At 39.7% G+C, this 57,671-nt stretch carries 48 protein-coding genes and 2 tRNA genes (2 of these 50 cut by a window edge); 14 read left to right on the forward strand and 36 right to left on the reverse strand.

Annotated elements, in window-relative coordinates:
* From B9A18_RS21125 to B9A18_RS21190, 14 genes are all read right to left on the reverse strand, one after another.
* Nucleotides 1-260: the start of a FecR family protein gene (locus B9A18_RS21125; protein ID WP_084291544.1), read on the reverse strand. It extends 892 nt beyond the left edge of the window; the window shows 260 of its 1,152 coding nt (coding positions 1-260); its start codon is at nt 258-260; its stop codon lies beyond the left edge, outside the window.
* Nucleotides 261-336: 76 nt separating this feature from the next.
* The gene (locus tag B9A18_RS21130) at nt 337-921 is read right to left on the reverse strand and encodes an RNA polymerase sigma factor (RefSeq protein WP_084291545.1); all 585 of its coding nucleotides are present in this window, start codon (nt 919-921) and stop codon (nt 337-339) included.
* Nucleotides 922-987: 66 nt separating this feature from the next.
* A complete protein-coding gene (locus B9A18_RS21135; protein WP_084291546.1) occupies nt 988-1,965 on the reverse strand; it encodes a Gfo/Idh/MocA family protein in 978 nt (325 codons plus the stop codon).
* Nucleotides 1,966-1,971: 6 nt separating this feature from the next.
* A complete protein-coding gene (locus B9A18_RS21140) occupies nt 1,972-4,683 on the reverse strand; it encodes a PQQ-dependent sugar dehydrogenase (RefSeq protein ID WP_084291547.1) in 2,712 nt (903 codons plus the stop codon).
* Nucleotides 4,684-4,730: 47 nt separating this feature from the next.
* On the reverse strand, nt 4,731-6,314 hold the full coding sequence (locus B9A18_RS21145; protein ID WP_235005400.1) for a PQQ-dependent sugar dehydrogenase: 1,584 nt from the start codon (nt 6,312-6,314) through the stop codon (nt 4,731-4,733).
* Nucleotides 6,315-6,567: 253 nt separating this feature from the next.
* Nucleotides 6,568-6,640 (reverse strand) — tRNA-Phe (locus B9A18_RS21150).
* A 271-nt stretch (nt 6,641-6,911) separates the two neighbouring features.
* Entirely contained in the window at nt 6,912-8,780 is a 1,869-nt protein-coding gene (locus B9A18_RS21155) for an FAD-dependent oxidoreductase (RefSeq protein WP_084291548.1), read from the reverse strand.
* Between the two features lie 43 nt (nt 8,781-8,823).
* Nucleotides 8,824-9,744, reverse strand: coding sequence for an alpha/beta hydrolase (locus B9A18_RS21160; protein ID WP_084291549.1), 921 nt, complete (start codon nt 9,742-9,744; stop codon nt 8,824-8,826).
* Nucleotides 9,745-9,765: 21 nt separating this feature from the next.
* On the reverse strand, nt 9,766-12,123 hold the full coding sequence (locus tag B9A18_RS21165) for a polysaccharide lyase 8 family protein (protein WP_159452716.1): 2,358 nt from the start codon (nt 12,121-12,123) through the stop codon (nt 9,766-9,768).
* A 12-nt stretch (nt 12,124-12,135) separates the two neighbouring features.
* On the reverse strand, nt 12,136-13,338 hold the full coding sequence (locus B9A18_RS21170; RefSeq protein ID WP_084291551.1) for a glycoside hydrolase family protein: 1,203 nt from the start codon (nt 13,336-13,338) through the stop codon (nt 12,136-12,138).
* Nucleotides 13,338-14,822 (reverse strand): glycoside hydrolase family protein, encoded by a 1,485-nt coding sequence (locus B9A18_RS21175; protein WP_144009575.1) that lies wholly within the window; start codon nt 14,820-14,822, stop codon nt 13,338-13,340. The genes B9A18_RS21170 and B9A18_RS21175 overlap by 1 nt, the downstream gene beginning before the upstream one ends.
* A gap of 58 nt (nt 14,823-14,880) precedes the next feature.
* Nucleotides 14,881-16,434: a RagB/SusD family nutrient uptake outer membrane protein gene (locus tag B9A18_RS21180; RefSeq protein WP_084291553.1), complete on the reverse strand. Its 1,554-nt coding sequence runs from the start codon at nt 16,432-16,434 to the stop codon at nt 14,881-14,883.
* An 11-nt stretch (nt 16,435-16,445) separates the two neighbouring features.
* Entirely contained in the window at nt 16,446-19,823 is a 3,378-nt protein-coding gene (locus tag B9A18_RS21185; RefSeq protein WP_084291554.1) for a TonB-dependent receptor, read from the reverse strand.
* Nucleotides 19,824-20,041: 218 nt separating this feature from the next.
* On the reverse strand, nt 20,042-21,190 hold the full coding sequence (locus B9A18_RS21190; RefSeq protein WP_084291555.1) for a FecR family protein: 1,149 nt from the start codon (nt 21,188-21,190) through the stop codon (nt 20,042-20,044).
* Between the two features lie 106 nt (nt 21,191-21,296).
* On the opposite strand from B9A18_RS21190, the gene B9A18_RS21195 reads away from it, so the two are divergent.
* The gene (locus B9A18_RS21195) at nt 21,297-21,902 is read left to right on the forward strand and encodes an RNA polymerase sigma-70 factor (RefSeq protein ID WP_084291556.1); all 606 of its coding nucleotides are present in this window, start codon (nt 21,297-21,299) and stop codon (nt 21,900-21,902) included.
* 77 nt (nt 21,903-21,979) lie between these two features.
* On the opposite strand, the gene B9A18_RS21200 is transcribed toward B9A18_RS21195, so the two are convergent.
* Nucleotides 21,980-22,052: transfer RNA gene (locus B9A18_RS21200), tRNA-Phe, on the reverse strand.
* Between the two features lie 203 nt (nt 22,053-22,255).
* Here B9A18_RS21200 and B9A18_RS21205 point away from each other — a divergent pair.
* The 3 genes from B9A18_RS21205 to B9A18_RS21215 are packed head-to-tail and all read left to right on the forward strand — an operon-like array spanning nt 22,256 to nt 25,222.
* The gene (locus B9A18_RS21205) at nt 22,256-23,575 is read left to right on the forward strand and encodes a 4Fe-4S dicluster domain-containing protein (protein ID WP_084291557.1); all 1,320 of its coding nucleotides are present in this window, start codon (nt 22,256-22,258) and stop codon (nt 23,573-23,575) included.
* A gap of 59 nt (nt 23,576-23,634) precedes the next feature.
* Nucleotides 23,635-24,435: a (Fe-S)-binding protein gene (locus B9A18_RS21210; RefSeq protein WP_084291558.1), complete on the forward strand. Its 801-nt coding sequence runs from the start codon at nt 23,635-23,637 to the stop codon at nt 24,433-24,435.
* A complete protein-coding gene (locus B9A18_RS21215; RefSeq protein ID WP_084291559.1) occupies nt 24,425-25,222 on the forward strand; it encodes an MBL fold metallo-hydrolase in 798 nt (265 codons plus the stop codon). The genes B9A18_RS21210 and B9A18_RS21215 overlap by 11 nt, the downstream gene beginning before the upstream one ends.
* Here B9A18_RS21215 and B9A18_RS21220 read toward each other — a convergent pair.
* Nucleotides 25,188-25,670 (reverse strand): hypothetical protein, encoded by a 483-nt coding sequence (locus B9A18_RS21220; RefSeq protein WP_084291560.1) that lies wholly within the window; start codon nt 25,668-25,670, stop codon nt 25,188-25,190. The genes B9A18_RS21215 and B9A18_RS21220 overlap by 35 nt on opposite strands.
* Before the next feature lie 51 nt (nt 25,671-25,721).
* Between B9A18_RS21220 and B9A18_RS21225 the strand changes: the two genes are divergently transcribed.
* A complete protein-coding gene (locus B9A18_RS21225; RefSeq protein WP_084291561.1) occupies nt 25,722-26,201 on the forward strand; it encodes an ABC transporter ATPase in 480 nt (159 codons plus the stop codon).
* 33 nt (nt 26,202-26,234) lie between these two features.
* Here B9A18_RS21225 and B9A18_RS21230 read toward each other — a convergent pair whose 3' ends face one another.
* The 6 genes from B9A18_RS21230 to B9A18_RS21255 form a co-directional block, all read right to left on the reverse strand.
* Nucleotides 26,235-27,269 carry an isoaspartyl peptidase/L-asparaginase family protein gene (locus tag B9A18_RS21230; RefSeq protein WP_084291562.1) on the reverse strand — a complete coding sequence of 345 codons (1,035 nt, stop codon included), beginning with the start codon at nt 27,267-27,269 and terminating at the stop codon, nt 26,235-26,237.
* 22 nt (nt 27,270-27,291) lie between these two features.
* On the reverse strand, nt 27,292-28,014 hold the full coding sequence (mtgA, locus tag B9A18_RS21235; protein WP_084291563.1) for a monofunctional biosynthetic peptidoglycan transglycosylase: 723 nt from the start codon (nt 28,012-28,014) through the stop codon (nt 27,292-27,294).
* A 76-nt stretch (nt 28,015-28,090) separates the two neighbouring features.
* Complete coding sequence (gene rplI / locus B9A18_RS21240) at nt 28,091-28,534, reverse strand: 50S ribosomal protein L9 (protein ID WP_084291564.1); 444 nt, start codon at nt 28,532-28,534, stop codon at nt 28,091-28,093.
* Nucleotides 28,535-28,544: 10 nt separating this feature from the next.
* Nucleotides 28,545-28,808 (reverse strand): 30S ribosomal protein S18, encoded by a 264-nt coding sequence (gene rpsR / locus B9A18_RS21245; RefSeq protein WP_084291565.1) that lies wholly within the window; start codon nt 28,806-28,808, stop codon nt 28,545-28,547.
* Nucleotides 28,808-29,167 carry a 30S ribosomal protein S6 gene (rpsF, locus tag B9A18_RS21250; RefSeq protein WP_084291566.1) on the reverse strand — a complete coding sequence of 120 codons (360 nt, stop codon included), beginning with the start codon at nt 29,165-29,167 and terminating at the stop codon, nt 28,808-28,810. The genes rpsR and rpsF overlap by 1 nt, the downstream gene beginning before the upstream one ends.
* A gap of 141 nt (nt 29,168-29,308) precedes the next feature.
* Complete coding sequence (locus tag B9A18_RS21255; protein ID WP_084291567.1) at nt 29,309-29,902, reverse strand: hypothetical protein; 594 nt, start codon at nt 29,900-29,902, stop codon at nt 29,309-29,311.
* A gap of 185 nt (nt 29,903-30,087) precedes the next feature.
* Between B9A18_RS21255 and B9A18_RS21260 the strand changes: the two genes are divergently transcribed.
* Both B9A18_RS21260 and B9A18_RS21265 read left to right on the forward strand, forming a co-directional pair.
* Complete coding sequence (locus B9A18_RS21260) at nt 30,088-30,951, forward strand: AraC family transcriptional regulator (RefSeq protein WP_084291568.1); 864 nt, start codon at nt 30,088-30,090, stop codon at nt 30,949-30,951.
* Between the two features lie 78 nt (nt 30,952-31,029).
* Complete coding sequence (locus B9A18_RS21265; protein WP_084291569.1) at nt 31,030-32,883, forward strand: DNA polymerase III subunit gamma/tau; 1,854 nt, start codon at nt 31,030-31,032, stop codon at nt 32,881-32,883.
* A 2-nt stretch (nt 32,884-32,885) separates the two neighbouring features.
* Here B9A18_RS21265 and B9A18_RS21270 read toward each other — a convergent pair whose 3' ends face one another.
* Nucleotides 32,886-33,302 (reverse strand): hypothetical protein, encoded by a 417-nt coding sequence (locus tag B9A18_RS21270; protein WP_084291618.1) that lies wholly within the window; start codon nt 33,300-33,302, stop codon nt 32,886-32,888.
* Nucleotides 33,303-33,409: 107 nt separating this feature from the next.
* A complete protein-coding gene (locus tag B9A18_RS21275) occupies nt 33,410-35,629 on the reverse strand; it encodes an NADP-dependent isocitrate dehydrogenase (RefSeq protein WP_084291570.1) in 2,220 nt (739 codons plus the stop codon).
* Between the two features lie 177 nt (nt 35,630-35,806).
* On the opposite strand from B9A18_RS21275, the gene B9A18_RS21280 reads away from it, so the two are divergent.
* Nucleotides 35,807-37,873, forward strand: a complete 2,067-nt coding sequence (locus tag B9A18_RS21280) for a TonB-dependent receptor (protein ID WP_084291571.1) — start codon at nt 35,807-35,809, stop codon at nt 37,871-37,873.
* Nucleotides 37,874-37,888: 15 nt separating this feature from the next.
* Here the strand turns inward: B9A18_RS21280 and B9A18_RS21285 are convergent, their stop codons facing one another.
* On the reverse strand, nt 37,889-38,251 hold the full coding sequence (locus tag B9A18_RS21285; RefSeq protein ID WP_084291572.1) for a single-stranded DNA-binding protein: 363 nt from the start codon (nt 38,249-38,251) through the stop codon (nt 37,889-37,891).
* A gap of 224 nt (nt 38,252-38,475) precedes the next feature.
* Between B9A18_RS21285 and B9A18_RS21290 the strand changes: the two genes are divergently transcribed.
* Nucleotides 38,476-38,835: a hypothetical protein gene (locus tag B9A18_RS21290; protein WP_084291619.1), complete on the forward strand. Its 360-nt coding sequence runs from the start codon at nt 38,476-38,478 to the stop codon at nt 38,833-38,835.
* Between the two features lie 17 nt (nt 38,836-38,852).
* Entirely contained in the window at nt 38,853-39,590 is a 738-nt protein-coding gene (locus B9A18_RS21295) for a ThuA domain-containing protein (RefSeq protein ID WP_084291573.1), read from the forward strand.
* 37 nt (nt 39,591-39,627) lie between these two features.
* Here the strand turns inward: B9A18_RS21295 and B9A18_RS21300 are convergent, their stop codons facing one another.
* The 3 genes from B9A18_RS21300 to B9A18_RS21310 form a co-directional block, all read right to left on the reverse strand.
* Complete coding sequence (locus B9A18_RS21300) at nt 39,628-40,218, reverse strand: HPP family protein (protein WP_084291574.1); 591 nt, start codon at nt 40,216-40,218, stop codon at nt 39,628-39,630.
* A 67-nt stretch (nt 40,219-40,285) separates the two neighbouring features.
* Nucleotides 40,286-40,936: an NAD(P)-dependent oxidoreductase gene (locus B9A18_RS21305; protein ID WP_084291575.1), complete on the reverse strand. Its 651-nt coding sequence runs from the start codon at nt 40,934-40,936 to the stop codon at nt 40,286-40,288.
* Nucleotides 40,937-40,996: 60 nt separating this feature from the next.
* Nucleotides 40,997-41,407 carry an RrF2 family transcriptional regulator gene (locus B9A18_RS21310; RefSeq protein ID WP_084291620.1) on the reverse strand — a complete coding sequence of 137 codons (411 nt, stop codon included), beginning with the start codon at nt 41,405-41,407 and terminating at the stop codon, nt 40,997-40,999.
* Nucleotides 41,408-41,677: 270 nt separating this feature from the next.
* On the opposite strand from B9A18_RS21310, the gene B9A18_RS21315 reads away from it, so the two are divergent.
* From B9A18_RS21315 to B9A18_RS21325, 3 genes are all read left to right on the forward strand, one after another.
* Nucleotides 41,678-42,625: a hypothetical protein gene (locus B9A18_RS21315; RefSeq protein ID WP_235005401.1), complete on the forward strand. Its 948-nt coding sequence runs from the start codon at nt 41,678-41,680 to the stop codon at nt 42,623-42,625.
* On the forward strand, nt 42,555-44,864 hold the full coding sequence (locus B9A18_RS21320) for a tetratricopeptide repeat protein (protein ID WP_084291576.1): 2,310 nt from the start codon (nt 42,555-42,557) through the stop codon (nt 44,862-44,864). Before B9A18_RS21315 ends, B9A18_RS21320 begins: the two co-directional genes overlap by 71 nt.
* A gap of 188 nt (nt 44,865-45,052) precedes the next feature.
* Nucleotides 45,053-45,901 carry a redoxin domain-containing protein gene (locus tag B9A18_RS21325; RefSeq protein ID WP_084291577.1) on the forward strand — a complete coding sequence of 283 codons (849 nt, stop codon included), beginning with the start codon at nt 45,053-45,055 and terminating at the stop codon, nt 45,899-45,901.
* Here B9A18_RS21325 and B9A18_RS21330 read toward each other — a convergent pair.
* The 8 genes from B9A18_RS21330 to B9A18_RS21365 all read right to left on the reverse strand — a co-directional run bounded on the left by B9A18_RS21330 (nt 45,896) and on the right by B9A18_RS21365 (nt 57,237).
* Nucleotides 45,896-47,149 (reverse strand): amidohydrolase family protein, encoded by a 1,254-nt coding sequence (locus tag B9A18_RS21330; protein ID WP_084291578.1) that lies wholly within the window; start codon nt 47,147-47,149, stop codon nt 45,896-45,898. The two genes, B9A18_RS21325 and B9A18_RS21330, sit on opposite strands and share 6 nt — an antisense overlap.
* A 28-nt stretch (nt 47,150-47,177) precedes the next feature.
* Nucleotides 47,178-48,317: a TlpA disulfide reductase family protein gene (locus tag B9A18_RS21335; protein ID WP_084291579.1), complete on the reverse strand. Its 1,140-nt coding sequence runs from the start codon at nt 48,315-48,317 to the stop codon at nt 47,178-47,180.
* A gap of 6 nt (nt 48,318-48,323) precedes the next feature.
* A complete protein-coding gene (locus B9A18_RS21340; RefSeq protein ID WP_084291580.1) occupies nt 48,324-49,424 on the reverse strand; it encodes a TlpA disulfide reductase family protein in 1,101 nt (366 codons plus the stop codon).
* An 8-nt stretch (nt 49,425-49,432) separates the two neighbouring features.
* The gene (locus B9A18_RS21345) at nt 49,433-50,830 is read right to left on the reverse strand and encodes a RagB/SusD family nutrient uptake outer membrane protein (protein ID WP_084291581.1); all 1,398 of its coding nucleotides are present in this window, start codon (nt 50,828-50,830) and stop codon (nt 49,433-49,435) included.
* Between the two features lie 14 nt (nt 50,831-50,844).
* Complete coding sequence (locus B9A18_RS21350) at nt 50,845-54,345, reverse strand: SusC/RagA family TonB-linked outer membrane protein (protein WP_084291582.1); 3,501 nt, start codon at nt 54,343-54,345, stop codon at nt 50,845-50,847.
* Nucleotides 54,346-54,370: 25 nt separating this feature from the next.
* Nucleotides 54,371-55,558: a FecR family protein gene (locus B9A18_RS21355; protein WP_159452717.1), complete on the reverse strand. Its 1,188-nt coding sequence runs from the start codon at nt 55,556-55,558 to the stop codon at nt 54,371-54,373.
* Nucleotides 55,559-55,637: 79 nt separating this feature from the next.
* Complete coding sequence (locus B9A18_RS21360) at nt 55,638-56,150, reverse strand: RNA polymerase sigma-70 factor (protein WP_084291584.1); 513 nt, start codon at nt 56,148-56,150, stop codon at nt 55,638-55,640.
* 79 nt (nt 56,151-56,229) lie between these two features.
* The gene (locus tag B9A18_RS21365) at nt 56,230-57,237 is read right to left on the reverse strand and encodes a FecR family protein (RefSeq protein WP_084291585.1); all 1,008 of its coding nucleotides are present in this window, start codon (nt 57,235-57,237) and stop codon (nt 56,230-56,232) included.
* A gap of 146 nt (nt 57,238-57,383) precedes the next feature.
* Here B9A18_RS21365 and B9A18_RS21370 point away from each other — a divergent pair, with 146 nt between their 5' ends.
* Nucleotides 57,384-57,671 carry the 5' portion of a hypothetical protein gene (locus tag B9A18_RS21370; protein WP_084291586.1) on the forward strand. 201 nt of this gene lie beyond the right edge of the window, so 288 of the gene's 489 nt are visible here — the first part of the coding sequence; its start codon is at nt 57,384-57,386; its stop codon lies beyond the right edge, outside the window.

Here is a 57,671-nt window from a genome sequence, read left to right on the forward strand (position 1 = left end):
ACAATTCCTACAGACACCATTACAAAGGCTATCACCGCAGCCGCATATCTGTACCAATGAGGAAGGCTACGTTCCTTTTTATATGATTTTTTGATTCGTTTAAAAGTTTGGCTTTTGAGGATTTTCAAACTTTTATCACTCAAATCAAATTCTCCTCCTTGCCAATCCAGATACCAGCTTTCTAACAGCGCTTTTTCTTCGTCCGTACAAGTGCCAGCATGATATTTTTTTAGCAGTTCTTTTGCTTCCCTTTTTTCCATGATTAAAACCTCTGTTCCTTTATTAAATTTAGAGACAGCCTGCTCAGCCAGTGGGGGTAGATAAAAATTAAAAAAATTAAAAATTGCCGGTAGAGAGCAGCAAAAGAAACGGAAGCACGCCCAATTTGCTCTTTAAAATACGGAGCGCGTTATGTACCTGTTTTTTAACGGTTTGCTCGGATAAGTTCAGTGCTACGGCAATTTCTTTATGTGTCAGGTGCTCATTTCTGCTTAAACAAAATATCTCCTGCATTTTAGTAGGTAAAGCGGCTATTTCTTTTTCAATCAGGGCAAGGAGCTGATGCTCTCTTACCAGATAATCGGTCTGACATATTCCCTGATCTATATAGTGCTGAACCGACTGAATGTAACTGGATTCAACATGTTTATGAGAAATATTATTAAAAATCTTATTACGAACTGCTGTATAAAGGTAAGCGCGTAAGCTACTGACCAGCATAATATATTCCCGTTTCTTCCAAAGCGCGGTAAATACTTCCTGAATTACATCTTGCGATTCTTCCTTATTCTGGAGTCTTTTATAAGCGTGAATGTACAGCAACTCAAAATACCGCTTATAAATCTCTTTAAAAGCAGCTTCATCATCAGACTTCATTAAGTCTAAAAGTTCATAATCCTGTAACGTCCTGTAAACCAGCATATCCTATATAACTAACGAATATAGGTTTAAAATACAGATATTCAATTCTATTTTTCCGGGTTAGCATCAGAGGTAAACCCGCTTACCGCCCCTCCTTCTGCTCTCATCCGCAGCTTCAATGAAGTTAAAGATCTCAATGGTTTCCTCTGGTTCTACAGGCGGCTTACCTGTTTCAAAGAACAAAATAATCTCCTTAACCAAAGTTTCATAACCCGAGAATGGTCCGAGTGCCGCAATTCCCTTTTCACCGAAAGCAGTCCCTGCAATTGCTGTCGCCCCCTTTCTGATTCCCCTTACAGATCCGATCCGTCCATCCTTCCACACACCCACCACAACGTCAGCGTCTGCCTGATGGATTCTGGTCACGCTCACGCAACCTTGTCCCATTACAGTAAACAGCATTTCAATACCGTGTATGGCATACCAGGCCAGGTCGCTGTGGTGTTTATCAAAGTCAGCTGGCGTATATACATCTGCACCAGTAACCCTACCGATCGAACCTTGTGCTACTTTCTGCACGCTCGTGTCAAATCGCAAGGCTGAAGATGTAAACAAGGGCGTTTGGTACTGGGTAGCGGCCTTAAAGATCGCTTTTGTACCTGCTAAATCAGGCGCAACAGGTTTATCAATAAAAACCCTTTTGCCTGCTTTAAATACAGGTAACACCTGTTCCAGGTGCGGCCTTCCATCATTCGATTCCAGTAAAACCACATCCACATTAGCAAGTAAGGCCTCAATAGAATCAACCAGCTCAACACCCATATTTTGCACGGCTTTAATGATGTCTGGTTTCATTTTCAAGGCGGAAGCGATGTCTTTACTGCCATGCGGATAAGCTGCCACTACCTTATAACCTTTCATGTCCGGGCCTCCCGAATTGATCATTTGAGTGAAAATCTGGCTGTGACCTGTGTCCAGGCCAATAATACCTATTTTTTTGCCTTGCAATGAAATAGAATCACCACCTAGAGCGATCCCATGATTTGCCATCACCAGACCTGTTGTTGATAGTGCGGTGTTAATTATAAAATCCCTCCTGTTCATAGCGTTTTATTTTTCAAATTTTATCCAGTCAATATGGAACAATGGCTTATTTGTCTGATCGTTTTTAAACATTAAAAACAGGTCCTTTACACCGCTGACCTTATCCGTATAAACTACGGGTAAAAGAACCTCCTTCCATCCAGTTCTCAGATCTTTTATTTCTCCTCCCGCTATTTTAACTTCAGCCACTAAAAGTCCGTCTTTAGCATTTTGTCTTATTTCTATCTTCCCTCCAATACCCTCCTCGCGTACTCTGAATCGAATCCATTTGACATGATTAAGATCTATCGCGTTAAAGCGGGCATATTTACCATGGGTAATATTGGCAACATAAGTCACATAACCAGTTTTTAAAGAGGCGATCATCACACTGATGTTCCCCTCATGGTAGTCTTCCAGTTGCACTAAAGCGTTCCTCAACACCATGCGGCTGCTGGTCGCAATAGGTCCTATCCCATTTGCTCCTTTATCTGTATACGAGGCCTGAAGTACATAAGCACCTTCAGTTCCTTTCCCCTTATGTTCAGTAAGATAAATCCTGTTAGCCAGGGGTGTGTTTTTTTGCTTTTCACCTAAAGACAGAATATACCCTGCAATTTTCCGTGCTTCGGCATCCGTTAAATTCGCATGGGGAGGCATTGGATAGGAACCCCAACTACCGCTTCCCCCGCTAATTATTTTATGCGCCAGCATTTCATCCGCACCATTTCTCCCCTTGTACCGTCTGGCAATATCTTTCAATGACGGGCCAATTGATTTTGTTTCAGTCGTATGGCAGGCTTTACAATCCAGGGACGTATATAGCTTAACAATACTGGCATATTGAAGATCACTATCTTCTTTGCCTGATAGCGCAGTTGCCAGATCATTTCCGGCAGGGATATAAGTAAAATTTATTTTGGTCCTTTCCGGGTCGATGGTGCCATCTTCCCTATCGCTGATTTTCACCTGGTAATCCAGAAGGCTGTTATCCCAGTAAAAACTACGGTTCGCTTTACTTTCGATAGCCACCTTTGGTGGTGTATTACCTACTTTTACCTGAACTGTAGCAGTTCCTATTCCACCATATTGATCAGATACCTTAAGCAATATGTTATATTTTCCCGATTTTAAAAAGGTATGCCTGATCTCCTTTTCAGAAAACTTCTTATTGTCAATCTTCCACTCGTAAGCCAACCTATCTCCGGCATCGTAATCTCTTGAACCGATGGCAGATAACGCAACATCAAACGGTGCTGCGCCAATAGTTTGATCAACTTTTATCACCGCAAGGGGGTTACGGTTACCTTCAGTGTATTCAATCCTGATGATCCCCGAATCTGTGTTCCTTGCAAACCAGTTGGTTCCATAAGCAATCAGATAGATTGCCCCATCAGGGGCTATCTGCATATCTATCGGCGCAATTACCTGGAGCTGTGGAAAAAAGGGTTCTATGCCCACATAATTTCCTTCTTTGTCCATTGTCACCGCCAAGATCCATTTCCTGACCCAGTCAAAGATAAAAAGTTTGCCATTGTAGTAATCCGGTAGTTTGTAGGGCGCATTGGGATAAAGATCATTGTAATAAACCGGTCCGGCCATGGCGCTGGCACCGCCGCTGCCTAAGGCTGGCCATTTAGTAGAAGGGCCCTTGCCATACCAGATAAATGCTGGCTGGGCAGGTGGCAATTCTCGTATCCCCGTGTTGTTAGGAGAATCATTAATAGGATGTAGCGGATCTTTCGGTGGACCTTCCTTTTTTGTTGCAAAATCATAATCCGGGAAAGCTTCATTTTCTCCCAGAAAATAGGGATAGCCAAAAAAGCCCGGCTTACGAGCCTGATTAATCTCGTCGTAACTTAATTTCCCCTCCTTTGCCTTCACTTCTGTATCCGGACCAACATCTCCCCAATACAGGTATTGCGTTTTTGGATCCACAGAAATTCTGAACGGATTCCTTACGCCCATTATATAAATTTCCGGTTTCCCCAAAGAACCATCTTTTGGGAACAAATTACCATCAGGTATACTGTAAGTGCCGTCCGCTTTAGGTTTGATGCGTAAAATTTTACCACGAAAATCATTGCTATTAGCAGTCGATGCCTGACCGTCAGACAATTCCCTACCCGGTCGTTCGTCAGTTGGATTATGCCCCTCAATTTCCTCTGCATTCGTATTGTCACCAATCGACAAGTATAATAGTCCGTCAGATCCGAAGGTGATGTGGCCCGCAGAATGGCAACAATAGGTACGCTGGGTCGGAATCTCCAGCAGCACCTTTTTGGATGACTGCAGTATTTTTTGATCCCTGAGTTCAAAACGAACTAAATGATTGATATTTTTATCTCCCGAAACCGCATAATAAAAATAGATCCAGTTGTTTTTTTCAAATTGTGGATCTGCAGCTACTCCAAGCAATCCATCTTCAATTCCCGAGAAAACGCTGAATTGTGCAATTTGTAACAATTCCTTGCTGTGGTTGTTAAAATAGCGAACAGCTCCTTTTCGTTCGATTACCACAAGATCATAATTAGGTAATATAGCCATTCCCATTGGTTCATCCAGGCCAGAAACCAGTGTCATATGGCTGAAACGGCTCGAATCTGGAGGAATGCCCGCAGCCCTGCCCTGGTTTAATTCGGGCATCAGTTTTAATGCTATTTTCTCTTTGTATACATAGGCCAGACACACTGTTCCTAGCACCGCCAGAGCTATAAATGAAGAGGCAAATAATTTCATACTTTTGTCTTTTTTGGTTTAATAATGAATTCGGTCGGGACCAGAATTTATAGCCTGCCCGCTGTCACTTCTGTTGCTGAAATGCGGCTGGCCTTATTGCCGAAGGATGATCGGATGTAGGTAAGCAGTTCTGCTATTTCTTTATCACTTAAGAAATGGAAAGCTGGCATCTGTTGATTGTACACCGCGCCTTTGACTTTAATCTTGCCAGATAAACCGTTTAACAGGATATCGATAAGTTGTTTTTTATCTCCCAGTACTTGTTCCGCACCTATTAAAGGAGGGAAAGTGCCTAAAACACCATTACCATCAGATTTATGGCAGGAAGCACAGTATTGACTATAGCTCGACTTTCCCATTTGTACTACCGGCTTTTTTAATTCGGACAGCAGGCCAGGATCTTTTTGGGCTTTAAAGCCTGGAGACAATTTGTCACCTGCCCGCATTTTAAATAACCGGAGTATTCTATCGTCTTTTGCCCTGGGAAAACCGATTGAAGGATTCCAGTCTCTGTTACTTGTAGACACATAAATGTCTCCTGCGGGCGATACACATACATCTCGTAAACGGCCATACTCTTTATCTAAATATACGTGCTCAGATACAATCTCGTCGCCTTTCTCATTTAGTTTTAAAAGCCTTAAACTACTTCCTTTAAGCGTAGTGAGTATAAGCGAGTTATCCCATTCCGGTATTGCTGTTGAATGATAATAATCCATCCCTGCAGGTGCTATCGTTGGGGTCCATGCTTTTAATGGCTCCACCACAGCATCTTGCTGTCGAAATGCTATTTCTTGTGGAGTGTCAGCCTTTCCGGTAACCTCTGGCCACCCATAATTTCCACCTTTTTGTATCAGATTTACCTCATCGTCATTAGCATCACCATGTTCAGAAGTGTATAACTTATTGTTAGATGCATATACCAATCCTTGTATATTACGGTACCCACTTGCCCATATCGCACTTCCTTTTATTGGATTATCGTCAGGAATACTACCATCTATATTTAACCGCAAAATTTTGCCGCACAAACTTTTGTTGTCCTGGGCCAACTTAGATCGAAGCCCGTCACCCGTTGCCCAGAAGATCTTTCCGTCAGCTGAAAAGGATAGCCTGGATCCATTATGAGACGTCCCCCCCGGTACTTCCAATAGCACAAAAGGATTTATTAAACTGTCTGCGGAATAAGTATAACGAACCAGCCGGGACAAGATAATGCTATCCTTTTTACAGGTATAATCAACCACCACATATGGCCATTTATCTATATCTGGAGAGAAAGCCATTCCCAGCAAGCCGGCTGTTCTTTGGTGCCACACCATCTCAATTTTTAACACTTTCTTTCTCTCCCCCGTTACGGGATTTACTCTGCTAACACTTCCTTTCTGTTCAGTGAACCAGATCCAGTTATCAGGACCCCAAACAATTTCCCAGGGGACATCCAAATTTAATATTACTGTACCAACTGCTACCTTACTTGTTTCTAAGACAATTTCTTGTTCAACAGGCGTATCTATTACATTTTGGTTAGTTACCGCTGCATTACAACCGATCAGAAAATGAACCATGACTGCAGTCCAGAGGTAATTAATCAAGGGCAATGTGAATACTGGGTTAAAAGATTTGTGCATACTTGTCGTAACATATTTTGTTGAGTGTACTTCAATCCCATGCTAGTCAAGGATTATATGTTATTAAGTAGAGACAAGTTGCCCGGGCATTGGGGGTAGATACTAAATAAATTATTGCAGCAATTGTAAAACGCGGGAATTTAAGTTCAACGCAAAACAAGATTATGGAACGGAGCTGAGAAGATTGACATGAATGTAACCAAAAACAACAAAAGGCCTTTATTCTCACGAAAAAGGCCTTTTGTTGTTGCAGTGGTATGGGCCGGGATCGAACCGGCGACACATGGATTTTCAGTCCATTGCTCTACCGACTGAGCTACCGTACCATCTTATTTAAACATGATTCGCAATCATGTTCCCCTCGGTTGGGAGTGCAAATGTAATATCTTTTCGCTTATTATCATATCATCAATAGCGAAATATTTATTAGCCACTCTCTTTCACACAATTAAGTTTTATAAAGAAAGTCTTAGCAGGTATTATGTCCATCTATTTAAATTGCGCTAAAACAAAAAAGCTCCAAATTTCTCTGAAGCTTTTTGCAGTGGTGGCAAGCATTAGGATTTCGAACCATTTCCTTTCTGATTTGCGTAGATCTTATTTTGTGTCTCTTTTAATTAATGACTGGTAAAGACTTTTTAATTCCTGACCTCTGGTCAATTTAGCGTCACCGTTCATTTCAATACCGGATATCGCCCGCCAGAGTTTAGCCGTCTGAACATCCATAGCTTCTGACAACCGGGCTTCCCAACCAGGTAAGTAACCGCGTAACCCCATATATTGCACCATTTTAAAATCATAATCATCAGGTGCTATATCTTTATAATAAATCAATGTAGCTTTTTGATCTATCAATTTATCCTGTAGTATACTCAGGTCCAGGTTCTTCAATTTAAGCTTCGAGTCAATCGCCAGTGACGCAGCAATACCTGCTGCCTGTCCAATTGCCATCCAGCAAGGCTCCATACGCAGCGTTGAGAAACCAATATGACTCCCCGAAACCGGAACGGGAAACAACAGATTATCCAGTTCTTTGGGCATCATTACTCCGAAAGGAACCGTATAAACATCTGAAAGATAACTGATAAAACCATCCAGATGTATTTTTCCGGACTCACGTTTCCGGACCGCATGAGAGTCAAGTGCGTAATGGCTTGCCGTTATGCTATTGGCATGTAAAGGAGGTCTCGACCCGGGAGTTACGGCAATGGCATCATGGGCAGTAAAAAAATAAGTCCCTTCCATGCGTCGCCCTTCCCTTACGTAGACCTGCCTCGGAAAATTTTCATTGTCCTTATACTCATCTTTAGCGAGGCCCCATTCGCCTGAAGACTTTTTAAAGCTGACCGGAAGTTCCGGATCGTTTTGAGCAAAATAGATCAAACCGAGCGTATAGCTTTTAAGGCGTTCCGCAAACTTATCGCGCCAGTCCCAGCCTGATGTAGGCCATGGCCAGTTTTCTTCTGGAAGATCCGTCGATATTAATCCTAAATGCTGGTTATTAGCATCGGTTTTCTGGTTTGGTAAAAATACCCGGTTGGTTATTTTGGCGATTCCCCATTTGTCGCCGGGTATTCCTGAGGTATCACCCTTCGCAATATTTTTACGATTGGCAGCCATCATTTCCGCAGAGACATTCAACATTTCAACACCCGCATGACGCCCATCCCATATGTCGTTAGCAAGTGATTTAAACTCGTCCCGATCATATTTCCGGGGTTTTGTAATGGTTACCCTGTTACTTGCATTATCCGTCAGGCACAATCGATAATTGTAAGCCTGTACAGCATTATCAGCCTGATAAGTAGTACCCTCACCTACTGGCCCATCCCAATATTTATAAGTCCTGCCGGCACCATCCTCAGCAAACTCATCTTTCCCCTCACGACCGATACGGTAAGGAATTTTAGCTGCGGCGGCGAGGTCTCCTTCATAAGTCCCGTCAATAAAAACGTCTCCCTGATATTCTTCGGTTTGTTTTGTTAAACGATTGGTAACCCTAATCTTAGTTATCTTGTTATTTTGGGTGCTTACATTTTTCTCCTCCGCATCAAACTGACGCATCTTATAAATTTTTATTTTGTCGCTATATTCCGCAAGCATTTGCTCGAATATCATTTCAGCAACAGAAGGCTCAAAATGATAACCATTGCTGCACATTTTCACCTGTTCAGAATGCTCACCATATTTTTTAATATAATATTTTTTAATACGCCCGGTAAAATCTGTAAACAAGCCCGTTGTGGCACCCCTTGTAGCAATATCTGTAGCACCTAGTCCGTTGGCCGGCAAGCCGCCTATATGCCCGGTACGCTCTAGAATAACGGAAGTTTTCCCCAGCTTGGCAGCTGAAATGGCACACATAATCCCCCCCGGATTACCTCCGACAATAACAAGATTGTACTGCGAAAATGCTGCTGATGCAGGAAAAAGGAATGCAAAAAAAAGGCACTTAAATATCTTCATATTTCTTACTTATAAATAAAAACGATTGGTTTATTGTTAGTGGTTAGTTCTTTAATTCTTTCGCTAATAATCCATTGGCATCTAGCCAATTTATAGCATGATCAAACCATTGATCTTTCGTTGCTTTGTTATACAGTCCAAAACCATGTCCGCCAGTTGGGTACAACACCATTTCGGCCTTTACTTTGGCTTCTGTTAAAGCGCTGTAAAACAAAAGGCTATTTTGAACCGCTACTGTCTTATCATCCTGAGCTTGTACAATGAAGGTAATCGGAGTATTGCCGTCAACTTGTTTTTCATTCGAATACAGATCAACCAATTCCTGACCTGGATCTGCGCCAAGCAGATTATGCTTTGACCCCTGATGTCCTACCGCTCCGAAACTGATCACAGGATAGATCAGCATCATAAAATCAGGCCGAAGATTAACATTCAGTTTATTTTCAATAGCTGTATGATCAAAATGAGTTCCCGCACTTGAGGCGAGATGTCCACCTGCCGAAAACCCTACAATTCCAAGCTTAGCCGGATTGATACCCCATTCTGCTGATCGCAATCTAACCAGTTGTATAGCCCGCTGAGCATCCTGTAAAGGCCCAATGGTTTTATCGGCCATCACTTCATCACTTGGCAGACGATACTTCAGTACAAATGCGGTAACACCGATCTCATTAAATTTTAGTGCGATATCATAGCCTTCTTTGCCCATCATTAACCGGGCATAACCACCTCCCGGACAAATGATAACCGCAGCGCCATTAGCTTTGGCCTTTTCAGGAAAAAAGGGGGTAATGGTTGGAATACTTACAAAGCTAACCTTATTATCTTCCTTAGTCTCAACGTACGAGAATGGTGTTTTTTTTGAATTTGGGACGCCATCAGGATACAGCAAAACAGACTGCTGTGCAAAGCCATATGGAATACAGGCAATGAACAGTAAAATATTTAAAATGCAAATCTTCATGTCTTTGAATTAAATTAAAAATCATTGTTTAAACATAGCAGATACAGACCTGCCTTTCAAGCCCTTAACATTTACAGAAAATTGAAGTACAGGTTTTAACTGCTTTACGGTTATTTCGGGAGCAGAAGTCACAAGGCCCGAAAACGGTCTATTGATCTGTAGGTGAATAAGCCCTTCATTAAGCATAGTTGGATCTGATAACGAAACATTCATGCCCTCTTCATTTTCCATAACCATTACCGCTGCTTTTTTATCGCAGGTTAAATATATTTTATGGTCCACAACAACGGAACTTAAAGTATCTTTCCAAAAGTTAGCCGCAGTTAGCCCCAGCTTAATATCCTTTACAGCTTGAACTGTTGCTGTATTCTCCAATATTTGGATGGATGGATATTTGGCATACTGTTTAACTTTCTCAGCGCTATAACCAGGCAACAGCAAGTAAGCATATTTGTTCTCGGCGCCATTACCATCGATATTATGATTGCCGTGTGCCTTCCATAAAGTTAAATAATGCCGTGTTTGCAAGGCGCTGCCGGTCCCGGTTCGTACCTCACTCCATGTGCCGCTTTGAGGCTTACGCTTCATGCTTAGTTTTATGCCCTCCGGAAAGTAATAGCCAATATCTGCCCCCCTTACATTCCCTGATAGATGCGCCCAGTTTACATTACGATCACTAACATCAAAATTACCCGGTATAATTTTGCCATCCACAGTAAATGTATTACTGTTTTCCAAACTGAGCTTGCGCTGTTCAATTGTAGTAAATACATTTCTGTTATCCTGATTGGTAATACCCGCACCCAAACAAACAATTCCATCAGCTAACATAAACCACGATTTTTTCGCCGAAAGTGTGGTGCCGAAGGGAGATAACTCCATTCCGCTTACTCCGTATTTATCCAGCATAGCAGTGCCGCCTACCCAACTTTTGGCGCTGGTTTTATTAGTCAAAGCCGTTAAATCCTCCTCCGTAGTAGTTCCGGGTAAATGCTGGTAATTAACAGTGCTCCAAAAATTATCTTCAAACTGCTTTTGATCTGCGTTATAAAGATAGCTCATACCATCTGAAAGGTGCCAGCCCTTTAAGTTTTCCTGATTAATGGATTCAAAATTGTAAATGCGGGCAGAATGCATACTCAGCATAAAGGCATAATGGTCTGCTTGCCGGACTGCCCTATCCATATTAGCCAGTTGCCGGTAAGTAATATAGGTTGTCTGTGGTAAAATAGTTTTATCATTCATCATCTCATTTGCCATCAGCGTAAGCGAAATGGATGAAAAACCAGCCTTGCTCCCATCTTCCAGAATATAACTTTTCACGATAGAGGTTAATCGCCGGCCTTCTTCTTCAGGTGCCTGACGGGCAAGGAGTATCAATGCTTCAGTTAATGCTCTGCCTTTGCTGTGTTCGCTGGTATTATTACGGGCAATTTCGCGCCCCATAACGGAGCTCATTATTCCTCCCCGGTATACTATCGGCTGGAAAGAATCATAAACCCAACTATAGATATTGGTCGCATTAGCTACCATACCTGGTATTTCAGGAAACAGATACAGTAACTCTGTCAGTGAAGATAAAAGGGCGACACCATAGCCACCCGAATAAGGGTGCTTATTATGCTGAAGGAATGATCCGTCTATATAAAAGCCATCACCCTGTGTAACATAATTAAACACCGGACTTAAAGCATTAATAGCATAAGATACTTTTGATGGGTTGTTAGCTATAATTGACGAGATAGCGATTACCCGGCTTATCCAAACCAAATTGGCACCGGTGTAACCATCAACAGCCGGGGTGGCGTGTTGTATCGCACGGATGTATGCCGCCCGCGATTCCAGGCTAATCTGATCATAAAGTAAAACGACAATGTTGTTCAGTTTTTCCGGAATACCGATACGATAATCCCACCAATTATTATTCCCTCCTGTTCTGGGGATAAGTGTTCTTTCATTATATTTCTTACTATAAAGCCATTCCAATGCGGTTAAGATGTCATTCTTCAGATGCTGATTATGATAACTATCGGTTCCAGGTGAGCAATAAGCAATCGCCATACTATATAGCCTGGTGTAGCTGGTAGTAATATCAGCGGATTTGTTATATTTCAGATCCAACCATAAGGTTTTTCGGCTAACCGTATCATTAACAAAACCATTTTTCCAGAAAGAAAGCGAATTTCTATTGATAATAGAAAGCTTATTTTTTATCAGCGGATCATTTGGGTTATACTTTCCGCCGATTAAAAAATCGCGCCATTTTATCCGTAAAGAGTCGCAATTAAGTTGTTTGGCGGCTAAAGAATCCTGTGCGCATACCATAAGCGGTAGACAACTGGAAATTAATAAATATAGAAACACGCTGATTGTTTTCATTGCCATATGAATTTATAAGACATCCTTTAAGTTTTTATAATGCTGATATCTGTATAAGGCTTCTAAAAAATAATAATCCGCATAAATAAGGGGAACGTCTATTTCGTCGTGATGCGGTCGGTGTCCTGTACTATGTTTTAGCAAAAAATACTGATTCGTTCCAGCCCTTGCCAGATACTCATCTGTACATAAAGCGCTCAGTATAGCCTGAGCTTTTTCATAATATCTTTTTTGTGCAACAACATAAGTACTTAACTCAAGTAAACCGGATGCCACTACAGCTGCTGCTGAAGCATCTTTTGACACATTCGGAATTTCCAGATCATTAAAATCCCAGAAAGGAATTGGATCATGAGAAAGATCGGTTTGTGACAAAAAATAATCCGCCGCCTTTTCAGCTTGTACTAAATATTTGGAGTCGCGGGTTTCCCGATATAAAAAAGTGTAAGCATAGATTGCCCAGGCTTGTCCCCGGGCCCAACATGAGCTGTCCGCATACCCCTGGAAAGTTTGCTTTTTAATCAGTTCACCACTTGCAGGATTAAAATCAAGTACGTGATAAGTACTGTGATCTGGTCTGAAACGATACTTTAAGTCAACATCAGCATGTGAGACCGCAATATGATAAAAAGACGAATCGCCGCTCACTTTAGATGCCCATAACAACATTTCCAGGTTCATCAGGTTGTCAACTATAACCGGATATTTGAAAGGTTTAAAATCCCATGATCTGATTGCCCCAACCTTTGGATTATATCTGGACGACAAGGATCTTGAGGCCTCTAACAAAACCTCCTTATAGCTATTCTTGTGCGTTGTATGGTAAGCTTTATAAAAGGTATTGTATAGAACGAAACCAAGATCGTGAGTAGTTTTATTGTATTTTTCATTTTCTAAGGTTTCGGTATGCCTGATGGCTTCATTTTTCCATTTGCCCTTTCGGGTTAGATAAAACATATACCATAAGTTACCGCCAAAAAAACCACTTGTCCAATCTTTGGACTTGACTAACCTGATGGAACCGTCTTTATTCACACTGCGCGGATATAACGCAGCGTTGGGATATAGCTTCAGGTAGCTTTTGTATTGTTCTTCGGCAACATGCAGCACTTTATTAATATCTGGTTTTGTAACCTGTGCCTTTACTCCAACTGATAAGCAGAATAGCAGCATACACACGTAGCCTGCTATCCGATTTAATTTCTTTAAATTCATTAATTCAATTCTATAAGTACTGCCCTGGCGGGATTAATTGTTAAGGTGATTTCTGAAGTACCTGTACCGGCAACAGTGGTTGTAGAAGTGCCGTTCCAGGTCCCGTTTGTAGCATTTACGGCCGCCCCATCCAGGGTAATACCAGTTGTCGCCGATAAAGGTATTGCGGCATTGGTAACCAGTTCATGCAATTTGGCGGATATAATGGTTGAGGCACTGGTTATTGTCAGCAAGGCTGTATTGGCCGCATCCTTATTCACAACCAGCGCACAGGTTTTACCTGCCGAATTTTTAAAAGCATATGCGGTTATGTTTAATCCATTCTTGTTTAACAATTGATTTAAAGACTGCTTCATATCTGCCAACGCAAACATGAGCAGGCCATAATAGAGTGGCTTTACACTAAATGTATTATTGGTATTGTAATATATCGGGGAATAATAAGACCTGCGTCCACCATGAAAATCTACGCCCATAGCTCCTTTACGTGCCAGATAAAACATCATATCTACTCCCCATAATGCTGAAGCAAATACATTGCTCACCCCATCTTTACCACCATTGTTAACAGAATTACACTCCGCATACCGGTAAGGTAGGCCACTACTTGTAGATGCTGCCGCAATTATTCCCGAGCGGGAAACCAAGGTCGAGTCGTACTGCATAAGTTGCTCAATCGTTCCGGCTGATCCCATTTTATAATAATGTGTGGTTAAAAAATTGATCCGGCTGGCCTCATCAGCAGCAAATGTCTGAATCCAGGCAGTTTTAGAGGATACCGTAGGTCCGGAAAAAGGAGCTGCCGGAACCGCTGTATGTAAAATATTATAGCTGGCCTCAAACTCCGGTTTGTAATGAACAATACCATAACCTGTTGCCCTATAACCATTCTGAGGATACAAATCTGGCTCATTGCCAATTTCAAAGCTTAAAACCTTTGCTCCAAACTGAGTTTGAACAAAATTAACCTCAGAGGTATGTACGGTGTCATTAGCTATATTTAATCCATAAATCAGCTTCCAATCTGATCCCAGTTGATCCGTAAATAATTTGAGTTTAGTCACATCATCCCTGTAAACATGGGTAATTGAGGTAGACGTGCCCCTTAGCGAATCTTGCCAGAAGATTTTATCAGATGAGTTACCTCCAAGGCGCAGTACCCCACTTTTCAGGTTTTTAATTAACTGAAGGAACACCGTTTGGTTTTCATTGAAATAAGGCCAGGTTGGATTAATAAGATCAGATTTCTCATAACTCAGACCAACAAAATTAGCGGGTACAGTTGCACCGATCGTTGAGGAGGCAATATCCAGAGAAACATTAACCATTGCCAGCGGCGCAACCGATAAACTGGATTGTTTTAAAATCTTCCCCGTTTCAACTGTATTTTGGGAAATTATAGCTGTTTTTTTACAGGAACAAATGATCAGCAGAGCTGCCATCAGGGCATACTTTACCCCTAACTGGTATAAATTATGTTTCATTTTCATCGTATTTATAAAGTTTATGCAATTGGATCCGATCGTTAATTTTTAAGGGCTGTTACCAATCAGGATTTTGTTTGATGGCTTTATTAAGTGATAATTCTAAGCTTGGTATTGGTAAATACAAATGTCTATTGGCAATATTGTTACCCGCTAATGCGAGGAATTTCAAATTCGCCGGATAGCTGGCGGTAATGTTCTTTGACAAATCTTTCATTGTACTGATAAATATACCCCAACGTTTCAGGTCGTGATCACGCAAAGCTTCAAAAGCAAGCTCCCGTGCACGTTCATCCTGAATAACCTGTCTGAAAACAATTTTATCTGTAATAACCGTCGTACCTTTAAATTCAGAAGCGTGCGCTCTTGCCCTTACCTCGTTCAAAGCGTCATGCGCCTTTTGTGTCGGGCCATTCAGTTCATTTTCAGCCTCGGCCAACATTAAAAGTACATCAGCATACCTCAAAACAGGAAAATTTGTGGACGAAGTATTTTTACTTTTGGGTGTTACCACCTCATACTCGCGACGCCATTTACCGGGATAGCGGTTATACAATTGTGTTGCTGTAAAATTCGTAGGTTTAGTCGTGGTAAAATAATAAGGTGATATGTTCCAGTCGCGCCTCACATCGGCCGCATCTGTATATAAGTTATATAATTTGTTAGTCGCATACAATGCACCATAACCGTAACCCGGTGTTTGCAGATCAGGCCCCGATGCCAATATACCACCCCAAACCCCTACCCAGGAAGTTTCATTGTAACTCCCTATACCGTTACCATAAAACTCAATTTCCCACATGCTTTCTTTAACGTCATAGATATCTTTAGATTGGTTGATAAATATTTGTTTATAATCAGGATTTAAACTGTGCTCTTTTGACTGCACAACTTTCTCGGCCCACTTCAGCGCATCGTTAAGTTTACCCGGATCATTTACCTGGCTTCCTGCCATCGTTAAGCAAACACGGGCCATTACCCCCTCAATTGTCGTTTTAGAGATCCTTCCACTAAACTTCAACTCCGTAGCAGTACTAACCAGTGGCTCAGCAGTCTCCATATCTTTCAGAATTTGTTCAAAGACTTCCATTTTTGGGCTGCTTTTGATATCCACATCACTGGCTGAAACTGTCGGGCTTAGCTTTAAGGGTACATCACCCCAATTGTCGGCCAGTAAAAAATAATAATACCCTCTTAAAAACAGCGCCTCCCCCCTTATCCGGTTTCTTTTCGTCTCGTCCATTTTCGGCTTAGATATATTAGCCAACAGATCATTAGCCCGGTCAATGCCCTGGTAACAGGACGTCCATAAATTCCCAACGATACCATCCGACGGTGTATAATTAAATACTTCTAAACCGGTAGTAGTTGCCAAAGCTGACCTTAATCCTTCGTCATTGCCGTACGCCAGCGTAGTAAACAAATATCTTCCGTACATCGCCTCTCTTCCCAGTGGATCATAAACCCCTGTTAATGCATTTTCTACTTCCTGTTCTGTACTATAATAATTAAGCGGACTTAAAAAATCAGTTGGCGCCACATCCAAAAACTTTTTACAAGAAGCTAATGGGAAAATAGCTGTGATAATTAATATGTAAATGATTTTTTTCATGATTTACGTTATTAAAATGTTGTGTTTAAACCAAATGTGATTGTACTGGCCCGGGGATAAGCTGAGTAGTCAAATCCAGGCGTTAATGCAGAATTCCTGGCAGACACCTCCGGATCCGGACCTGAATAATTAGTCCATGTCATTATATTTTGTGCGGCCGCATATATCCTTAAAGTTTTTAATTTAATTTTTTTAACGAAAGGAGCTGATAAATTGTACCCTAGTGCAATGGTTTTCAGGCGCAAATATGAGCCGTCTTCTATCACCCTCGACGAATAGGCATAAGGCCCCTGCCCACCAATCCTGAACATATTATTATTTTGATTGTCAGGTGTCCATCTGTTTATAAAACTGGCATATTGATTTTGATCAAGCCGGGTACTACCTTCAAAAATCAGGCGGTTGGCATTAAACAGATCATTACCCGCAGACCATTGAAAAAATACATTTAAATCAAAACCTTTGTAATTGAAAGTGTTAGATATCCCCCCTGTATATAGCGGGTAAGGTTTACCGATTACAGTCCTATCGTCGGCGTTAACAACTCCGTCGCCATTTATATCTATGTACTTAATATCGCCCGGTTGAATGCTACCCCGTGTGTTGCCATTGGTGGGTACATCAGCTTTTAAAGTGTAAACTCCTGATGTCGACTTATCAAAATCGTCGTATTGATATACACCATCCCATACATATCCGTAAAATTGAGCAATAGGCTGACCAATTTTACCTGTGTAAAGCGGCGTATTGACATAATTAGCATCCCAGGCAAGGTTCGTTAAAATGTTCTCCTGATTTTCTGTTAGCGCTAATATTTTGTTCCGGTTAAAGGCAATATTGAAATTTGTGGTCCAGGAGAAATTTGTATTGCTGATGTTAGTGGTATTGAGTGTAAATTCAAATCCATCATTCCTAACCTTTCCAATGTTCTTAAAAGCATTGGGTAAACCTGCGGTTGGGGGCAGATTGGCATTTAGCAACAAATCATAAGTAGTTTTCTGATAATAATCAGCTGTAAAAGATAACCTATCTTTCAGCAATGAAATATCCATGCCCAAATCCAATTGTGAGGTATTTTCCCATTTCAGATTCTGATTTCCTAAAGCTGTTTTAATGGCTCCTTTATTAACCCCGTTATTGAAAGGATAAACGGCCGAATTTGGTAAAACCAGGGTTGCCAGATAAGCAAAATCACTTACCCGGTTGTTTCCGGTGATTCCATAACTTACCCGTAATTTGGCATCCGTAATTACAGGTACTTTTTTCATAAAATCTTCACTTGTAAGCCGCCATGCAATAGAGCCGGAAGGAAAATAACTCCATTTATTTCCAGGTGCGAATTTAGATGAACCATCAGACCTGAAGGATGCCGTGACCAAATATTTATTCTTAAAACTATAGTTAACCCTACTTAAAAATGAAACCAACCTGTTTAATGAGGTAACAGAAGTAATTGTTGATGACGTTCCCTCATCCAATCCGCCTATCCCTAATGTTTCGTTAGGAACCTGTAATGAAATGGCTCCAAAATTATTAAAGTTAGTTTGTTGTACGGTAAAGCCTCCCAGTACATTCAGTTTATGGTGTTTCCCAATTACGCCATTATAAGTAAGCGTATTTTCATTTAGTAAATCATTGATCCTATTGTTGGTAACAGACCCATTGGGGCCACCTTTACCCTGCGGACTTAATGGATTGCCTAGTGGTGTCTGCGAATTATTAAAGATATTGACAACCTGATCTGAACGATTAACACCTCCGGTAACCCGTAGCTTTAAACTTTTGGTAAAATTATATTCAGCATAAGCGTTAATGATTAAAGAATTAACATTCCGCTTATTGTAAGTATTTTGCGCAGTTATTACGGGATTCGATCTCAGGTCATTATTCACATCAATAGCGGGATCATAAAGCTCATCAATCAGATCATCACTGTTACCAGTTCCGTTTACCGGTCGATAAGCCCAAACACTATACATTAAGCTTAATGTACTTAAGCTGCCATAACTGTTAGACACGACACTGCCCGAACTACTGGTAGTTGAATAATTTATGTTCACACCTGTTTTCAACTTGTCACTAATCTTTTGGTCCAAAATTAAACGCCCCTGATAACGGTTAAACCCCGTATTAACGATAATCCCATCCTGGTTTGTAATTGAACCGGAAAGAGAATATTTGGTATTGGCATTACCGCCGCTAACAGCCATATAATGGTTTTGCATAGGCGCCGTTCTAAATAAGCGCTCCTGCCAGTTGATTCCTTCTTCTGTCCGGTAGCTGTCCAAAGTAAGACCATTGGTAAAATATCGTTTTTCTGCATTTACCGCATTAAGATCTTGCTGTAATTTCACAAACTCATAAGGATTCATTAAGGCTACTTCATTCCTGTTTTTCTGAAGCCCATAATAACCATTGTAGGTAACGACAGGTTCGCCGGCTTTCCCTCTTTTTGTAGTGACCATGATCACACCATTTGCACCTCTGGCTCCGTATATAGCAGTCGCAGAAGCATCTTTTAATATTTCGATGGATTCTATTTCGGCCGGATTAATGGCATTGTTATCCGCATTTTCCAGGGGAAAACCATCTATAACATATAATGGGGAATTATTCTGGGTGATGGAATTGTTCCCGCGGACGGTGATTGTACTGGAAGATCCAGGCTGCCCATCACCACTAGATACCGCTACGCCGGCCACCCTACCCGCCAGTGCTTCTTCAAAAGAACGGACGGGTGCTTTCTGCATTTCATCCATTTTTACACTACCCACCGAACCGGTCAGATCTTTTTTCAATACAGTACCATAACCAACCACAACAATTTCATTTAATTTGCTGTTCTCTTCCGTCATTTGAATATTAATAACCTTAGCGTTACCCACCACCCGTCGCTGTGTGAGATAGCCGACAGATGAAAATACCAGTACTGTTTTTTCATCCGGTACATTTATCGAATAGAAGCCCTTCACGTTGGTTGAAACACCCGTTGGACTATTTTCAATCTTAATGGTCACACCAGGCAAGGGTATATTTTTCTCATCCGTAATGGTTCCGGAAATACTTAGGAATTTCTTTACAATGGAATTTGCCAGAGGTCGCGGGGTAATGACAATGGTATTCTTATTAATTACATAAGACAAGGGTTGATCAATGAAACATTGTTTTAACGCCTCGTCCAATGAAACGTTTTTAATATGAAGATTAATCCGCTGTGCTTCGTTCAAAAGTTCAACGTCACAAATTATGCTATACCCGCTTTGCTTACGAATATCATTAAGTGTTTCACGAAGGCTTGCGTTATTCTTATCTAAACTTATTTTTTGTGCTATAGAGGCGGCACTGACGTGCAAAAATGCCAGAAGACAAATAAAAAAGGACAGTTTCATAATTCGCCATAATTTAGGGTGGACACAAGAGGGTATCCCGTATCTGAGTACAGTTAAAATTTTATACATTTGGAAATTAGGTTACTTAAAAAATTGGTTGTGTAAAATGTGACCGTTAAGAGTTCCCTGATAGCAGTTCTCAAGCTGTGCAATTTCCAGGGGCGGCTTCAACGCTCCTGGTTATTTTGTTTATCAGGTTGTATTTGATCTGGTACAGACTAGTTCATCAAAATCACCCTCCTTCCATCAATTTTGTATCGCAATGAACAGGTAATAGCGATGTTATCCAGCAATTCGGTAATATCTTTGTACCTCGACATTGTGCCCCATAATTTTTTATTAGAGATATTCCCCTGATATTCAACATCAACATCATACCATCTGGAAGCTTTTTTCATAACATCCTTGAGATTGACATCGTTTAAAACAAACAAGCCGTTCTTCCATGCCATTACCTCCTCTATATCAGCCTGTTTAATTGTTAATTCCCTTTTAAGATCGTTAACAGCAATTTGGCCCGGTTTCAATTTGACCTGTCTATTTTGAGTAATGAGCTTAACCGATCCCTCTAAAAGGGTTGTCTTGATTTCATGATCCTCAATGTAAGCCTCTACATTAAAATGTGTGCCCAGCACTTCGATTTTCTGTTTGCCAATCACATCCACCTTAAATGGTTTCTCCGGATTTTTAGCGATCTCAAAATAGGCTTCTCCTTTTAACTGAACCAGTCTTTCCTTTCCTGAAAAGCTTGATGGATAGGTTATACTGGATATCGAATTTAACCATACATGAGATCCGTCAGGCAGCACAACTTGAAATTGCCCCCCTTTGGGCGTACTGACGGTGTTATAGATAACAGCCTTAGCAGCATCAGAACTGTTCTCTGCTGAAGGTTGATAAATAATTTTACCATCGGCTGTTTTTGTAATCCGGGTATTGCCTTGTTTTACTAATTCACCATTATTTACATCGGTTAAAACAATTTGTTTACCGCCGGATAACGTAAGGATTGCCTTATTACTGCCCACAACAATTTTTTCAGCAACCTGTGTGTGCTGTTTTGTTCTATCAGATGAAGTATTAAAATACAAGTAAATACCCGCACCTACAGTCATCAATGCGATGGCAGCAGCAAGCGGGAGTTTATACCACTGCAATTTTTTAGGTTGCTGATCTCTTATGCTTTTTTGGAGCCTTCTATATATACTGCTTGTTATTTGTTGTTCGTCGCCCAAGCGGTCTTCATCCCAGTATATGTTATCTAAAGAAAAATCGTCCTGATATTCATCAAGGTTCTTTTTATCTTCATGTGTGCATTTGCCCTGCATGCACTTTTCATACAACAGGATGTATTCTTCCCTCGTCATAATTTATAATTGGTTATATGTATAGTACCTGTTTACACATCCTACACACATACTTTTAAAAATATTTTTCATTTATATTTCACCTTAAAAAATGTAAATTCGTTCTATGCCAAATAGAATTACACAGATTCCCTCCGATGCCGATCTTTGGGAATCCATCAAATTAGATGATGAACGTGCTTTTTCTACTTTATTTCATCGCTACTCTTCGCGGATTTATAGTAATTCTTATGCTTATGTAAAGGATAAAGAGGTTTGTGAACAAATTGTTCATGATATTTTTTTAACGGTCTGGACCAACCGAAAGACGCTGCAAATTGAATCCTTCAAAAATTACCTCACCTCGGCAGGCCGTTATAGGGTTTACAAAAGCATCCATGCCAGCAAAATTATTCCTATTGATTATAAAGAAGATCTGGAAGTTTTTTCGGACAGCTCAGTGGGGAATAACGGTTTTGACCGAATTGCGTATAATGACCTGGAAACGGAATTGGAATCTTACCTTAAAAACCTACCTAAAAGGTGTCAGGAGATTTTCCTCATGAGCCGACGCCAATTGATGAGCAATGATGAGATCGCAGCTAAACTTGGCATCTCGAAACGTTCGGTTGAAAACCAGATTACCCATGCACTTAAACATTTACGTGTATCATTAAAGGACATTACGGTCATACTAATCATAGCTGAAGGAATCAGCGATTTTGTAAACTGATTCTTCTATACTCCGAATTAGTGTCAAAATCCACCGTAAAACAAAAAAGCTCCAGATTTCTCTGAAGCTTTTTGCAGTGGTATGGGCCGGGATCGAACCGGCGACACATGGATTTTCAGTCCATTGCTCTACCGACTGAGCTACCGTACCATCTTTATTTAAACATGATTCGCAATCATGTTCCCCTCGGTTGGGAGTGCAAATGTAGTGTCTTTTTTTGAAAAGCAAAATCTTTTTTAAAAATAATGTGATTTTATTTAAATCCCTTCTAAATTTTCAACTTTATGCATGCATAATAATCTGTTTTATTTTTAAATGCTTTAACTTAGCCAAACGATAAGAGAGATATTCAAATGGTGTCACAAATCCTATTTATAGCCATTACACTGGCTGCAGTAGCCCTGTTCAGTTATAACTTAAAGAAAGTTATTCGCAACATTCGTCTCGGAAGAGCCGTAGACCGGTCAGATCAGCCTCAAAAAAGACTGATGACCATGCTCAAAGTGGCATTCGGACAAACAAAAATGTTCTTCCGCCCCCTTCCGGCCTTCCTTCACTTCATTGTTTATGCAGGTTTCGTTATCATTAACCTCGAAGTATTAGAGATCATGATTGACGGAATCTTTGGTACACACCGCATATTTGGCGGCTTAGGTATTTTTTATGATGTCCTTATTGGCTCATTTGAATTCCTTGCCATCGGCGTGTGGATAGCCTGTGTCATTTTCCTAATCAGAAGAAACATTCTAAAACTGAAAAGATTTAGTGGTGTTGAAATGACCAGCTGGCCAAGATCGGATGCGAACTACATCCTGATTACCGAGATTTTACTCATGACTGCCTTTCTAACCATGAACGCAGCGGACGCAAAATTACAAGCCATAGGCGCTGGTCATTATACTACAGCAGGCTCATTTCCTGTAAGTCAGTTCCTGCAAAGTATTTTACCTGATTCAGAAAGCGGTCTTATCGCTATTGAAAGAGGCTGCTGGTGGTTCCACATCATAGGCATTTTTGCTTTTTTAAACTATCTTCCCTACTCCAAGCATTTCCACATCATATTTGCCTTTCCAAATACTTATTTCTCCAACCTGGAGCCTAAGGGAGAGTTTACAAACATGCAAAGTGTAACCAATGAAGTAAAAGCTATGCTCGACCCTTCATTTACACCTCCGGATGCTGAACCTGGACGTTTTGGTGCAAAAGATGTAAATGACCTGAACTGGGTTAACCTGATGAACGCCTATACCTGTACTGAATGCGGTAGATGTACTTCTGTTTGTCCGGCCAACATTACCGGAAAACTTTTGTCTCCACGTAAAATAATGATGGATACCCGCGATAGAATGGAAGAAGTAGGTAGAAATCTGGATAAAGCAGCTAAGAACAAAGAGGAAGCGAATATTACAGGATTTGACGATGGAAAATCATTAATCGACACTTATATCACCCGTGAAGAAATATGGGCTTGTACCAGCTGCAATGCCTGCACACAGGCCTGTCCAATCAACATTGATCCCTTGTCTATCATTACCGAGCTGAGAAGATATGCAGTAATGGAAGAATCACAGTCGCCAGCCAGCATCAGTACCATGTTGGGTAACATTGAAAACAACGGGGCACCATGGAAATATTCTCCGGCCGACAGGTTCAACTGGGCTAAGGAGAGTTAGGTAACCGGCATTAAGGAATAAAAGAATAAAGATTTAAAGAAATAGCTTAAACATCAAATATGAGCACGCAACTAAATTTTGAAGTGCCAACAATGGCAGAGATGATAGCCAAAGGCGAAGAACCCGAAATTTTATTCTGGGTAGGCTGCGCCGGAAGTTACGACGAAAGAGCACAGAAAACCACACGTGACATCTGCAAAATATTACATCATGTTGGCTTAAAATACGCGGTGTTGGGTACAGAAGAAAGCTGTACCGGCGATCCGGCAAAACGTGCAGGAAATGAATTCCTGTTCCAGATGCAAGCTATGACCAACATAGAAGTACTAAATGGTTATAACATCAAGAAAATAGTTACGGGATGTCCGCATTGTTTCAACACCATCAAAAACGAATACCCTGGTCTTGGCGGCAACTATGAAGTCATACACCATACCCAACTTATACAGCAGCTGATAGACGAAGGTAAGCTTAAGGCCGAAGGTGGGGAAAGCTTTAAAGGCAAAAAGATCACTTACCACGACCCTTGCTATTTAGGTCGCGGAAACGATGTATATGAAGCTCCAAGAAAAGCTTTAGAAGCTCTAGATGCTCAGCTTGTAGAAATGAAACGCTGCAAAACCAACGGCCTATGCTGTGGTGCTGGTGGCGCACAGATGTTTAAAGAACCTGAAAAAGGAAACAAAGACATCAATATCGAAAGAATTGAAGAAGCACTTGAAACCCAACCACAGGTAATTGCGGCCTCATGCCCTTTTTGCATGACCATGCTTAGTGATGGGGTAAAAATGAAAGATCAGGACGAAAACGTTCAGGTATTGGATATTGCCGAAATTACCGCAAGAGCAAATGGATTGTAATCATCTTTTCATAGCCTCCCTAAACTCCGGCAGCAACGGAAACTGCTACTATGTAGGCAACCACAATGAAGCCATTTTGGTTGATGCTGGTATATCGTGCAGGGAGACAGAGAAAAGAATGCTGAGACTTGGCCTTTCTATGCAAAAAGTAAAGGCCATTTTTATTTCTCACGAACATACCGACCACATCAAGGGCCTCGCTACCTTGGCCTCAAAGTATAATTTACCTATTTACATCAATCCTGGAACCCTGGCAGGCTGTCCACTAAACCTTAGGGAAGATCTCCTCAGAACACTCAAGATTGACCAACCCATACAAATAGGCAACCTACTCGTTACCGGCTTCCTCAAACTACACGATGCCTCAGAGCCTGTTAGCTTTGTTGTTTCCTGTGGAGAGACTAAAGTTGGTGTATTTACCGATCTGGGAGCAGTATGCGAACAGCTTACCTTTCACTTCAAACAATGTCATGCCGCATTTCTGGAAACCAATTATGATGATGAACTACTCCAAAAAAGCGCATACCCATATTTCTTAAAAAAGCGCGTCAGCGGAGGGAGAGGTCACTTGTCTAACCAACAGGCACTGGAGCTTTTCATTGCCCATAAACCGACCTTCATGACCCACCTGCTACTTTCTCACCTATCTAAAGACAACAATTGTCCGGAATTAGCTGCCAACCTGTTTACGCAACATGCAAACGGCACGGAGATCATCGTCGCATCCAGACACGAAGAAACAAAGGTTTATACTATTTTAGAGCCAGCAGCTGTGCATTCATTTTAATCAGCCGCTCCGAAAGATCTGAAAGATCCTGAGGCTCTATATTTTTGAGTGGAATAACCATGTATGTAGCCATGCTGTCAATATCCCCACCCCTTTTATCATTGTAGGTCTGAACGATTACATTTTCGCCTTTGGTACGCAAATAAAGCGCTCCGTTTTTATCCGTCCCATAATAATCTAAATCCTTAAATTTAACCAGGTTAAAAGAGAAATACTCCACCTTACCATTGGTATAAAAACGCTTATATCTGCAAAACCCAGTGTTGGTAACATTTAACTCGTACCGCTTAACTTCCGCCTCGCAATGCTCACTATCATGATGTTCCAGAAGCTTTTTCTGAATATAAGCAAGTTGCTCATCCAAAGTAATATCCATGCTAAAAGCCATAAATATCAGGCAGAACAACAAGGAGAGGGACATTTTCAAGCTCAATGTAAACTTATTCATCACATCAATAATTTAGCTGCATCAAATTAAATAATTTCTTAAATTTGGAGTATGAGTTTTTCTCCACAATCTAAAGTTTGGGTTTACCAAAGTAACCGTGCATTTACAAATGACGAGGTACCTGCTATTCAGCAAAAGTTGAATGACTTTACTACGCAATGGACAGCACACGGACACCAGTTAAAGGCGGAAGCGCGTGTAGTTCATCAGTTCTTTATTGTGTTTATTGTTGATGAGACCGCTGCGGGTGTTACTGGATGTTCTATTGACGCCTCTGTACGCGTAATCAAAGAGATTGAGCAGCTATATAACGTCGACCTTTTCGACAGGTTTAACATTGCTTACAAGATAAATGACAAAGTAATTGTAACCAATAAGGAGGATTTCGAAACCTTAGTAAACATTAAAACTGTAGGTCCGAAAACCATCGTTTTCAACAACCTGGTACAAACACTGGAAGAGTTTGAAAACAAATGGGAAATTCCTTTCGAAAACAGCTGGCATAGCAAGGTTTTTGCTCATTTACTATAACCGACCTTTATTTTAAGGCTTTTTTTCAATATTCTATTTATAAATTAACACCTGGATTTTACCATCTGCGGTAACTGTGCCTCTATACATACCTTCTGTATTAAAAGGCATGGCAATCTGGCCATTTTTATCCAGCGCAATCAATCCTCCGTCGCCACCCATTTTCCCTACTTTATCCAGGACAGCTTTGGCAGCTTCGGCGACAGGCATTTTTTTATACTCCATCATGGCAGAGATGTCATGTGCCACTACGTTTCTGATATAAAACTCACCCCATCCGGTGCAGGAAATACCTGCGGTTTCATTATTGGCATAAGTTCCAGCCCCAATAATCGGCGAATCACCAACTCTGCCATATTTTTTATTCGTCATACCACCAGTTGAAGTTGCAGCAGCGAGATTTCCGTTTTTATCAAGTGCTACAGCTCCTACAGTCCCAAACTTGTAATCTCTATTAATAGCACCCAACTTCATTGATTTCTTATTTCCATGATCTAATACGGCTTTTGTAGAATCTTGTTTGATTGCCTTTTGTAATCCTTCCCAACGTTCTTTGGTATAGAAATAAGATGGGTGAACCATCGTTAAGCCTGCCTGTTTCGCAAAAACTTCAGCACCCGGACCAACCATCATCACATGTTCAGACTTTTCCATCACTGCCCTTGCCGCAGATATAGGATTTTTAATTGTAGTTACTCCCGCCACAGCTCCAGCCATAAGCGTTTTACCATCCATTATAGATGCATCCATTTCATTCCTGCCATCATGGGTAAAAACAGCACCTTTGCCTGCGTTAAATAATGGAGAATCTTCCATAACATGAATGGTAGCCTCAACTGCATCAAGACTCGTTTTACCTGCCTTTAAAGCGTTGTATCCTGTTTGCAAAGCCCGGGTTAATGCAGCTCGGTAAGCTGCCTCCTTTTTTGCACTCATATTTGCTTTGATAATGGTACCCGCGCCACCATGGATAACAAGGATATATTTCTCTTTTTTCTCTTGCGCATTTATTGTTGTTACCGATAAACAAAGCAGCAAAGCGATTACAGATTTCAAATTACCTTTCATATTATAAAGATCTATTCAGCGTTTAAAAATCCAGAGGACCTAGTCTTTTCATGTTTCTCATGATCAGGTACTGGCGGTGTTTGATATATCGTGTTGGATTCTTTGGACTCCACTTTCTTGGGTTAGGGAAGCAAGCTGCAATCAATGCGGCCTGAGAACGGCTAAGTGTAGTGCAAGACTTACCAAAATAAGCTTGTGCGGCAGCTTCGGCACCATAGATGCCATCCCCCATCTCTATCACATTCAGGTATACTTCAAGTATCCGCTCCTTACTCCAGAAAGCTTCTATTAAAAGCGTAAAATAAGCTTCAAAACCTTTTCTTATCCAGGAACGGCCAGGCCAAAGAAACACATTCTTAGCTGTTTGCTGAGAAATGGTGCTCCCTCCTTTAACCCTTTTACTCTTTTTATTGGTTTCAAAAGCCTTCTCTATGGCCTTTACATCAAAACCGATATGGTTTAAAAACAACTGATCTTCTGCCGAAACAGCAGCACGCTTCATGTTATCGGCAATATCTACAAAGTCCACCCAATCCTTTTCCATTTTAAGCGGCTTTCCCTCAGTCTTGCGCTCAATATTCCGCAATACCATCAACAAGGTAATTGGAGGATTAATAAACCGGTAGGCGAGTACCCATAAAACACTAACCAATAAGAACCAGAGAAAGATCCTGGTTACCACCGAAATAATTCTTTTAAAGCGAGAGGGGCCAGACTTTCTGGTTGTCTGTTTACGTTTTGACATTGGGCCAAAGATAAAAAAAAAGGCATAAAAAAAGCGCCCTGAAACTCAGGGCGCTCTTAATATCAGTATAAGATGATTACTCAGCTACAACTTCGAAAGAAACCTTAACTTTCACTTCTTTGTGTAAGTTTAAGTTAGCAACATATTCGCCAACAAATTTAGGCTCAGTTTCGAAAGTGATACGGCGACGGTCAACATCAAAACCTTTTTGTTTCAATGCATCAGCAATCATAATGGTGTTAACTGCACCAAAAATCTTACCTGTTTCACCAGCTTTAGCACCGATAGACAATTTAACCTCAGCTAAACGTTCAGCAATGCCTTCAGCATCTTTCTTAATTTTATCTTGTTTAAAAGCAGCTTGCTTTAAGTTTTCCGCTAATACTTTTTTAGCTGAAGGAGTAGCCAAAGCACCAAATCCTTGAGGGATTAGGTAGTTACGACCATATCCTGGCTTTACATTAACGATATCATCTTTTTCCCCTAGGGATTTGATATCTTGTTTTAAAATAATTTCCATCTCTCAGCTCCTATTTTAATTGGTCAGCAACAAAAGGTAACAAACCAATGTGACGTGCGCGTTTTACCGCTTGAGCCACTTTACGTTGAAACTTCAATGAAGTACCGGTTAAACGGCGAGGTAATAATTTACCTTGATCATTGATGAATTTTAACAAGAAGTTTGCGTCTTTGTAATCAATATATTTAATACCATTTTTTCTGAAACGGCAATATTTTTTTCTGTTATCGTCCACTTTTGGAGCAGTAACATATTGTATTTGATCTTTAGCCATTATCCTGCAACCTCCTGTTTTGGTTTTTTGTTAAAAGCACCACTACGTTTTTTCTCATTATATGCAACCGCATGACGGTCTAATCTAATGGTAAGGAAACGTAGAACACGCTCATCACGCTTAAGCTCTAACTCCAACTTGTTAATTAATTCACCTGAAGATTTGTACTCTGTAAGGTGGAAAAATCCGCTTGCTTTTTTTTCAATCGGATACGCTAATTTTCTCAAACCCCAATTGTCCTCTTGAACAATTTCGGCACCGTTGTCAGTGATGATTTTGCTGAATTTGGCTAAAGCCTCTTTCGCTACTTCTTCTGACAACAACGGGGTTAGAACGATAACAGTTTCGTACTGATTCATTGTTATATTATTTTTTTAATTAATCCGCTCTTAATGCGGGATGCAAAAATAGTGATAATTATATTAAGAAACAAAGGGTTTATTGAACATAAATTATCCGTGCAACGCACGCAATAGCCTAGAGACCAAAAACTTTAATCTTTAATTCAACTGAACAGTCTTCTCGAACTCTGCATCTTCAGTTCTAATCACAAAAGTCAATGCACTCGCACCTACTCCGGCTATTTTAAACCTTTTAATGCATTTCGAATCATCATCATATACCTTCTTATATAATTCCTCGTTGTATTTGTTTAAAACCTGAACCTCAATTGAGCCCTTAGGTGCATTTTTCAGGTTTAGCATCACCAACCCATCCTCAATGGTTACAGCCGGATTAAACGCTTCAGTAATTGAAGGCTCAGAAACCTGCACATCCCCATCCTCAATAAGCACATTATACTCAGCCGTCCTGGATTGAGCAACAACCTTGAATCTATAATTTCCATCAGGGAAAGAATTCAAATCATATGTCTTGGTAGACCCCGCCTTAGCGTTGATTTTTTTCTTATATAAAACCTCATTACCTGCTCCATAAATTGAAACTTCCATAATTTGAGCTTCATTCACAAAGAAAACAACAGATTTCTTATTAACACCTTCAGCTTTGAATGAAAAATCATTTTCGCCCGCATACAAACAAGCAGAAACGAATAACAAAACTGCAGTAAAACCGATTTTTAATAAATTTTTCATGATAAAAGAGTTTAAAAAGTTAACAATTACTTTACAAGACAAAATTACATACAGATTCTATTAAACTTTTACGGCATATTCTCCAATACCTACACCATATTAACCTCAAAAAACTATTCTTACACTTAAGAAGAACACAACTGTCATTTTTTAAGTATTTTAGACAGAAATAATCGCAACAAACCATGAAGCCAAGTCTTGAAATTATCGAACCCTCCTTCGGAAGTTCATTCTATTATTCAAAATATGCGGAGAAAGACAACAATAAAGCTCATATATGGCATTACCATCCTGAAATCGAGATGGTTTTTGTAAATGGCGGAGCTGGAAAACGGCAAATTGGAAGCCATGTATCTTATTATACGGATGGAGATTTAATCCTGATTGGCAGCAACTTACCTCATTGTGGTTTCACAGACACCAATACAGGAAATAAAAACGAAACCGTTATTCAGATGAAACCCAATTTCCTGGGGTCGGTTTTTTTAGAGCTTGAAGAAACGAAATGTATTCCTGCATTATTTAACAAAGCCAAAGGAGGTATTGCATTTGGTCCTGAAACAAAAAAAGCAGTGAGCGACCGAATTGAAATGATGGATGATCAACTACCTTTTGAAAGATTACTCACATTATTGAACATTTTAAAAGAACTGGAAAATTCTGACGATTATAAAATTTTAAATGCTGCCGGATTCTCGATGGAAATGCAAATCCAGGATAACGACAGAATCAATATGGTTTTTAACTATGTTAAAGATCATTTCCAGGAAGAGATCAATTTAATCGCTATTGCAGAAATGTCTAACATGACCGTCCCTTCTTTCTGCAGATATTTCAAGAAGATCACAAAAAAAACATTTACCCAATTTGTAAACGAATACAGAATTGTGCACGCCTCCAAGCTATTGGCAGAAAAACAAATCAGCATTTCAAATATTAGTTTTGAAAGCGGCTTTAACAATTTCGGTCACTTTAATAAGCTATTTAAAGAGTTCACAGGGAAAAGTGCTTCACAATATAGAAAGGAGCTTAAGTCAGTTTTCAAATAATATTTTACAGTCAAATTTTCAACATTCCGGACTTCTAATATTCCAACCTCAACAAAAATTCCTATTTTCGTGGACGAAATGGAGAATTTTATAGTATCAGCCCGTAAATACCGTCCCTCAACGTTTGAAACCGTTGTTGGTCAGCAACACATTACGGGTACCCTAAAAAATGCTATAAAAAACAACCAGCTGGCACAGGCCTTTTTATTTTGCGGGCCACGAGGTGTAGGTAAAACCACCTGCGCACGTATTCTTGCAAAAACCATCAACTGCACCAACTTAACAACCGAGCAGGAAGCATGCGGCACCTGTGAGTCTTGCGTCTCTTTTCAAACCGGTCATTCCTTTAACTTTCATGAACTGGATGCTGCATCGAACAACTCTGTTGATGACATCAGAAGTCTGATTGAGCAGGTACGTATACCGCCACAAGCTGGAAAATATAAAATATACATCATTGATGAGGTGCACATGCTATCAGCAAATGCATTCAATGCGTTCCTAAAAACGCTTGAAGAACCGCCGTCCTATGCTATATTTATACTAGCCACTACAGAAAAACACAAAATACTGCCTACCATATTATCACGCTGCCAGATCTTCGATTTCAACAGGATCCAGGTAGATGACATTTCAGGCCATTTGAATAAAATCGCTGAACGCGAAAACATAGCAGTAGAAGCCGACGGTCTGCACATCATTGCCCAAAAGGCTGATGGCGGATTAAGGGATGCCCTTTCCATGTTTGATCAGATTGTAAGTTATACCAATAAAAATCTAACTTATAAATCGGTAATCGACAACCTCAATATCCTTGATTACGATTACTATTTCAAACTGACGCAATACCTTACTACGGCCGATGTAAGTAATTCACTTGTATTATTTGATGAAATACTGAACAACGGTTTTGACGGCAACAACTTCATCAATGGCCTGGCCAGTCACCTGCGCAATCTATTGGTAGCTAAAGACCCGCAAACCACTAAACTTTTAGAAGTTAGCGAGAATATCAAACAGAAATACATCAGCCAGAGTCAGCAGACTCCGGTTTCTTTCATCCTGACTGCTTTAAACCTGGCTAATCAGTGCGATCTGAATTACAAGAACAGTAAAAATCAGCGGCTTCAGGTTGAGATGGCTTTAATCAAAATGTGCCACATTCCATCGGTACTTCAACTAGCCAGCCAACCGCTTACCAACGCAACTGACAACGATCAGATTAAAAAAAAAACTAGTTTAACTTCTGCTCCGGCACCTACCCCAGCCGTAAGTCAGGTAGTACCAGTTGCAGCGCCTGTAACCTCTATTCCTTTAACCAATCCAGCAACCAGTTCAATCCCTGCCATACCGGTTATTGAATCAAAACCTGTTACTACCCCCTCTGCAAGTATACCGCTTCCTAAAAGAGCCCCGGTGCCTTCAGCAAAAATTGTACTCAAACCATCGCCTGCTGCACAACAAAATAAATCCGCAGTACTTATCCCCTCTTTAAACGGGATAGAGAAAAAAGAAGACGGGGAAGATGGCGATGAGCCTAAATACATAACCGGGAACGATCGTGAAGCCTTTACACAGGAACAACTATTGTTTTACTGGAATGAATACATTCAAATTGTAAAAGAAGCCAATAAAATCAACGTATACACATTGATGGTTACCTCTCCGCCAATACTGGAAAGTCAGGAAGAAATTATGGTCCATATTGAACACAAGCTTCAGGAAGATATCCTTCAGAATGAGATGATAGAGCTACTAAACTTCTTAAGACCAAGGCTTAAAAACTTCAGTATACTCGTTAAAACAAAACAAGTAGTTAAAGAAGTAGTGAATCGTCTATATACCAGTGTTGAAAAGTACCAATACCTGGTAGAAAAAAACCCTAAACTTGAAGAAATGCGTCGCAGGTTTAACCTGGACGTGAGTTCTTAACGCTACTTACCCGGCTTGTCGTTAACCGGATAGCCCTCTTCATCCAGATCATCCCGGTCATCCTCAGGCGTACGGCCAAGAATCTCATCCTCTGGGCTCAACTCTACGCTTTCACCATTATCTATGCGCATTCCCGCCCCATCAAGCCTCTCACTCATCTCCTTTTCCGCATTATATTCAGATCCAATGTAGGGATTGGATTCATCATAGGAAGAAATACTGTCTTCACCATTAGGAGCTGAGGTATCATAAGGAAGCGGATGATCGTAATCGGTATCATTGCCTTTTACGTCAAATTCAAAACTGTTCTTGTCCTCATCATAAGACAGGTTGTTAAAATCTTTAGTTTCTCCCAAATCCATTGGATGAAGCCTATCAGTTGCTCGCTTAGCTCCTTGCTTATTATCTTGGCCCGACATATTGGTAAGTTTTATATGAGTATAACGCAAAAAAAACGATAAAGTTTTTGCAAAATAAAAGGGCTGCATCAACGATACAGCCCTTTTTATTTAAACTTCGGTTAGGCTTATAAGCTTGCCAAAGTAGTATTTAAAGTTTCACTCGGACGCATTGCTGCTGAAGCTAACTCATCGTTAGGATTGTAGTACCCGCCAATATTTTGTGGTTTACCCTGAGCTCCAATCAGCTCTGCTGAGATCTTGTTTTCGTTCTCAGTTAAGGCTTTCGCAAGTGGAGTAAATCTAGCTTGCAACTCAGCATCTTTAGTTTGATCGGCTAAGCCTTGTGCCCAATACATCGCCAGATAGAAGTGAGAACCTCTATTGTCAATCTGTCCAACTTTACGAGCCGGAGATTTATCGTTTGCAAGGAATAACTCTGTTGCAGTATCTAAAGTTTCAGCTAAAACTAAAGCTTTCGGGTTGTTTTGCGTTTGACCTAAATGCTCTAAAGAAACCGCTAATGCTAAGAACTCACCTAATGAATCCCAACGCAGGTAACCTTCCTGAAGGAACTGTTCAATATGTTTTGGAGCAGAACCGCCAGCACCTGTCTCGAACAAGCCACCACCATTCATCAATGGTACGATAGATAACATTTTTGCCGATGTACCTAGCTCCAGAATCGGGAACAAATCTGTTAAATAATCACGCAATACGTTACCCGTTACAGAAATTGTATCTTCTCCTTTACGGATTCTATCTAACGTGAATTTAGTAGCCTCAATTGGTGAAAGAATACGAATATCTAAACCAGTAGTGTCATGATCTAACAAATACTTGTTCACTTTTACAATAATCTCTCTATCATGCGCCCTGTTTTCATCCAACCAGAAAACAGCTGGCGTAGCCGATAAACGAGCTCTGTTTACAGTCAGCTTAACCCAATCCTGAATTGGTGCATCTTTAGTCTGACACATGCGGAAAATATCACCCTTTTCAACCTTCTGGTCGAAGAAGATCTTACCATCAGCATCAGTTACGCGGATTGTTCCACTTGCTGTAGCCTGGAAAGTTTTATCATGAGAACCATACTCTTCAGCTTTTTGCGCCATTAAACCAACGTTTGGCACAGAGCCCATCGTGGTTACGTCAAAAGCGCCATGAGCTTTACAATCGTCGATCGTAGCAGTGTAAACACCTGCATAGCAACGATCCGGAATAATGGCAATCGTATCTTGTTGTTTGTTATCCTTGTTCCACATCTGACCTGATGTACGAATCATTGCAGGCATTGAAGCATCTACAATAACATCAGATGGCACATGAAGATTGGTAATACCTTTATCAGAATTTACCATGGCTAAAGCAGGACCTTTTGCAATGGCTTCGTCAATAGCAGCTTTTACTTCTGCTTCTTTTGCATTTCCAGCAATTTTAGCATAAACATCACCTAAACCATTGCGGGTATCTACATTTAGTTCTTTAAATAAATCAGCATACTTAGCAAAAACATCTGCAAAATAAACCTCTACAATCGCACCAAAAATGATAGGATCAGAAACCTTCATCATAGTTGCTTTTAAGTGAGCTGAAAGCAATATGCCCGCAGCGTTAGCTTCTTCAATGGCTTTTGCAACGAAAGTTTTCAATGCAGAAAGGCTCATTACTGAACTATCGATCACTTCGCCGGCTTTTAACGACGCTAAACCTTTTAGCTCAACAACAGCTCCATTGGCATCAACAAACTCTATTTTAAATTGAGCAGCGTCGGCTACAGTAACAGATTTCTCTGATCCGTAAAAATCGCCTTCAGTCATGCTTACTACTTTAGTTTTAGAATCTGCAGACCACGCTCCCATTGAATGTGGATTTGCTTTTGCATAATTCTTAACTGCTTTAGGCGCTCTACGATCTGAGTTACCTTCACGTAAAACAGGGTTAACAGCAGAACCTAAAACTTTTGCATATTTTGCTTTGATTGCTTTTTCTTCTTCCGTTTGTGCATTATCAGGATAATTAGGAATAGCATATCCCTGTGATTGTAATTCCGAAATTGCACCTACCAACTGTGGAATAGAAGCAGAAATATTAGGTAATTTGATAATATTAGCCTCTGGTGTAGTTGCCAATTGGCCAAGTTCTGTCAATGCATCTCCAACTTTTTGCTCTTCCTTTAAAAATTCAGGGAAATTTGCCAGAATTCTTCCAGCTAAAGAAATATCTCTGCTTTCTACATCAATACCAGCTGAAGCTGTAAAAGCTTGTACAATTGGTAAGAATGAATAGGTTGCCAACATTGGCGCCTCATCTGTTTTGGTATAGATAATTTTTGATGTGTTCGACATATTTTTATAAATACGATTATATGAATGAAAAATAAAGCTGATTATTTAAGATAAACCCGCTTCTGATTAAATCGCCTAAAGATAGGATAAACAGATGAATTAATGGGCATAGATAAGTGCATAAATAGCCAAAATATGAGGCTAAAATTTACAATCTAAATTTTAGCTTTGTTTCAGATGAAAACATTTTTTACAGGCTGCTTAACAGCGCTTTGCTTTTCGGGACTTGCGCAAAGTAAACAGGACACCACAAAAAAACTTAATGAAGTCATTATACGACCTTATTTCTCCGATCAACCTTTGTTGAGGTCGACCGGCTCAATTGGTTTGGTCGATCAGGCATTCCTGGATAAGCAGCCTTCCGGCTCCTTCGTTTCAGCTATGAATACCATCTCGGGTGTACGTATGGAAGAACGTTCACCAGGCAGTTATCGCCTTTCTATCCGCGGGAGCTTATTGCGCTCTCCATTTGGCGTAAGAAATGTAAAAATCTATTTTGATGATTTCCCTTTAACAGATGCGGGCGGAAATACCTATTTCAATGCCCTTGATGTATCAGCAGCACAAAGCTTACAAGTACTGAAAGGTCCGCATGGTAATATCTTTGGCGCCAATTCTGGCGGGGTTATACTCATACAACCTCAAGGTACTATTCCGGATAGCACCGCATTAGGGCTAAAACTCGAAGGTGGATCATATGGTACTTTCAGAGAGAATTTAACTTTAAACAAACAGTTTAACAAATATAGCTTCAGCTTTACACAGGCTTACCAGCGCAGTGATGGTTACCGTGACCATAGCGGCATGAACCGTAAATACTTCCAGACTTTTCACAAATGGGACTACGCTAAAAATGCGGCTTTAAAAGCATTGGTATTTTATTCAGACCTCCATTACAATACACCCGGAGGATTAAACGAGTCGCAATATTTATTGAATCCTAAATTATCAAGACCAGCAGCGGGGGCCTTAAAAAGCGCTATTGAACAAAATGCAGGAATTTACAGCAAAACTTTATACGGAGGTATTTCACACGATTGGCAGATCAATGAAAAGTTAAAACATGTAGTCGCAGTTTTTTCTTCCTATACCGACTTTAAAAATCCATTTATTACCAACTATGAGAAACGTAAGGAGTTTACGCTGGGCCTGAGATCGTATGTGGAGTATCAGCAGCAAAAGACTGACCTGAACTGGAAATTCAATCTGGGGCTTGAAAGTATGCAAACTGCAACAGACTTTAACAATTACGCGAATAATTCAGGTGTTCAGGGCGCGCTTGCTGTTTCAGATAAGCTAAAAGCGGCTTCTAACTTTGCATTTGCTCATTTTAGTGCAGATCTTTTTAGCAAGTGGTTATTTGAACTCTCAGCAAGTGCCAATTTATATGAATATGGCTATGAAAACATCGCTCCTGTTGCTATACCAAAAAGGACAAACAGTTTTGATATCCAATTGATGCCAAGAGCCGCATTATCATATCTGGTTGATACTAACTTCTCTTTAAGGGCTTCCGTAAGTAAGGGTTACTCCCCGCCTACCCTTACTGAAGTAAGGGCTTCGGATAATGTAATCAATGTCGATTTGCAACCAGAATATGGTTGGAATTATGAAACCGGCCTAAAATATCAAATGCTCAACAACAGACTGTTTATTGATGTCACCGGTTTTTACTACAACCTGAAAAGCGCAATTGTAAGGCGTTTGAACGACGGTGGTTCGGAGTATTTCATCAATGCTGGTGGCACCAAACAATGGGGATTGGAAACTACCCTTGCCCTTTGGGTAATCCCTGCCAATACCTCACACTTCATCAGAGGATTGCAGTTTCATAATGCATACACACTGAGTCAGTTTAAATTCGACAAATACCTGGATAAGACGGCTGACTATTCCGGGAATAGACTTACCGGTGTTCCGAAAACAACGTTAGTGAGCAGTGCGGATCTACAATTGCCAAAGGGCTTTTATGCTTTCTTACAACATAACTTTACTTCGCGCATTCCTTTAAACGATGCGAATACTACTTATGCTAAGCAATACCATCTTTTACAAGCAAAAATTGGCTGGAGAAACTTGCGCATTGGTAAAACTCCTGTAGAAGTTTTTGCGGGGGCAGACAATATATTGAATGCAAACTACAGCTTGGGTAACGACCTCAATGCTTTAGGAGGTCGTTACTTCAATGCTGCTGCTAAACGTAATTTTTATGGAGGTTTGGCTGTAAGACTGAACAAAATATAAAGCCTCGACTTTAACTTACGGTATTTCCACACACAAAACGCCATCATCTTTATTGATGATGGCCACGGCATTTACAACAATCTCAAAAGTATAGCGAGGTTCCCCTTTCTTATCTGTATAGCGTTGTGAATTGAGTTTTCCTTCAATACTAAACCGGCTTCCTTTTTTAATTGTCTTCTCTATCAGCTCAATCTTCTTATTCCAAAAGATCAGACTAAACCACTGCGTTTGATTAACCAGCTCACCAGAATTATTCTGATAAAATTCGTTAACTGCAATACTGACTCTAGCCATTCTTCTCTGGTTCTCAAAAGTAATGATAACCGGGTCACTACCCGCAAAACCGGTTAACCGCACACTGTTTCTTACATTTTCCATTGCTTTAATATTTGGTTAGTATTTACTTTATATAGTAGCTCTTTATCCCAGCCACTGATGCTCCAAAATTGAATAGAATAGAATTTGCAAGCCGGATATAAACGGATATATCCGTTTATATCCGTTTATATCAAATAATTATATGTTATTTCACGATACCAACAACAACTAACATGATAACTATTTAATTTTACATACCTACCTGTAACTTTATGATCAAACCGATGAAGCGTTTATGCATAGATTGCAGCAGTCCGCTAAACGGCCGCGCTGATAAGAAATTCTGTGATGATCAGTGCCGAAGCAACTACAACAATAAAATAAGAGCAGAAAGCAACAGCATAGTTAAATCGATCAACCTGATTTTAAAAAAGAACCGCGATATACTGGAAAGATTCAGTCCCAATGGGAATACCAAAATAAGCAGTGTCAAATTAATGGCAGCAGGTTTCAATCCGGATTATCATACCCATACCTATCAGAGTCCAAAGGGTGAGGATTACGTATTTTGTTACGAATATGGTTATACAAAACTAGCGCAGGATGATTTTCTATTCATCAGGAAAGTTAATTTACTACCTTAGCCTTAAACTATTGAACCATGTCTAAGATCTTAAACCACTTTATCACGGCCACCTTATTGGTCTTATTTTTTGTCAGCCCCGTAGCTGCAAAGAAAAAAAGAATCCTTGTATTTTCTAAAACAGCGGGCTTTCATCATGGCTCTATAAAAGTCGGTATGGCAGCTATTCAGAAATTAGGGTTGGAAAATAAATTTGAAGTTGACACTACAGTTGACGCCAGAAAATTTACCTCAAAAAACCTTAACCAATATGCGGCCATTGTTTTTTTGAATACCACAGGCGATGTTTTGAATGCCGAGCAGCAGGCAACTTTTGAACAGTACATTAAATCCGGCGGCGGATATGTAGGCGTACATGCGGCCACTGATACAGAATATGAATGGCCCTGGTACGGAAAACTGGCGGGGGCCTATTTCATCAATCATCCAAAAATACAAATGGCCACTTTAAATGTAATAAACAGGAATACCATTGCAACCAAACACCTCCCAGAAATTTGGAAAAGAAAAGATGAATGGTATAATTTTAAAGATATTAGTAAAGACATTAACGTACTGATCACCATCGACGAAACCAGCTATGAAGGTGGCAAAAATGCACCTACGCATCCTATGGCATGGTATCATGATTATGATGGTGGCCGATCATTTTACACAGAGCTAGGTCATGTTGACGAATCGTATTCCGATCCATTTTTTTTACAGCACCTGCTTGGTGGCATCCAGTATGCCATGGGTATAAAAAAAATGGAATAACAATAAATAAGGCTGGGTACATTTACCCAGCCTTATTTTATATATGACTTTTCGCTCTTAATGTACGGTTTCTGTTTAATATCGGCTTTGAAGGGTATTTACGATGTCTTAAATTGTTAAATATAAGTGCAACCGCAAATAAGATGAGCACCCCTGATAACACTGGCGACAATACATACAAATAACCCAGCTCCTCAATCTTTTTACCGCCAGTAACCGCAATTAGCGCCGTAGCTCCACCCGGTGGGTGTAAGGTTTTAGTAATCTGCATCGCTACAATGGAAAGTGAAACCGCCAATGCACAGGCAAACCAAAGTTCCCCCGCAAAAAGCTTAAAAACGGTCACTCCAATAATTGCGCAGATCACATGTCCACCTATAAGATTGCGTGGCTGTGCCAGCGGACTGTTAATAATACCATACACCAGTACAGATGAGGCACCAAATGAACCTATAAGGAACAAATTATCACTAGCAACCAGATACTGACTATTTAGTAAACCAATTAAACCAATCCCAACAAAAGAGCCTATAAAAGTGAGTATATGTTCCTTCGCATCAATTAGTGTCTCGCGATATAAGATGTATCTCGCTTTACGATATTGTTTTCTAATTATTCTTCTCGGCATCTATTTATCTATATTCGCCGCGAAATTAACACAATATCTAGTCATATACTAGTCATTATTTATCTTCCTAATAACCAGCAGTAAATCTTTGCTGTAGGTGTTTATTCTGCTCCAACTCATCCACAACTGCCACTGCCAGGTCCTGAACAGAAAGTGAGCTTCTACCCGCTTCGTCAAATATCGGACTATCCAAACCTAAACGATATTGGGCAGTACGACCAGTGTCAATACCGGGATGCATTTCTATTGCCGGACTAAAGAACGACCATTGCAAGTCTTTTTCCTCCTTAATGGTATTTAAATAATCCCTTGCGGCTGTTGCTCCTGCTTTATATTCCGCCGGGAAATCAGGTCCATCTACCAATTGATGTCCATCAATTTTCAAGCTACCTGCGCCACCAATTACAATCAAGCGTTTTACACCCGATGCTTTTATCGCTTTTTGTATAGACTCAGAACCTGCAATAAAATCTTGATACAAGTTAGGGTTAGTCCAACCAGCATTGTAAGCACTAATTACTGCATCCGTTCCTTTTATTGCCGCTGCCAATTCATCAGTATTCATTACGTCAATGGCCTTTACGGATAGCTTATCATTACCTGTCGCTACTTTATCGACCTGACGTACAACAGCTGTTACCTCATGTCCACGGCTTAACAATTCATTTAAAATACTGGCTCCCACAAAACCACTTGCGCCTATTAATACTGCTTTCATTTTCTCTCTTTTTAAATTCTATATTGTAATTTATTTTGTTACAGTTTAAGTCAAAAAAAATCAATCGAACGCTCTGCTGAAATCAGCCAGTGTTTTACCTGACAGCTCCTTTAGCAATACCTTTTCAGTTGATTCGTATAAATTATCTAAATGTTTATTAATCTGTTTACCTACCGGACATTGTGGATTAGGTGTGTTTTTAGAAACGCCCAACAAATTATTTTGTTTTACTGCACTATAAACCTCATCTAAACAGATATTATCAGCCGATTTAGCCAAAGAACTACCACCGTTCTTCCCCTCTTTACTCTCCACAAAACCATGGTTACGCAGGTTACTCAACTCCTTCCTTACCAAAACCGGATTGATGTTGATGCTACCGGCAATATAATCAGATGACATCAATTCACCCTTTGCTTTTTCTAGCAGCGTAAGGATGTGTAGTGATATGGCAAATCTTGAGTTGTTCATACTGTAATTATAATTATTACAGTACAAAGGTAATGCCATTTTTTATAAATCCAAAAAAACATTAATATATATACTCGTATTGATCAGCTTAATAGCAACCAAAATAAGATGCAAATGCCTTTACAGCCTCTATTGCATCAATTTTGGCGAAGTTATTGCGCAATTGTCTTCATGGTTAATACCAGCGCTATTTTACGCTTTCAATCTTCTGTTTGTCTGATTTTACTAACACTTTTTTGCAGTTCCTGTAAAAAAGAACATAAAACACCAATGTCGTTTTATTACTGGAAACAAAACTTTCAACTAAGCAAGGGGCAGAGTGATATTTTAGCGGAGACTAACGGCCAGAAGCTTTATGTTCGTTTTTTTGATATAAAATGGAATACGAAAGCTCAAAAACCTTATCCGGAAGCCATCATTAACTTTCGACACAACTCAGCCGTTCCCGCTATTACCCCTGTCGTGTTCATTACCAATCAAACTTTCGAGAAATTAAGCCAGCAGGGGGTCGACAGTCTCGCAATAAAGTGTAATGAACTGCTAAAAAATCTTGCACTTAAACAAAAACTCCATTACAAAGCTGTACAAATAGATTGCGACTGGACGGTGGGCACAAAGGATAAATACTTCAATTTCTTACACTCATTTAAGGCCCATAGCAAAAAAACACTGGAAGCAACGATCAGGCTACATCAGGTAAAATACCAGTTTAAAACGGGTGTTCCTCCGGTAGACCGCGGGGTACTGATGTTTTACAATATGGGCAAATTATCTGCTGATCTAGAAGAGCCCAATTCTATTTACAATGCTAATACAGCAGAAAAATATCTGGGCAGCCTAAACAATTACCTTTTACCTTTGGACATTGCATTACCTGTATTTTCCTGGGCTTTACAAATCAGGGCAAACCAAGTTATACAGGTATATGGGAAAATAGGAAGGGCTGAACTGAGCAATACACAAAACTTTAGTCCCACTGCACAGAAAGACTTGTATAAGGCTATACGTAATTTCTTTACGGGTGGCATCTACATAAAAGCAGGCGATCTGTTTAAACTCGAAGAAACAGACAAAGCATTATTAGAACAGGCGGCCGTACAACTGGCAGCTCATTTAAATAAAAACGAAAAAAGAACAATCATCTACTATGAACTGGGCAACCTCAATTTATCAGCATTTAAAGCAAAAGATTTCGAAGAAATTTCTGCTTATTTTTAGTCTTTTCGGACTCTCTGCCAGTGGCATAGTTTGGGCCTGCTCAGACTACGGCTTTGATTATGAGTATTCCAGCTTTAGTCCGGAAGCCTTTGTAAGTAAAGAATATGCCCCCTTCTTTTATACTGAATACATTTCTTATTATGGGGATTACTACTATTCTGGAAACAGCCCCTCCCGTTACAACGATGTGATTGTAAATGAATGGTACGGTTATTTCAACAGTAAACTTGATAAAAATTCACTGGAATATTTGCTAACAACAGCGACTACTAAAGGAATAGATTCAGTACATAAGCACATTAAAGGCAAAATAGCCGCACTTCCCAATGGGATGCCACAATTAAAGTCTTTAAAGCTCGACAGAAAGAAACTGGATGCTTTTTTTGATTACCTCTTACTGGCCAAATCAACGGAAGTTTTTGCAGCTACAGATATCACCCATTCATGGGAACCGCAGCCCCAGGTAAATACCCCTGCTGCGCTAGAGGAGCAAATACTAAAGCATTTTAAAAAGACAAAAGATCCCTTTTTAAAACAAAGGCTATGGTTTCAATTGGTCCGCTATTATTATTTTATGGAACGCGGAGACGAGGCCATATCAGCGGATGCGTCTAAAACCCTAAATACATTTAACGCTTATAAAAATGCATTCCAGCAAAACATGATATACCATCGGACCTTAGGTTATGTGGCTGGCTGGTATTATAAAAATAAAAACTATGCCATGTCCAATTACCTCAATAGCCTCTGCTACAATTATTCCATGGAGGCAAAGATTCCTGCTGAGTGGAGTTTCCGTCCACAGGAGGAGGCCGACTGGATCAGGACACTGCAAATGGCAAAAACAACCGCAGAAAAGGCTACATTATGGCATTTGCTTGGTATTCATTATGATCCACAGAGAGCTATTCAGGAAATTGTCCAGCTAGATGCTAAATCGGAAAAACTGGATCTTTTACTCGCTAGAATTGTCAATAAAACTGAGTATGGCCTGGATAACTTTTACCAATCTGCACCCGACTCTGCGGCTAAACAAAGCTTAAAACAAAATACAGCTCTGGTAAGTAGCATAGCGTTAAAAAACAATACAGCAAAACCTTATTTCTGGAACCTGGCAGCTGGTTATTTAAATTTTATGAATCAGGATTACACAGCAGCCAGAAGTTTTTATAACACAGCAAGAAAACAACTGCCAAAAGACGACAAACTGGTAATGGCCCAGTATAAAATACTGGACTGGACTTTATACGTCAAGGAGCTGAAAAAGATTGATGCAAAGACCGAAGCACAAATGATAGAACCATTGAACTGGTTTGCTAACCTTAAAGAGGGAAAGGATACGATCAACTCATTAAGGTTTTATAAAGCATTGGATCAAAGTATCAGTAACCTGGCCGAACTGTATAAGAAACAGGGAGATGTGATTAAAGCGAATGCGTTTAAAAGCTACTTCCAATTTTATGCAGATAACAATAAAATAGAGCAGATGAAAGCTTTGCTACAAAAACAGGATAAATCAACTTTTGAGCAAACCATGCTGCGTTATTATCCGTTCAACATGCACGACCTTTCTTACCATCAATCACAGGTGCTTACCTATCAGGACAAAATTGACGAAGCAATTGTGATGATGAACAAAAGTGAAAGCGGTGGCTTTATAATGCCAGCCAATCCATTTAACATCAGAATAAATGATTGCCATGATTGTGACCATGAGAACAAACAAGCGAAGGATATGTACGCCATTGATGTTTTAAAAACCATACAAAATATAAAAGCTGAAATAAAGCAAGGCAAAAACGTTTACAAAAACGCCTATTTACTAGCTAATGCTTTTTACAACGTTTCGTTTTATGGTAATTCGAGAACATTTTATCAGGGAAAAGTAATGCAGGTTGAAGGGAATACCCCTTTTGAAATACCGGGCACATTCAGAACAATGCTGCTATCCAATAAAATTGCCGAAAAATACTACCTAGTAGCTGCCAATGCTGCTAAAACTAAGGAACAAAAAGCCAGGTGTACCTTTATGGCGAGTAAATGCGAGCGCAATGAGAGTTACAACCGAGCTTACAATAAGCCAGAAAATGCAAACGAAAACTATTGGAATGTGGATATAGAACCGGTTTTCTTTGGCAAGTATTTTTCTATTTTAAAGTCCCAATATGGAGATACTCAATTTTATGAGGAGGCAATAAAAGAATGCGGGTACTTCAGAAGCTATGATGATAAATATTAGCATTAAAAAAATATTTACTGCTACACAATAATCTGCTCCATAAAGCGTCTATATATTTGAGAGCGTTAATTTAGATAAGCGGGAATGGTCGGTAGGATCATCCCCGCTTTTTTTTGCATATAACCACTTAAACTAAAATGCAAATGATGCTTATTTTATGCTAAATTAGATAAAGCTTATATTTTATCATGAAAATCTCTTCCGCTTTCATTGTCCTGTTTTCAGTTTTAGCCATATCCTGTAATCAGCCCCCCAATCAACAGCACACCAAGCTTACAGATGATACCAGCCAGACAAAAACTACTGCAAATGAAATCGACGCATCAAAAGCAGGAAAGCCGGCCGTCCCTGCGTCTGATCTGTCGATAGATTTTATAACCTTTTGGAATTATTATTCCAGACATGTAAAGCTCAATCAAGATTTTGAAGCGTATGACACGAAAGGACAAACAATTACTAAAGAAGCCTTTTTAAAACACTTAAATACAGGCTTGTATTTCCCTTTACGGATTTACACCAAAAATACCGATCTGGGTTATAAGCTTCACAAAATCCCAGCTAAAGCCGATTCGGACATTTCGACTTATATGAAACAGTTTTCAAAACAGGAACTGATTTATTACAAAATGCAGGGGAAGGAAGTTCCGGTCTTCCATTTTACAAGTATAAGTGGACAATCTTATACTTCAGAAAACACTAAAGGAAAAATTGTTTTGTTTAAATGCTGGTTCATCAGCTGTGTGCCCTGTGTACAAGAAATGCCTGCTTTAAACGAGTTGGTAAAAAAGTACAAGGATAGAAAAGATATCCTGTTTATAAGTCTGGCCATAGATGGTAAAAAAGAGTTAACGCAGTTTCTGAATAAAACCAGATTTGATTATGCTACTGTTCCTGGACAAGAGACATACATGAGCAAAAAATTAAACGTTACGGCTTACCCTACTCACTTTTTAATTGACAGGACAGGTAAATTAGTAAGAGCCTTATACAACGATGTAGAGGTTGCCAAGGCTCTTGAAAAAGAAATATCCTTATAAAATTCTCCCTTGTTTTATAACAAAAGCAGGTTTATCAAAAGTATCCAGAGATTTCAAGGGATCCACATTCAGGATAAGTAAATCGGCTCTTTTTCCGGCACGAACGACGCCCCTATCGTTTAACCCTGTTACCAAAGCACCGTTTAATGTAGCAGCCTCAATTACTTCAAGATTAGACAATCCACATTTACCTGCCAATAGCTTCATTTCATTGAGTAAAGGAATGCTCTCATTTTTTGAAGGGAAAATCCAATCGGTTCCGGCAACAATCTTTACCCCTAATTGATTTGCACGACGGGTAATCAGCGCCGCATTAGCCATTTTGTTATTCTCGGCATGAAAAACTGTTGGGTCTAAAAATGTACCTCGTTTCTTCATTTCCAATAGCATTTGGTCGCGGACGTTAGTATCCAACTTTAATCCTTTGTACAATTGTGCCCAGGCAGCACCTATTTCTATGGTATCACCTTTAATCTGTTGAAAAACCAAATCATTGGCATGCGACATACTATTTACGTTAGATTGTGCTACATCCATAGGTTTGGACGGGAAGATCGCACCATGAGCCCAGGCCAATAAACCTTGCTTGTGCGCTTCATTGGTAATTTCACGGATCAGTTCTTTACTAAGACTCGCATATATTTTGATCCCGGTAACCCCTGCATTCTTGGCATCAGCAATCGCAGGCTTTACATCGGCTTTGCTTTTGATAGCCCGATACCAGGAAGTCGTACCTAAATCAACTTCTCCCTTTCTACCGTTACCCATCATAGCGAAATAACCCGGTCCCGCAAACTGTGCTGCATAGTATATATCTGGTCCAGACACTTTACCTTCCTGAACCTTCTTTTTACAAGCCGCTAAGAAAGGCGCATTGCCTGCCATATCTCGTACTGTAGTAATGCCATGCACTAACAGATTTCCCATTATGCTATCGGTTGTAGCATGTGCCTTTTTAAGATCGGTTAAATCAGCAGTGCCTAAATGCACATGCGAATCCATCAACCCCGGAGTAATAAATTTACCGGTACAATCGATCACTTTAGTTTGGCTTTTTACACCTTTTAATGGTGTATAGGATACCGATTTAACTAATCCATTTTCTATCAACACAGATCCTATCCGGGGTTTTACATTCGCTTCACCATCAATAATGGTCGCGTTTTTTAATAAGATTGAGGTAGAATTTTGAGCATATACAGCTCCTTGCCACAGCAATAGTGACACCAATATTTTGAATTTATTCATCCGTTATTTGTTGAAAATTTAAGCCGTTCTATTTTATGAATTTCTCAAGTGCTTGTTCCAAAGCAGCACCTCTCAAATGAGTGGCGATGATCTTTCCCTGGGGATCAATAAGAAAGTTGGCTGGAATTCCTTTAACCTCGTACAAACGTTCTGCACCAATTTTTTTATCATTTAAAACCTGTACCCAAGGCATTCCATCTTCCTGAACAGCTTTTCTCCAGGCGGCTTCATTCGCGTCCAATGAAACCCCAAGTACCGTAAAGCCCTTCGCTTTATAACTATCATAAGCTTTTACTACAGTCGGGTTTTCCTTGCGACAAGGACCGCACCAGCTTGCCCAGAAATCCAGTAAAACATATTTACCTTTCAAAGACGATAGCTTTACTGCCTTTCCATCCATATTATTCAGTTCGAAGTCAGGAGCTTGTTGACCAATTGCAATAGATTTTATTCGGTCTATTTTCTTTTGAATCTGTTTGAGGTAATAACAATTCTGAATGGATGGATCAAACTCTTTTAAAAATGCTTCCATTTTCGAAACATCATTAGTAGATATGGTATAAAGACTTGCCATAACCGCTACCGGCATACTTTTACGATGCGTTGGAATCAGTGCTGTTATTTCATTCTGCTTTTGTTTGAATAATTGATCAAGCTGAGCACTTGCTGCTTTCAACTTTGCAAGATTCTCAGGTCTCTTCGCTACATTATTGTACAATTGGAATGCTTCATTATACGGCTTAGTTGCAGCTTCTATTTCTTTGTTTGCAGGAAGACTATTGTATAGCTTATCGTACGCATCACCACATGGAGATCCCTTAATAGAAGAAAGTATCATGTTTTTCTCTTTAACCGCAGCCTGAATCTCAATTTTAGGAGAACATACAAAAAAGAAAATTACAGGGGTGTTCATCGCTGGACCGAGCGATCCTAACGAAGGTGCATGCAGGTAATAGTAACGCATGTCTCCTATCTCCATATTTGCTATAATTTTAAATCTCCCATCCTTGGCCTGTATTTTTTCAATTACACTTTGATCCACATTCAGTAAAACCAGTTCATTGTTTCCAAAGCCTTTTACCTCACCTTCGATGGTTACTTTTTTTATTTGACCCTCGGCAGTTAGCGCCAAAAGAAGGCATAAGCCTAATAGTAATTTTCGAATCATTATTCGTTATTGTTTTAAGTTTGTATGTAATATCTCTTCAAGTTCCTTTTCTGATATATTTTGCGCAATTACTTTACCTGCTCTATCGAGGAGAAACACTGTTGGTAAACTAGTTACGCTATATTTCTTAGCCACTGAAGATTCCTTTATCCCTGTTAGTTCAGATGTCTGAAGCCAGGGTAAGTCATCTTTTTTAACTGCCGCCTGCCAAAGATCTTTCTTATCATCCATAGAAACCGAAATCATCTCGAAGCCACTGTTTTGGTACTTTTCATAGATGGGTTTTATTTTCTGATTGGCAGCGCGACATGGTGTACACCAGGATGCCCAAAAATCGAGTACAACATACTTTCCTTTCAAAGCAGATAAGCTAACAGGCTTACCTGATAGATCTGACAAAGTAAAATCTGGAGCCTGTTGTCCCACCAGAAACTCCCCTTGCTTCTTATTCAATTGTTCTGTTAGTTTGGTATAAACATCAGAATAAGCCAGCTTAGGAGAGAAAAGTGCTTTCATCTCTTTTAACTGCTTAAAATTCATCACATCAAACTGCGGTCGCATTATATGCAGTATAGCTAATGAAGCGGGATATTTGCGGATGTATTTATACTTAATAGCCATCTGCTTTTCATTCAGCGCATTCATTTCTTCACCCTCTTTTATCCGTTCTTCTTTGGGCATGTTGTTGTAACGACTACCAAGTTCCTGCAATTTCGCTGTTAAAGTGGCACTCTCGGCTTCATAAGCCTTTTGTATACCCATTTCTGTTCCGCCGCTAATACTATCCTTATTTTTCCAATCAGGCCGCATCAGAATATCGTAATTCTCGTTTTCAAGAAATAATGGCAGCGACTTGCGTACTTTTTTTATCTGGATAGATGTAGATAAAGGATGTTTTACAACTCCTTTAAAAGTAAATTTACCATCAATAACTACAGCACTGTCCAACAGGTTTCTGCCCTTATCGAAACTATACAAATAGGCTATAGATGGCTGGTCGAAACCAGCCACCTTTCCTGTTATCTGATATCCGGACTGAGCAAACGCACCTGTTGCTATAAGGCACAATATAGCTGCTGTTCCTGTATTTTTCGTGAAATGAAACATATGATTATCTATCTTGGATTAGGAAGAATGCCCGGATTTAACAACCTAACTTTAGACGGAATTTGTTGTACAAAAATATTAGATCCCGCCTCTAATTTATAAGTAACGGCTGTATTAGCACGGGTATATGTTTTTCTAAAACGGCTATCACTATCTAAACGTCTCATGTCAAACCAACGTAAGCCTTTACCAAACAGCTCTCTTCTACGCTCATCTATCACCAATTTCAAGGCATCATCAGGTGTTGCTGCTGTTAGGTCTGCATAATCTGCCGGTTTAAACCTTTTCTTTCTTAAGTCATTTAAAAACTTAACCGCAGGTGCAATTTGACCTTCACGTGCTTCAGCTTCCGCCGAAATCAGCATCATCTCAGGTACCGAGATGTTATAAACTAGATCAGCGTTAATGTATAAAGGATAAGGGTCCGTTATTGGTTTTCCAAGTCTATCCAAATTAGTAAAATTGAATACATAACGAAGATCTTTAGTTCCAAGCACACTTAAAAAATCCGGAGAAATAGAACAGTTTGTTAAAATACTTCCAAAACCCGTCACCTTATAAGAGATCATTTCTGAATTTAAATAATCAACAGGCCTGTTATTAATCCCTGCAAGAGGTTTTAAAGGATCTTTAAAACTCATCAGATTATAATCAAATAAGCTGTTCTTTAATTGCAGCGTCATATTAGCGTATTTCTTGGCCTCAGCATAATTATCCATACTCTGATATACCCTTGCCAGCATGGCTAGCGCATTAATTTTATTATTACGGTATACATTTTTAGCTACGTCAGGTAACTGATCCTTAGCCTTCAGCAAATCCTGAAGTATAAGTTCATAAACTGCAGCAACTGTAGCTCTTGTTGGCTTTGCTTCCAGATCGGCAACTGTTATCAATGGTACGCCTAAATCTGTCGCCGCAGTATTAGCATCGTAATCTTTAGCATACAGGTTAACCAGGTTCCAATAAGCAAACGCTCTATTAAAGAAGGCATCTCCAAGTACTTCTCTACGTTGTTGCTCCGTTCCATCTTTAAGCTTTTCTACATCCTCAATAATAATATTCGCATTATAGATATTGTTGTACATGGGATCCCATCCTCCATCCGTTTCTGTATTAATATAAAGTTCCGGCATCCACTGATAAGCCTTGGTCGTATTCTGGGTAAGAGAGACAGAGATTCTGGCGTCCGTAAGAAAAATGTTATCAGACAACCGCTCTAAAAGAGCGTTACAGCTTGAAGCGTAAGATGGATTAGATGCCAGTTCCTCGTAATCTTTAATGTATGTGGGAATAGATTTCCCTTTAGGTTTTACATCGAGAAACTTCTGACAGCCTGACAATGCAAATAATGTGAATAATAGAATGCTATATCTTTTCATCATAATATAATTTGATGGTTTCATTTTTATGAATTTAATTAAAGACTAAAGTTAAGACCGAACGTAGTAGTTAAAGGTTCAGGCAATACATAAATAGAGCCTGACGAACTAGTAATAGCCTCAGGATCGATGCCATATTTATTTTTCTTGAACAAATAAAGATTATTCATCTGTGCAACCGCCCGAATAGATTTGAAAGGTGTTCCTTTTAAAAACATTGGTTTAAAGGTATAACCGAACTGTATTTCACGGAGTCTCACAAATGATGCATTGACGATGCTATTGCTTGATAACGTTGCAGCCCTTGAATAGTTGTCGCTTAGGTTAACCATATCGGCAATGGCAGGAATATCTGTAGTTAACTCGTCCCCCGGTTTACGCCAGCGTTGGGCAACTTGGTTGTTATATGCACCACTCCAATCATATCCATACATATTAGGCATTTCTCTACGCACGACATGACCATAGTTAAATACAAGGAATGCCATCGCCTCAAAACCTTTATATCTAAAAGTATTGGTCCAGCCTCCGCTAAACTTTGGTCTTGATGTACCGCTATAAATGAGAGAGCCCTCATTAGGAATGTAAATTTTGTTACCAGCGCCATCATAAACCTGTGGTCGGCCAGTATTGTCCAATCCGGCCCATTTATAGCTCCAAACAGACTCTCTTGGATAACCTTCAAGAAAGGGGACTATATTATTAGGACGGTTAATTGCCGGATTACTATCTGTAATTTTATTACTTGTAACTTTACTTTTATTGTATCCCAGGTTGAAGTTACTGGTCCAACTGAAATCTTGGGTTGATATAATACCCGCTTTTAAACTTAACTCAACACCCTGGTTAAGCATCTCTGCTGCGTTAACGATTGCTGATGGTAGTCCAACTGTAGGGTCAAGATCCTGATTACCCAACAAATCATAACTAAATTTATGATAGTAATCTAATGACACCGAAAAACGACCATTCAATATTCCTGCGTCGGCACCTAAATTCACGGTCTCTGAACGCTCCCAGCGAAGCTTGGGATTTGGCGGCGTACTTAACCGCGCTACATAATCATTAGCAACAGAATTGAAGAAACGGGTGGCTACCAGGTAAGTAGTAGTTTGACTATTTCTATCAAAGTTCCCTGTAAGACCATAAGTTGCTCTTACTCCCAGATTGCTAAATATGTTTGAATGAAAGAAATGCTCGTTACTGATGTTCCATTGCCCACCTATAGACCATAATGGTGTTCTTTTGAATTTTGGATCTGCACCGAATAAATTAGATTGGTCTGTTCTGTAGCTAGTACTAAAGGTATACCTGTCATCATAAGTATAAGCTAAAGTAGAATAATAAGAGACTTCCCGATTGTCATAGTATGGAAGAATTCCTTCATAAGTTGAGGGGTTATAGGTTTGACGAGACCCATCCCACCAGATAATACCCGGAGCAGCTAATGCTTTTGCATCAATATTCTGGAAACTGAACAAATCATCATTATAACCTAAACGACGGGACTTATTAGATTCGGTTACAACCTTACGTACATCAAAACCGGCAACAACATTTAGGTAATGCTTTTTACTAAAAGTATTTATATAATTGAGCTGGTTACGGAATGCATAATTATTATAGGTTGAGGTATTTAAATCTAAAATATCTCCCTTTGGAATATTAAACACCAATTTATTTGCAGCATCTGTTGAGGTTAAACGGTTGATTAACGTCCTGGCATCGTATCCCTTCTCTCCATAAAGATTTCTTAAAGTGTTGGTGGTTCGTTCGTAGATAAAATCATTAGACATGGTTAAGCCTTTGATGATTTTCCAATCGGCACCTACTCTTGTTTTCACTCCCCATCCTTTGCTTGTATTATTTGCTTTTTGGTTTTCTTCTAACAAATTAAAGCCATTATCCAGATAACCAAGCCCCTTAAGCCTATCATTTTCTACTTTATTGAAGTTGATGTAATCATAAACATAATTACCTCCGGCATCCTGTAACATCTGATAAGGTAATAACTTTCTAATATTGCCTTGTATATCAGAGTAACCGCTTTTACCTGAGGAATAGTTAATTGCGAAATCCGTCCGTAAATCCACATAGCTTGCTAACGTATAAGTGTTTCTGGAGTTTATCGTCATAACATCTGACTTATTACCCTTAGCTCCTCCCAAGTTAGATTGATAGTTTCCTGATAAAAAGTACTGCATTTTATCTGACCCTCCGGAGAAAGACATGTAATGACTTTGGCTAACAGCCGGGCGTAATAGCAGGTTATCAATTTGATCTCTATTAGATAAGCCCGCTAATGCAGCTAGCCTTTCATCACGCTGCGCTAAAGTAATATCCTTTCTATCATAATCATTAAAAATCCCAATAGATTGTGAATAACCTGATTTTGTTCCATCGAAAATTGGCGAAATGATATAACCTTTATCAAACTGTTCCTTTTGATAATCTATTACTGTTGCCGCATCTGCACGTCTCAGCTCGTTATAATCCGGGCGATTTGCTATTCGAACATTACCTGAATAGTTGATCTGCAATTTACTTTGCTTTCCTCTTTTTGTGGTTATAACAATCACACCATTTGAAGCCTGAGAGCCCCAAACAGCAGCTGCAGCTGCATCTTTTAGTACCGTAATGTTTTCAATTTCATTGATATCGGGAAGAATGGTACTTACAAAACCATCTATTACAAAAAGGGGCTGAGTACCGGCACGTAAAGAACTTCCTCCTCTAATGCGAAGATCGTTTGCCCCGGTAGGACTCTTATAAACACTTAATCCCGGTATAGCTCCTTCCAATACTCTATCAAGCGAACGATTATTCATACGTGTCAACTCCTCTTTACCTAAACCTACATAAGCTCCTGTTGTGTTTTTACGTTGTAACGTTTGATATCCCGTAACTACAACCTCACTTAAAAAAGCAACGTCTTCTGTTAATAAGACATCAAGTATCGTCTTTCCTTTTACACTAAACTCCTGAGGCTTAAATCCAAGATAATGGAACTCCAAAATATCATCATCATGAGTATGAATGATGTACTTACCATTTATATCTGTAACTGCAGTAGTTTTAGCAATCTTTGCTTTTACAAGAACCCCAGGTAATCCTATACCATCTTTAGCCCTAACTACCCCACTTACACGCTGGTCCTTTGCTTTTACTCCAGTTTGCAAATCATTGGTTGATCGAGGTTTAATTACCAAATGGTTATCTATAAGCTGATAGGTGTAGTTATTGGCTAACACAATTTTCATCAATTCATCAAGCGTTGCATTAGATACGTTAATGTCTATTTTCTTAGCAGCATTAAACTCATCATTACTATAGAAAAAATCTAGCCCTTTCTGCTGCTCTTTCATCATTTTAAAAACTTCTGTTAAGCTAATTTGCTTAGCCGATATGGTGAACCTCGCAGCCTGAGCGAAGGCACTTACCGGCAGCACACAAATGCAGGTAAGGTAAAACAGACAAAAAAGTCTGGCAAGTCTAGGTAAGCGGCGTAGACGCACACCTTTAGTAAAAATTTGATTCATAAATTAAAGGTTAGTTGATTGATTTTTACGGTTTAGTTATATACAGTGTTCCATTTCGGATCTCAAATTTCACATTGGTCGATGTTCCGATCAGCTGAAGTGCCGTATTTAATGTTTTGTCTTTTTCTATTGATCCTGTAAAGCGCAATTGTCTGGCTTCATCATTAGTAAATACCACTTTTATATTATACCAGCGGCTGAATTTCTCTGTAATTTGTACTAATGGCATATTATCGAATACGAATACACCGTCTTTCCAGGCATAATCACTATAAACCAACACAGATTTTTGAAGAGCTGGCAGTATATTTGGTTTTTTAGTCTCAATTCTAATTTTAGAGCCCGCTAACAAGCGTTGCTTATTCCCCATATGATCGCTCACATTAACAATCCCCTCTACAAGTGTAGCTTCTGCATAGTCTGCACCTTTATAGGCGGCTACATTAAATGCAGTACCCACAGCTTCTACATCCATGTGATCAGTTTTAACAATAAATGGATGCTTTTTGTCTTTAGCCACTTTAAAGTAGGCTTCTCCTATTAGCTTAACTTCCCGTATGGCAGCGTTGCTAAAATCAACTCTATAGGTCAGCTCCGAGCCCGAATTAACCCATACATGAGTTTTATCCGGCAAAATAATTTCATACGCTCCACCATCCGGTACAATCAACTTATGATAGCCTCTCTGGCCGGAGTTAGTATTGTATACCAGGATATTTCCTTTATTGGTAGCAACAAGACCGATCTTTCCTCCAGAAATATCAAGAGTCGATTTATTCTGCAGACTCACCCGTTTTCCATCAGGGAGTACAAGCTCTGCACGGTTTCTCCCCGGTTCTATTATTTGAGCAATAGCTTCTGCTTTTTCATTATTATTGGTCGCCATATAGATTACCAAACCTATTGCACTCAGTATAATAACTGCAGCTGCATACCGAAGCCACGATAATGACCGTTTGGGCGCTAACAATTGAACCGGAACATCAGAAATTCTATGCTTTACTTTTACCCATGCAGCATCCGTATCAGGTTTTTTAGTTCCTTCAATCTTAAGAAGATTTTTTACCGCAATAAGGTCCTTATACTCCTGTTGGTTTTCAGCAGCCATAGCTAACCAGGTGGTTAGTTCGGCTTGTTCTTCAGAATTCAATTCTCCTGAAGTTATACTTCTTACCATTAACTCTTGTATACGCGCTTTTTCGTTGCTATTCATCTGCTCCATATACCAACATGACAACTCAACAGAAAAAAAGGGTGATACGGAATTGAAATATTTTTCTCTTTTATTCTTTTTATAAAAAGAATACCAGGAAAGTAAGGTCCTTAAGTTGTGGTCGGAGTGTCGAAAAAGCTTTAGTCATTTGCGTTTTTACGGTATTAACCGATATTTCTAACTGCTCTGCTGCTTCTTTATAACTTTTATCCTCAAGCACACAAAGAAGGAAAACTTTTCTACATTGAGTGGGCAATTGATCTATTGCATTCATAATGCGTTGCCTGGTTTCTGTAGCGATTAATGAATCATTAACTATATCGGCTTCAGAATGGGTGGATTCGTAATCATCCGCATAGTTTTTTCTTACCTTTTGAGCTTTGATATAGTTTAATGCAGCATTTTTTACCGACCGATACAAATAATGCTCCTGCTGGATTTCAAGATGATCGTTCTGAATAGCAGCCCAGCATTTTACAAAAACATCCTGCACAATGTCTTCCGCTGCCTCCATATCCCTGGTAACGATATTGGCATAAAAACACAAAGTTTGATAATGTTCCCTAAAAAGCTGCTCAAACTGTTGGTACATGATACGCTGGAGTTAACCTTATTTAATACAAAAATACATAAAAAACAAGGTTAACTTCCTTTCCGGTTAGCTCCAAATTTTATTTAATGACAATAATCTTTCCTACTTCGATTTTAAAATGAACCTGTCCATTTACCTCCAAAAGCTTTAAAACATCAGAAAGATGTTTATAGCGTGAAATCTTCCCAGATAAGAAGATCTTACGATGGTCAATATTCTGATAGACCACTTCAACATCATACCACCGCGCTAGTTTTTTCATAATACGCTCCAGCGGTTGATTACGAAATAGGAAAAGTCGGTTTTTCCAGGCCCCAACTTCAGCTGTATCAACTTTTCTGATATTAATTGATCTTTGGCCAATAATAGCTTGATCGCCTATTTTAAGGGCAACCTCCGTAGGCGATGATATATTACCAAGTGACCTTACCCTTATTGCTCCTTCGAAAAGTGTCGTTTTAACAGTTGGTTCATCATCATAGTTATTTACATTGAAATCTGTACCTATCACCTGTACCACTTGCCTATCTGTAACCACCTTAAAGGGATGTTCAACATCCCTGATCACGTTAAAGAAAGCCTCTCCACTTAACTCAATCTTCCTTTCCTTCATCGAAGTAAAGTATACCGGAAATTTAAATTCTGATGCTGCATTGAGCCATACATTGGAACCATCAGGTAATGTGACTTCATATGTACCTCCTTTGGGTGTTGAAATAACATGAAAACCACCATACTGCCGATCCCTAACATTAGTATTCATTTCGTAACGCAGCTGCCCATCCCCTGTTTTAAAGAATACCAGTCCCCCTTCTTCTCCAATTTTACCATCTGCAGTCTCATTAAGGATAATCATCTTTCCACTTGATAGTGTTAACACAGCTTTGTTTCCACCTGGAGGGACATCATTATTGATCAATTCAGCCGCCAGATTTTTTAAATTTACACCCGGATAATTTTTATGGAATATTGCCGCTATCCCGGTAGTAATTAAGGCGGCGCAAGCTATAGCCAAATAAATAAAAGCCCGGCGCTTATAAAAAGGAGGTTCATTAGACGATCCAGGTTGTGATGTATTGTTTTCCAAATTATTCTATTTTACAACGAAATAAAGTCCTCAAATGAGCAAATTAGTGAATCAATATTATATATAATTTCTCAATTAAGCATAACTATCAACCATTATTTGAAACAATATCTACAGCATTTTGTTGTAACCTGATAAAAACAAATATGAAAGCTTCAATCCTAACAGCCGCATTTTTTATTCTTATTACCGCCTCCTGCACAAATGAGAACAAAAGCAAGCAGGCTGGAGACACTGCTGAACTAATCGCGGTGGACACTACTTTTACTGCCACCAATCCTAAAAACCAAAGTAGCGATTGCTATATATACATCAAAAACAGAGATACAGCAAACCTAAAAATAGACATAACAGGTGAAGAGCTAACCGGCGAGCTTAGCTATAAGCTATTTGAGAAAGACAGCAACACAGGTAAAATTGCCGGTGAAATGAGA

Source organism: Pedobacter nyackensis, from assembly GCF_900176505.1.
GTDB lineage: Bacteria > Bacteroidota > Bacteroidia > Sphingobacteriales > Sphingobacteriaceae > Pedobacter > Pedobacter nyackensis.

Coding starts and splice junctions, on each gene's coding strand:
- B9A18_RS21345 (WP_084291581.1), bottom strand. CDS start 50,830: ATGAAACCATCAAATTATATTATGATGAAAAGATATAGCATTCTATTA.
- B9A18_RS21190 (WP_084291555.1), bottom strand. CDS start 21,190: ATGACGAGGGAAGAATACATCCTGTTGTATGAAAAGTGCATGCAGGGC.
- B9A18_RS21300 (WP_084291574.1), bottom strand. CDS start 40,218: ATGCCGAGAAGAATAATTAGAAAACAATATCGTAAAGCGAGATACATC.
- B9A18_RS21285 (WP_084291572.1), bottom strand. CDS start 38,251: ATGGAAAATGTAAGAAACAGTGTGCGGTTAACCGGTTTTGCGGGTAGT.
- B9A18_RS21325 (WP_084291577.1), top strand. CDS start 45,053: ATGAAAATCTCTTCCGCTTTCATTGTCCTGTTTTCAGTTTTAGCCATA.
- B9A18_RS21295 (WP_084291573.1), top strand. CDS start 38,853: ATGTCTAAGATCTTAAACCACTTTATCACGGCCACCTTATTGGTCTTA.
- B9A18_RS21350 (WP_084291582.1), bottom strand. CDS start 54,345: ATGAATCAAATTTTTACTAAAGGTGTGCGTCTACGCCGCTTACCTAGA.
- B9A18_RS21210 (WP_084291558.1), top strand. CDS start 23,635: ATGAGCACGCAACTAAATTTTGAAGTGCCAACAATGGCAGAGATGATA.
- B9A18_RS21170 (WP_084291551.1), bottom strand. CDS start 13,338: ATGAATTTAAAGAAATTAAATCGGATAGCAGGCTACGTGTGTATGCTG.
- B9A18_RS21175 (WP_144009575.1), bottom strand. CDS start 14,822: ATGAAACATAATTTATACCAGTTAGGGGTAAAGTATGCCCTGATGGCA.
- rpsR (WP_084291565.1), bottom strand. CDS start 28,808: ATGGCTAAAGATCAAATACAATATGTTACTGCTCCAAAAGTGGACGAT.
- B9A18_RS21145 (WP_235005400.1), bottom strand. CDS start 6,314: ATGCACAAATCTTTTAACCCAGTATTCACATTGCCCTTGATTAATTAC.
- B9A18_RS21280 (WP_084291571.1), top strand. CDS start 35,807: ATGAAAACATTTTTTACAGGCTGCTTAACAGCGCTTTGCTTTTCGGGA.
- B9A18_RS21305 (WP_084291575.1), bottom strand. CDS start 40,936: ATGAAAGCAGTATTAATAGGCGCAAGTGGTTTTGTGGGAGCCAGTATT.
- B9A18_RS21165 (WP_159452716.1), bottom strand. CDS start 12,123: ATGAAAACAATCAGCGTGTTTCTATATTTATTAATTTCCAGTTGTCTA.
- mtgA (WP_084291563.1), bottom strand. CDS start 28,014: ATGTCAAAACGTAAACAGACAACCAGAAAGTCTGGCCCCTCTCGCTTT.
- B9A18_RS21260 (WP_084291568.1), top strand. CDS start 30,088: ATGAAGCCAAGTCTTGAAATTATCGAACCCTCCTTCGGAAGTTCATTC.
- B9A18_RS21315 (WP_235005401.1), top strand. CDS start 41,678: ATGTCGTTTTATTACTGGAAACAAAACTTTCAACTAAGCAAGGGGCAG.
- B9A18_RS21180 (WP_084291553.1), bottom strand. CDS start 16,434: ATGAAAAAAATCATTTACATATTAATTATCACAGCTATTTTCCCATTA.
- B9A18_RS21360 (WP_084291584.1), bottom strand. CDS start 56,150: ATGTACCAACAGTTTGAGCAGCTTTTTAGGGAACATTATCAAACTTTG.
- B9A18_RS21265 (WP_084291569.1), top strand. CDS start 31,030: ATGGAGAATTTTATAGTATCAGCCCGTAAATACCGTCCCTCAACGTTT.
- B9A18_RS21215 (WP_084291559.1), top strand. CDS start 24,425: ATGGATTGTAATCATCTTTTCATAGCCTCCCTAAACTCCGGCAGCAAC.
- B9A18_RS21340 (WP_084291580.1), bottom strand. CDS start 49,424: ATGTTTCATTTCACGAAAAATACAGGAACAGCAGCTATATTGTGCCTT.
- B9A18_RS21275 (WP_084291570.1), bottom strand. CDS start 35,629: ATGTCGAACACATCAAAAATTATCTATACCAAAACAGATGAGGCGCCA.
- B9A18_RS21290 (WP_084291619.1), top strand. CDS start 38,476: ATGAAGCGTTTATGCATAGATTGCAGCAGTCCGCTAAACGGCCGCGCT.
- B9A18_RS21310 (WP_084291620.1), bottom strand. CDS start 41,407: ATGAACAACTCAAGATTTGCCATATCACTACACATCCTTACGCTGCTA.
- B9A18_RS21185 (WP_084291554.1), bottom strand. CDS start 19,823: ATGAAACTGTCCTTTTTTATTTGTCTTCTGGCATTTTTGCACGTCAGT.
- rpsF (WP_084291566.1), bottom strand. CDS start 29,167: ATGAATCAGTACGAAACTGTTATCGTTCTAACCCCGTTGTTGTCAGAA.
- B9A18_RS21140 (WP_084291547.1), bottom strand. CDS start 4,683: ATGAAATTATTTGCCTCTTCATTTATAGCTCTGGCGGTGCTAGGAACA.
- B9A18_RS21225 (WP_084291561.1), top strand. CDS start 25,722: ATGAGTTTTTCTCCACAATCTAAAGTTTGGGTTTACCAAAGTAACCGT.
- B9A18_RS21160 (WP_084291549.1), bottom strand. CDS start 9,744: ATGAAGATTTGCATTTTAAATATTTTACTGTTCATTGCCTGTATTCCA.
- B9A18_RS21220 (WP_084291560.1), bottom strand. CDS start 25,670: ATGAATAAGTTTACATTGAGCTTGAAAATGTCCCTCTCCTTGTTGTTC.
- B9A18_RS21330 (WP_084291578.1), bottom strand. CDS start 47,149: ATGAATAAATTCAAAATATTGGTGTCACTATTGCTGTGGCAAGGAGCT.
- B9A18_RS21255 (WP_084291567.1), bottom strand. CDS start 29,902: ATGAAAAATTTATTAAAAATCGGTTTTACTGCAGTTTTGTTATTCGTT.
- rplI (WP_084291564.1), bottom strand. CDS start 28,534: ATGGAAATTATTTTAAAACAAGATATCAAATCCCTAGGGGAAAAAGAT.
- B9A18_RS21205 (WP_084291557.1), top strand. CDS start 22,256: ATGGTGTCACAAATCCTATTTATAGCCATTACACTGGCTGCAGTAGCC.
- B9A18_RS21320 (WP_084291576.1), top strand. CDS start 42,555: ATGAACTGGGCAACCTCAATTTATCAGCATTTAAAGCAAAAGATTTCG.
- B9A18_RS21270 (WP_084291618.1), bottom strand. CDS start 33,302: ATGTCGGGCCAAGATAATAAGCAAGGAGCTAAGCGAGCAACTGATAGG.
- B9A18_RS21335 (WP_084291579.1), bottom strand. CDS start 48,317: ATGATTCGAAAATTACTATTAGGCTTATGCCTTCTTTTGGCGCTAACT.
- B9A18_RS21355 (WP_159452717.1), bottom strand. CDS start 55,558: ATGAATAGCAACGAAAAAGCGCGTATACAAGAGTTAATGGTAAGAAGT.
- B9A18_RS21195 (WP_084291556.1), top strand. CDS start 21,297: ATGCCAAATAGAATTACACAGATTCCCTCCGATGCCGATCTTTGGGAA.
- B9A18_RS21230 (WP_084291562.1), bottom strand. CDS start 27,269: ATGAAAGGTAATTTGAAATCTGTAATCGCTTTGCTGCTTTGTTTATCG.
- B9A18_RS21135 (WP_084291546.1), bottom strand. CDS start 1,965: ATGAACAGGAGGGATTTTATAATTAACACCGCACTATCAACAACAGGT.
- B9A18_RS21155 (WP_084291548.1), bottom strand. CDS start 8,780: ATGAAGATATTTAAGTGCCTTTTTTTTGCATTCCTTTTTCCTGCATCA.
- B9A18_RS21130 (WP_084291545.1), bottom strand. CDS start 921: ATGCTGGTTTACAGGACGTTACAGGATTATGAACTTTTAGACTTAATG.